This window comes from Mycobacterium sp. (genome assembly GCF_029961025.1).
Taxonomy (GTDB): Bacteria; Actinomycetota; Actinomycetes; order Mycobacteriales; family Mycobacteriaceae; genus Mycobacterium.
In genome coordinates this window covers 57672-100174 of the sequence record NZ_JASBVP010000009.1, presented here as the reverse complement: position 1 = coordinate 100174, position 42503 = coordinate 57672, and the positions used below count along the sequence as shown (strand labels likewise).

Here is a 42503-nt window from a genome sequence, read left to right as displayed (position 1 = left end):
TGGGGTGATGGTCCGGCTCCTCCTCGGGCCGTTCCGGCCCGCACACTCGCCGGCTTGGGGTGATGGTCCGGCTCCTCCTCGGGCCGTTCCGGCCCGCATCGTCGCCGGCTTGGGGTGATGGTCCGGCTCCTCCTCGGGCCGTTCCGGCCCGCATCGTCGCCGGACTAGCCTGGAAAGAGTGCCAGATCCCGCCACCTATCGGCCCGCTCCCGGATCGATCCCGATCGAGCCGGGCGTCTACCGCTTCCGGGACCAGCACGGGCGAGTTATCTACGTCGGCAAGGCCAAGAACCTGCGCAGCCGGCTGACGTCCTACTTCGCCGACGTCGCCGGCCTGAACCCGCGCACCCGCCAGATGGTGACCACCGCCGCCAAGGTCGAGTGGACGGTGGTCAAGACCGAAGTCGAGGCGCTGCAACTGGAATACAACTGGATCAAGGAGTTCGATCCACGGTTTAACGTCCGTTACCGCGACGACAAGTCCTACCCGGTGCTGGCGGTCACGCTGGGCGAGGAGTACCCCCGGTTGATGGTGTACCGCGGGCCACGGCGCAAAGGAGTGCGCTATTTCGGGCCGTACTCGCATGCCTGGGCGATCCGGGAAACCCTGGACCTGCTCACCCGGGTATTCCCGGCCCGAACCTGTTCACCCGGGGTATTCAAGCGGCACAAGCAGATCGACCGCCCGTGCCTGCTCGGCTATATCGACAAATGCTCGGCTCCCTGCATCGGGCGGGTCAGCGCCGAGCGGCATCGTCGGATCGTGGAAGACTTCTGCGAGTTCCTGTCCGGCAAAACCGACCGGTTTGCCCGCAGTTTGGAGCAGCAGATGAACGCCGCCGCTGCGCAACTCGACTTCGAACGCGCCGCCCGGCTGCGGGATGACCTGTCCGCGCTGAAGCGGGCGCTGGAGAAGCAGGCCGTGGTCCTTGGCGACGGGACCGATGCCGACGTCATGGCGTTCGCCGAGGACGAGCTGGAAGCAGCGGTGCAGGTGTTTCACGTCCGCGGCGGCCGGGTTCGGGGACAGCGCGGCTGGATCGTCGAAAAGCCCAGTGATCCCGGTGATTCCGGCGAAGCCCGGTTGGTCGAGCAGTTCCTGACCCAGTTCTACGGTGAACAGGCCGAGTTGGAAGAAGCCGCCGACGGAGCCGCGAACCCGGTCCCCCGTGAGGTGCTGGTGCCCTGCCTGCCGCCCGACGCCGAGCAGTTGGCCGGTTGGCTATCGACACTGCGCGGCTCACGCGTGGTGCTGCGGGTGCCGCGGCGCGGGGATAAGCGGGCCCTGGCCGAAACAGTTGAACGAAACGCGAAAGAGGCGCTCCAGCAACACAAATTGAAACGTGCTGGGGACTTTAACGCTAGATCGGCTGCGCTGCAGAATATTCAGGAGGCATTGGGGCTTGCCGCGGCGCCGCTGCGTATCGAGTGCGTCGACATCAGCCATGTGCAGGGCACCGACGTGGTGGGCTCGCTGGTGGTGTTCGAAGACGGCCTGCCCCGCAAGTCGGATTACCGCCACTTCGCGATCCGGGAGGCCGCCGGGCAGGGCCGGTCCGATGACGTTGCCTCCATCGCGGAGGTGACTCGACGGCGTTTCATACGCCACATCCATGATTCGAAGATGCTTCCCCCCGAGGGGAAACCACGCAGATTCGGCTATCCGCCGAATCTGTACGTCGTCGACGGCGGCGCTCCGCAAGTCAACGCCGCCGCGGCGGTGCTCGACGAGCTCGGCATCGCCGATGTGGCGGTGATCGGCCTGGCTAAGCGCCTTGAAGAGGTGTGGGTGCCCTTCGAACCCGACCCGATCATTATGCCGCGCAACAGTGAGGGGCTCTATCTGTTACAACGGGTCCGCGACGAAGCGCACCGATTCGCCATCAGCTATCACCGCAGCAAACGTTCCAAGCGGATGACCGCGTCGGTGCTGGACTCGGTACCCGGGCTGGGTGAGCACCGCCGTAAGGCGCTGGTCCGGCATTTCGGATCGCTGGCGCGCCTGAAGGAGGCCACCGTCGAGGAGATCATCACGGTGCCGGGTATCGGTATCGCGACCGCCACGGCGGTGCTGGAAGCGCTGCGGGCCGCCCCCGGCGGCGGGGCCCCGGCGGCGGATAACCGGCTCGCCGAACGGGCTTCCGGATGACGGGTCAAAATACCGGCAAGGACCTGGTCGGCCAGTCCGACACTGGCTCCGGCGCAACCGGATCCGGCATCGACGTGGTCCTGGTGACGGGATTGTCCGGAGCCGGGCGCGGAACTGCCGCCAAGGTGCTTGAAGACCTCGGCTGGTATGTCGCTGACAACCTGCCCCCGCAACTGATCACCCGCATGGTGGACTTCGGGCTGGCGGCGGGATCGCGCATCACCCAGCTGGCGGTGGTGATGGACGTGCGCTCCCGCGGATTCACCGGCGACCTGGACTGGGTGCGCAACGACTTGGCCACCCGCAATATCACCCCCCGGGTCCTGTTCCTCGAGGCCGCCGACGATGCGTTGGTGCGTCGCTTCGAGCAGAGTCGTCGCAGCCATCCACTGCAGGGCGGGCAGACCCTGGCCGAAGGCATCGCCGCGGAACGCGAGATGCTGGCGCCGGTGCGCGCGACGGCCGACCTGATCATCGACACCTCGGCGCTGTCGGTGCGCGAGCTGCGGGAATGCGTCGAACGCGCATTCGGCGGCGAGGTGGTCGCGCACACCGCCGTGACGGTGGAATCGTTTGGCTTCAAGTACGGTCTACCGATGGACGCGGACATGGTGATGGACGTCCGGTTCTTGCCTAATCCGCACTGGGTGGACGAGTTGCGGCCGCACACGGGTCAACACCCGGCGGTGCGCGACTACGTGCTTCGCCAGAACGGCGCGGCAGAGTTCCTGGGCACCTACCATCGGTTGCTGTCCCTGGTTGTCGACGGCTATCGCAGGGAGGGGAAGCGCTACATGACCATTGCCATCGGCTGCACCGGCGGCAAGCATCGCAGCGTCGTGATCGCCGAGGAGTTGTCTCGGATGTTGCAAGCCAACCCGGCCCTGCGGGTGCGGGTGCTGCACCGGGATCTGGGCCGCGAATGAGCGTGGCACACAGCCCCGGCATTGTCGCCCTGGGCGGTGGGCACGGCCTGTATGCGACACTGTCGGCGGCTCGCCGCCTGACCCCGCACGTCACCGCGGTGGTAACCGTCGCCGACGACGGCGGTTCCTCGGGGCGCCTGCGCAACGAACTCGAGCTGGTGGTGCCGCCGGGCGATTTGCGGATGGCCTTGGCAGCGTTGGCGTCTGACAGCCCACACGGGCGGCTGTGGGCAACCATCCTGCAGCATCGGTTCGGCGGTAGCGGGGCCCTGGCCGGACACCCCATCGGCAACCTGCTGCTGGCCGGCCTCAATGAGGTGCTGGCCGACCCGGTCGCCGCCCTCGACGAACTCGGCCGCATCCTCGGCGTTACCGGCAGGGTGCTGCCGATGTGCCCGGTTGCCCTGCAGATCGAGGCCGATGTCGCCGGCCTGGAGGCCGACCCGCGGATTTTCCGGCTGATCCGCGGTCAGGTGGCGATCGCGACCACACCGGGCAAAGTGCGCCGGGTGCGGTTGTTACCCGCCGACCCGCCGGCCACTCCGCAGGCCGTGGACGCGATCATGGCCGCCGACCTGGTGGTGTTGGGCCCCGGCTCGTGGTTCACCAGCGTGATCCCGCACGTGTTGGTGCCGGGACTGGCGGCCGCGCTGCAGGCCACCAGCGCCCGACGGGCGCTGGTGCTCAACCTGGTGGCAGAACCCGGGGAGACGGCCGGCTTCTCGGTGGAGCGTCACCTGCATGTGCTTGCACAGCATGCGCCGGGCTTTACCGTGCACGACATCATCATCGACGCCGAGCGCGTGCCCAGTGAGCGTGAGCGGGAGCAACTGCGCCGTACCGCAACGCTGTTCGAAGCCAAGGTGCACTTCGCCGACGTCTCCAGACCTGGTACATCTTTACATGACCCGGCCAAGCTGGCGGCGGCGCTGGATGAGGTGCGGGCCTCCGGCGCCGGACCGGCGGTGACCGCCCCGCTGCGTGTCGACAGTGAACGTCAACAGGCTGGCGAGCCGGGACTGGGAGCTAGCGGACCAAGGGGTGACGGCGCGTGGCGATGACGTCCGAAGTCAAAGACGAGTTAAGCCGGCTGGTGGTGACTTCGGTCAGCGCGCGGCGTGCCGAGGTGAGTTCTTTGCTGCGGTTCGCCGGTGGGCTGCAAATCGTGGGCGGCCGCGTCGTCGTTGAGGCCGAGGTGGATTTGGGCAGCACCGCCCGCCGGTTGCGGCAGGAAATCTTCGAGTTGTTCGGCTACACGGCGGCCGTGCATGTGCTGTCGGGTGGCGGGTTGCGCAAGCAGGCCCGCTATGTGTTGCGGGTCGCCAACGAGGGTGAGTCGCTGGCCCGCCAAACCGGACTGCTGGATGCACGGGGGCGTCCGGTACGCGGCCTGCCCGCACATGTTGTCGGCGGCAGCATCGCTGATGCGGAAGCCGCTTGGCGGGGGGCGTTTTTGGCGCACGGATCACTGACAGAGCCGGGGCGCTCATCGGCGCTGGAGGTCAGCTGTCCGGGGCCGGAGGCCGCACTGGCGCTGGTGGGGGCGGCGCGCCGGTTGGGGATCAGCGCGAAGGCCCGCGAAGTGCGCGGCGCCGATAGGGTGGTGGTGCGTGACGGCGAGGCGATCGGTGCGCTGCTGACCCGGATGGGTGCCCAGCAAACACGGCTGGTCTGGGAGGAGCGCCGCAGGCGCCGGGAGGTGCGCGCGACGGCCAACCGGCTGGCTAACTTCGACGATGCGAATCTGCGCCGCTCGGCACGGGCGGCGGTGGCTGCGGCCGCTCGGGTGGAGCGCGCCCTGGAGATCCTCGGTGACGCGGTTCCCGATCACCTGGCCGCCGCCGGCAAGCTGCGCATCGAGCACCGGCAGGCTTCGCTGGAAGAACTGGGCCGACTGGCTGATCCGCCGATGACGAAAGATGCTGTGGCGGGCCGTATTCGGCGCCTTCTGTCGATGGCAGACCGCAAGGCGAAGGTGGAGGGCATTCCCGACACCGAATCGGCGGTGACCCCGGATCTGCTCGAAGATGCTTAGCCGAGCCGCGTCTTCAGCCGATCAGGAAACGCTATCCCACTGCTCGTCTTCCACACCGGGGATGCAATGGTAGGCGATTACCGGTGTCCCGGGGTTGGCCACCCCGCCATAGATGTTGAGGCAGGGGCCGAGGGCGCTGGTGACCTGGCCGTCGGGCCGGTGATTCCAGCGCTGGTTGTCGGCATTGGCCCGGCAGGCCGAGAGCACCACCGGGGTGTCATCCGCGGCGCCGGCGATGTTGACGCATTGCCCGGGGAAGGCCACGCTCTCGATCTGACCGCCAGGGGTGAAGTCCCAGAGTTGCGACTTCGCGCCGGTGCACGGGTTGACCATGGTCGCGGTGTTGTTCCCGTTCGGAGCGTCAAAGCACCAATTGCCTGCCAATCGGCTCTTCAACTGGACCGGCCCGGCGGCACTTGCCACACCGGCGCCGAGCAGCGTAACGGCCACCACCGCGCCGGCCACCGCAGGGATCCGGCGCACCCCGCCCACCGATCGCGACACCGGCATTTTGGCTCCATTCTCTCGTCCGGCAACCGCACCTACCATATGTGGTGCAGGTTACCCCGAAACCACCACCCGTACAGCCGATCGCCGCACCTGGGACGGGCCGGCTACCACGCACGCAGGGTGCCATCCCGGCATCGGCTGCGTGCGCCCTCGACGAGGAACCAAAGGAACCGAAGAATTCCGGCACGATGTTGACTCAGCGTATCCACCAAGTGATTTCACGCTAAAATCCTTTTCACTTCGAACGAGGCGGTCATGGGGTTCATCACACCGGAACTTCCCGACGTCGACCGCGACAGCTGGTCCACGCTGCCGCGGGCCACCCGACTACAAGTCGTGACCCGGCACTGGGTGGAGCACGGCTTCGGTACCCCGTATGCGATCTATCTGCTCTACCTGGTCAAAATCGCGGGCTATATCGCCGGTGCCGCAGCGGTCATCTCGGTTACCCCCGGCCTGGGCGGGCTCGGCCACGTCAGCGGATGGTGGGCGCAGCCGATCGTCTACCAGAAGGTTGTCATCTTCAGCCTGCTGTTCGAGGTGACCGGCCTCGGCTGCGGGTCCGGCCCGCTGACCGCACGGTTCTGGCCGCCGATCGGCGGATTCCTATACTGGTTGCGACCCAACACGATTCGGCTACCACCCTGGCCGAACAAGATCCCGTTGACGGCGGGTGACACGCGCACCGTCGTCGATGTCGGGCTGTATGCCCTAGTGTTGCTCTCCGGGGCGGCGGCCCTGCTCGCACCCGGGCACCCCGGGCGCGGCAGCCCGCCCGACACCATCGGCATGATCAATCCCGTTGTGGTGGCGCCGATCATCGTCATCCTGGCGCTGCTGGGGCTGCGCGACAAGACCATTTTCCTGGCCGCCCGCGCCGAACACTACTGGCTGACGCTGTTCGTGTTCTTCTTCAGCTACACCGATCAGATCGCAGCGTTTAAAATCATCATGCTCGGCCTGTGGTGGGGAGCGGCGACCTCCAAGCTCAACCACCACTTCCCGTACGTGGTCGCAGTGATGACGAGCAACAACGCGCTGCTGCGGCCCAAGATATTCCGCTGGTTCAAGCATCGGCTCTACCGTGATCCGGTCAACGATCTGCGCCCCACCTGGTTGCCGAAGCTGATGGCCCATGTTGGCGGCACCACCGCGGAGTTCCTGGTGCCCGGTGCGCTGGTCTTCTTCGCCGACGGCCACCCGTGGCGGTGGTTCCTCATCGCGTTCATGGTGATCTTTCACCTCAACATCATTTCCAACCTCCCGATGGGAGTTCCGTTGGAGTGGAACGTGTTCTTCATTTTCTCGCTCCTCTACCTGTTCGGGCGTCACAGCGATATCCGGGTCTACAGTCTGCAGTCACCGCCGCTGTTGGCCATCCTGCTGATCGGGCTGGCCGTGGTGCCGATCGCGGGAAATCTGTTGCCCAGACAGATCTCGTTTTTGCCCGCGATGCGCTACTACGCCGGGAACTGGGCTACCAGTGCGTGGTGTTTCCGCACGGGCGCCGAAGACCAGATCGAAGCCGACATCATCAAAAGCTCGGCACTGACCACCAGGCAGCTGGGTAAGCTCTACGACCCGGTCACCGCGGAAATCATCACCGACAACGGGGCGGCCTTCCGGTCGATGCACCTTCACGGCAGGGCGCTCAACGGCCTGCTGCCCCGCGCGTTGGGAGACCAGGCAGGCGAATCCGACTATGCCATCCGCGAGGGCGAGCTCATCGCCGGCGCCCTGGTCGGCTGGAACTTCGGCGAAGGCCACCTGCACAACGGACAGCTGCTCGAGGCGGTGCAGCGCCGTTGCCGGTTCGAGGACGGTGACGTGCGGGTCATCGTCCTGGAGGGTCAGCCCATCCACACCGGGCGGCAGTGGTACGGGATCTACGACGCCAAGACCGGGCTGATCGAGGAAGGCTATGTCAAGATCGCCGACATGCTGACCCGGCAGCCCTGGCCCGAGCCCACTGATGAGTTCCCGGTCCAGCTCATCGCCCGCCACAGAGACGCCGCGCAGCGATGACGACCGCGGTTGTCGTCGGCTCCGGGCCTAACGGTCTGGCGGCCGCGATCTATCTGGCCCGCAACGGCGTCGAGGTGCAGGTGCTGGAGTCTGCCGACACCATCGGCGGGGGAGCGCGGTCGGGAGAGCTGACGGTTCCGGGCGTCATCCACGACCACTGCTCGGCGGTTCACCCGCTGGGAGCGGGCTCGCCGGTATGGCAGCAGTTCAACCTGAAACGCTTCGGGTTGACCTGGAAATGGCCGGAGATCGACTGTGCGCACCCGCTGGACGACGGCAGCGCGGGTGTGCTGTGGCGATCGCTGGACCGCACCGCCGCCGGCCTGGGGTCCGACGGCCCCCGGTGGCGAGCGGCCCTGGCCGACCTGGTGGCCGGTTTCGACGACTTGGCCCACGACCTTTTGCGACCGGTGATCACCATTCCGCGGCACCCAATCCGGCTGGCGGCCTTCGGGTCGCGGGCGGTGCTTCCGGCCGCGGTGATGGCCCGCTGGTTCGGCACCGAGCAGGGGCGCGCCCTGTTCGGGGGCGCGGCCGCCCACATCTTCACCCGCCTGGACCGGCCGCTGACCGCGTCGTTGGCGTTGATGTTGCTGGCCGGCGGGCACCGGTACGGCTGGCCGGTCGCCGAAGGCGGATCGGGGTCGATCACCGCCGCCCTGGCCGCCGCACTGCACCACCACGGCGGGGCCGTCACCACCGGCGTCACCGTCACCGATCGCAAAGACATCCCCGATGCCGACATCGTGATGCTCGACGTCAGCCCGGCCGCGGCGTACCGGATCTATGGCGACCTCATGCCGGCCCGGATTCGACGGTCCTATCGGCGCTATCGCGAAGGCTCGTCGGCGTTCAAGGTCGACTTTGCCGTCGACGGCGACGTCCCCTGGACCAATCCCGAGTGCGGTCGTGCGGGCACCGTCCACCTCGGGGGCGGTTTCGCCGAGATCGCGCACACCGAACGCCAGCGGGCGGAGGGCCGGATGCCACAGCGACCGTTCGTGCTCGTCGGACAGCAGTACCTGGCCGACCCGTCGCGTTCCGCGGGCAACATCAACCCGGTCTGGGCCTACGCGCATGTGCCGTTCGGCTACCGGGGCGACGCCACGGCCGCCGTCATCGACCAGATCGAACGGTTCGCGCCGGGCTTTCGGGACCAGGTCATCGCCACCGTCAGCAAGTCCCCCGCCGAGCTGCAGGCCGAGAACCCCAACTTCGTCGGCGGGGACATCATCGGCGGCGCCAATGACCGGCTGCAGCTGCTGTTTCGCCCCCGGGTGGCCATCGACCCGTACTTCACCGGCGTGCCCGGCGTCTACCTCTGCTCGCAATCCACCCCGCCGGGCGCGGGTGTGCACGGGCTGTGCGGCTACCACGCCGCGCGATCGGCGCTACGACGCCTGCGTAGGTGATCCGGGCAGGAGCAGGGCGGTGGAGCGGCTTGCGGCCGGACGCCTGCCGGTACCATCCATGGCGGGCTGGACGCCGGCCGGGAACGAGCGTCGGGAGCATCTAGGCTGGCGACGAGCGGTTCATAACGCAGGCAGCAAGGAGAGACACGTGACGGTCCGGGTAGGCATCAACGGGTTCGGCCGCATCGGCCGCAACCTCTATCGGGCCCTCTTGGCGCAGCAGGCCCAGGGCTCCGGGACTGACATCGAGGTGGTCGCCGTCAACGACATCACCGACAACGCCACCCTGGCGCATCTGCTGAAATTCGACTCCATCCTGGGCCGGCTGCCCCAGAACGTCAGCCTCGAGGGCGAGGACACCATCGTCGTCGGCGACGCCAGGATCAAGGCGCTGGAGATCCGGGAAGGCCCGGCGGCGATGCCGTGGCGCGATCTGGGGGTCGATATCGTCGTCGAGTCCACCGGCCGGTTCACCGACGCCGCCGCGGCCCAGGGCCACCTGCGCGCCGGCGCGAAGAAGGTGATCATCTCGGCCCCGGCCACCAAGGCGGACATCACCATCGTGCCCGGTGTCAACGACGACAAGTACGACGGCAGCCAAAACATCATCTCTCTCGCATCGTGCACCACCAACTGCCTGGCGCCGCTGGCCAAGGTGCTTCACGACGAGTTCGGCATCGTGCGGGGCTTGATGACCACGGTCCACGCCTACACCCAGGACCAAAACCTGCAGGACGGGCCGCATCGCGACCTGCGGCGCGCCCGCGCGGCCGCGGTCAACATCGTGCCGACCTCCACCGGCGCCGCCCGGGCGATCGGGTTGGTGCTGCCCGAACTCAACGGCAAGCTCGACGGGTACGCGCTGCGGGTACCGGTTGTCACCGGTTCGGTCACCGACCTGACCGCCGAGTTGTCCAAACCGGCCAGCGTCGAGCAGATCAACGCCGCCTACAAGGCCGCCGCCGAGGGCCGGCTCAAAGGCATCCTCAAGTACTATGACGCGCCGATCGTGTCGACCGACATCGTCACCGACCCGCACAGCTCGATCTTCGACGCCGGTTTGACCAAGGTGATCGACACCCAGGCCAAGGTGGTGGCTTGGTACGACAACGAGTGGGGCTACTCCAACCGTGTGGTCGACATGGTGGACCTGGTCGGCAAGTCGCTCTAGCCGTGACCGTCAAATTACTCGAAGACCTTCTGGCCGAAGGGGTTTCAGGCCGCGGGGTGCTGGTGCGCTCCGACTTGAACGTCCCGCTCGACGACGCCGGCGCCATCACCGATCCGGGTCGCATCGCCGCGTCGGTTCCTACGCTGAGAACGCTGGTCAACGCCGGCGCCAAGGTGGTGGTCGTCGCGCACCTGGGACGTCCCAAAGACGGCCCCGACCCGAGGTTGTCGTTGGCTCCGGTGGCCGTGGCCCTGAGCGAGCACTTGGGGCAGCCGGTGCAGTTGGCCGGTGACGTCGTGGGGCCCGACGCGCGGGCTCGCGCCGAGCGCCTTTCCGCGGGCGGCGTGCTGTTGCTGGAGAACGTTCGCTTTGATCCGCGCGAGACCAGCAAGGACGACGCGAAGCGGCTTGCTTTTGCTCGACAACTAGCCGAATTAGTCGGGGAGAAAGGCGCTTTCGTGTCCGACGGGTTCGGCGTGCTGCACCGCAAGCAGGCTTCGGTCTACGACGTCGCCACGCTGCTACCGCATTATGCCGGCACGCTGGTGGCCACCGAAGTCAACGTGTTGCAGCAGTTGACTCGTTCAACCCAACGGCCTTACGCCGTGGTGCTGGGCGGGTCGAAGGTATCCGACAAGCTTGGGGTGATCGAACGGCTGGCGACCCGAGCCGACAGCATCCTCATCGGCGGCGGCATGTGTTTCACGTTTCTTGCCGCGCAGGGTTTTCCGGTTGGCAAATCGCTTCTGGAACACGGGATGGTCGATACCTGCCGCCGACTGCTCGACAGCTACGCCGACGTGCTGCGGCTGCCGGTGGACATCGTGGTGGCCGCGAGTTTCGCTGCCGATTCACCATCGGAAACCGTTGCCGTGGATCGTATTCCGGAAGATAAGATGGGCCTCGACATCGGGGCGGGCTCGGTGGCGCGGTTCGCCAGGCTGTTATCCAACGCGAAGACGATCTTCTGGAACGGCCCGATGGGGGTATTCGAGTTCCCGGCGTTCGCCGCCGGCACCAAAGGCGTCGCCCAGGCGATCGCCGCCGCGACCGCTAAGGGCGCCTTCAGCGTGATCGGCGGCGGCGACTCGGCGGCCGCGGTGCGCGCGCTCGGCCTGCCCGAGAATGGCTTCTCACACATCTCCACCGGGGGCGGCGCGTCGCTGGAATACCTTGAGGGCAAGCCGCTGCCCGGCCTGGAAGTGCTGAGCGGTCCCGCCGGACACCAAGGAGACTCGTGATCCGCAAACCGCTGATCGCCGGCAACTGGAAGATGAACCTCAACCACTTCGAGGCGATCGCGCTGGTGCAAAAGATCGCGTTCTCGCTGCCGGACAAGTACTACGACAAAGTTGACGTCGCGGTGCTGCCGCCGTTCACCGGCCTGCGCAGCGTGCAAACCCTGGTCGACGGCGACAAACTGCGGTTGGGCTACGGGGCGCAGGACCTCTCCCCACACGACTCGGGCGCCTACACCGGTGACATCAGCGGGGCCTTTCTGGCCAAGCTCGGTTGCAGCTACGTCATTGTCGGCCATTCCGAGCGGCGCAGCTACCATCGGGAGGACGACGCACTGGTGGCCGCCAAGGCCGCCGCAGCACTCAGGCACGGGCTGACCCCGATCGTCTGTGTCGGCGAAGACCTGCAGGTGCGGGAAGCCGGTGACCACGTCACCCACAACGTTGAGCAGCTCCGCGGGTCGCTGGCCGGGTTGTCGGCTCCGCAAATCGGCGCCGTGGTCATCGCCTATGAGCCGGTTTGGGCGATCGGAACCGGTCGGGTGGCCGGCGCGGCCGACGCCCAAGAGGTGTGCGCGGCGATCCGCGAAGAACTCCGGGCACTGGCATCACCGCAGCTCGCCGAGACCGTCCGGGTGCTCTACGGCGGATCGGTGAACGCGCAGAACATCGGCGATATCGTCGCTCAGGCCGACATCGATGGTGCGCTGGTGGGCGGGGCGTCGCTGGACGGGGGGCAGTTCGCGACCATCTGCGCCGTCGCGGCCGGCGGACCGATACCGTAGCCGCCCGCGAAATCGGCGGGCGGGAAACCGGACCCGATGGCCGCCGCAACCGGTGCCTCCCCGCTGGCGGGCGGGTGAGCCCCTATTCGGTAAGGTGACCGTCATGGAGTTGGCGCTGCAGATCATCCTGGTCATCACCAGCGTGCTGGTGGTGCTGCTGGTGCTGCTGCACCGCGCCAAGGGCGGCGGCTTGTCGACACTGTTCGGCGGCGGCGTGCAGTCGGCCCTGTCCGGCTCGACGGTGGTGGAGAAAAACCTCGACCGGTTGACCTATTTCATCACCGGCATCTGGTTGGTCGCCATCATCGGGATGGCCCTGTTGATCAAGTACCGCTGACCCGTCGCGCCCAACGCGGGCCGACGGCTTAGCGCGCGGCCCGATTCCGCACCGCTTTGAGCACGCCGCGCACCGCGTGCTCGGTCACCAGGATCGGCGACATCAGCGCCTCGGTGAGATCGACGATGTGCTCGACCCGGGTGACGACGGCCGCCACCCGGTCGACGACGCCGTCCAGCCTGGGCCCGAGCTCATCGAGTTTGCCCAGGGCGATGTTGAGGTGCTTAAGGCTGTCCTCGAAGGTGTCCCGGGTCCGGTTAAGGGCCGAAAGCGACGTGTTCATGTCGGCCAGCACGGCCTCCAGTTGCTGCACCGTCAGGTCGGCGTTCAGCGCGGCCTGCGCGAGTGTTTTGAAGCGCTGCCGCTCGGCGCCGGTGCGGGCAGGTTTATCCGCCATGAGCGTATTGTCCGCCCCGGCCCGATCGAGCGGCTAGCCGGACAGCCCGGCCGCCGCCGCGGTGTCGAGCAGCCAGACGGTTTTCTCGCGGCCTACCGCTCCGGCTGCCGGGATCGACACCGGGTCGGCGCCGCCGAGGGCCGCGGCCACCGCCGCCGCTTTCTCCGGTCCGGACACCAACAGCCACACCTCGCGGGAACGCCGGATCGCGGGAAGTGTCAACGTGATTCGCTGTGGTGGTGGTTTGGGGGAGTCGACAACCCCCAGCACCATCCTGGTGGTTTCGCGCACTGCGGCACTGTGTGGGAACAGCGAGTTGACGTGGCCCTCGGGTCCGACGCCCAGCAGGTGAACGTCGAAGTCCGGCGCGGGATCGCCCGGTTGGGCGTGGGCCGCCAGAACCCGCTCGTAGGCCGCTGCGGCGGCGGCCAGGTCAGTGCCGAACTCGCCGTCGCTAGCCGCCATCGCGTGCACATTTCCCGCCGGGATATCGATGCGATCCAGCAAAGCCTCCCGGGCCTGTTTCTCGTTGCGCTGGTCGTCGTCTCGGGGAACAAAGCGCTCGTCACCCCAGAAAAGGTGCACCCTCGACCAGTCGACCCGATGCGGGTGCGCGTCGAGGTAGCGCAGCACCGCGATGCCGTTACCCCCGCCGGTGAGCACAATCAGCGCTTTCCCCCGGGCCGACACCGCACCCTCGACGGCGTCGACCAATCGATTACCCGCGACCGCGACCAGGGTGCCGTTATCCGCATAGGTCTCGACGACGGTGTTCACAGGTACTGCACCGCGTTGATGCCGTTGAGGGCCTCGAAATAGATGTCGTCAGGGTTGAGCCGCCGCAGGTCTTCGGCAAGGCACTCCCGGGTTTCCCTGCGCCCCAAGGGGACCAGGGCGTCCGGCCGGGCGGTCCGGCTGATCGTGGCGATCACCCCGTCTTGGGGCCGGCTGAGTGTGATGGTCTCGGTTTCGCGCGCCAACTCGACCTTCAGCTCACCGGCCGCGCGGCGCACCGGCGCGTCGAGCCGGCTGGCCAGCCAGCCGGCCAACAGATCCAGTGCGGGCTCGGTCGGCAAACCGGACACCAGTGCCGAGGTGATCCGCTCGTACGGCGGCCGGTCGAGCGTCGAGGTGAGCAGCGCCCGCCAGTAGGTGATGCGGCTCCAGGCCAGATCGGTGTCCCCGGGTGTGTATCCGGGCAATCGGCTCTTGATCGTCGCCAGCGGGTCGGCGCTATCGGTCGCGTCGGTGATGCGCCGGATCGCCAACCTGCCCAGGGCGTCTTGGGCCGGGACCGCCGGAGCGCTCCCCGGCCACCACGCCACCACCGGGATGTCGGGCAGCAGGAATGGCATGACGACGCTGTCGGCGTGAGCCGCGAGCGGCCCGGACAACCGCAGCACCACCACCTCGCCGGCGCCGGTGTCACGACCGACCCGTAGCTGGGCGTCCAGCCGTGGGTCGGCGGCCTGCGGGTCGGTGGTCAATACGACGATCACGCGGCTGGGGTGTTCGTGGCTGGCGAAGTTCGCCGCCTCGACGGATTCCTCGACCAGCGTGTCGGTATCCGGCGCGATGATCAGGGTCATCACCCGGCCGAGCGTCACCGCGCCGGCTCTCACGCGTAACTCGTCCAGCCTCTTGTTGACCGCGGTGGTGCTGGTGTCCGGCATGTCGATGATCACAAGCGCCGCTCCTCCTCATCGCTTCGCTCTGCATCGTCGCGGCGCGGATCACGGCCGCCGCCACTCCCGTCCGGAGCGGCGCAGCATCTCAAAAGACGATGCCGGGCCCCAGGTGCCCGCCTCATACGGATCGGGTTTGCCGTGCTCCGCCCACCGGTCGAGAATCGGATCGATTATCTGCCAAGCCAGTTCGACTTCCTGGTTGACCGGGAACAGGGACGGCTCACCGAGTAGCACGTCGAGGATAAGCCGTTCGTAGGCCTCCGGCGAGTCTTCGGCGAACGCCGAGCCGTAGGAAAAGTCCATCGTGACGTCGCGAACCTCCATTGCGGTGCCCGGCACCTTGGACCCGAACCGCAGCGTGACTCCTTCATCGGGCTGTATCCGGATCACCAGGGCGTTGGCGCCGAGTTCGTCGGTCATGGTCGCATCGAACGGCAGATGCGGAGCGCGTTTGAAGACCAGTGCTATCTCGGTCACCCTGCGGCCCAGCCGTTTTCCGGTGCGCAGATAAAACGGCACCCCGGCCCAGCGACGGGTGTTCACTTCCAGGGTGATGGCGGCGAACGTCTCGGTGGTGGAGTCCTTCGAGAACCCTTCCTCATCGAGCAGCCCGACCACTTTCTGGCTTCCCTGCCAGCCGGCCGTGTACTGGCCGCGGCTCGTGGTCTCCTCCAGCGGTTGTGCGAGCGAAGTCGCGGACAGCACTTTTATCTTTTCGGCTTGCAGCTGCGCGGGCTGAAAGCTCACCGGCGCCTCCATTGCGGTCAGCGCCAGCAGCTGCATCAAATGGTTCTGGATGACGTCGCGGGCGGCGCCGATGCCGTCATAGTAGCCGGCCCGTCCTTCAAGCCCGATGTCTTCGGCCATGGTGATCTGCACATGGTCGACGTAGTGGGCGTTCCAGATCGGGTCGAAAAGCTGATTGGCGAACCGCAGGGCCAGGATGTTCTGCACCGTCTCCTTGCCCAGGTAGTGGTCGATGCGAAAGACCGACTCCTCCGGAAAGACGGAGTTGACCACCTTGTTGAGTTCCCGTGCGCTCTGCAGGTTGTGGCCGAAAGGTTTCTCGATGACCACCCGGCTCCACCTGCCGTTTTGCGCCCGCGCCAGTCCGGAGCGGTGCAGCTGCTGGCATACGACCGGAAAGGCTTTGGGCGGAATCGCGAGATAAAAGGCGTGGTTACCGCGGGTGCCGCGCTCGGCATCGAGCTTCTCCAGTGTCTCGGCAAGCCGGGAGAACGCGCTGTCGTCGTCGAAGGTGCCTTGCACGAACCGGATTCCCTCGGCCAGCCGATCCCATACCACTTCACGAAATGGGGTCCGCGCATGTTCCTTGACAGCCTGATACACCTCGGCACCGAAATCCTCATGGTCCCACTCCCGGCGGGCGAAACCCACCAGCGCGAACCTCGGTGGTAGCAAGCCGCGATTGGCCAGATCGTAAATGGCCGGCATCACCTTCTTTCGCGCCAGGTCCCCGGTGACACCGAAAATCACTACACTACACGGTCCGGCGATCCGAGGCAGTCGCTTATCTCGCTTGTCCCGCAGCGGGTTACGCCATTGACCAGCGGTACCCGCAGATTGCGTCCGGATGCCGGCGGAACTCATTTGGTGGCAGAGTTAAGTTGGGCGCCGGTTTCCCTGAGCAGCTCTTCCCAGGATGCGACGAACTTCTCCACTCCCTGGTTTTCCAGCACGGCGAACACGTCGGGCAGCTCGACCCCAACCGCTTGCAGCTCGTCGAACACCTGCCGTGCTTCGGCGGCACGGCCGCTGACGGTGTCGCCGGTAATAACACCGTGATCGGCCACGGCGTCGAGGGTCTTCTCCGGCATGGTGTTCACCGTGTTAGGGGCGACCAGCTCGGTGACATAGAGCGTGTCGGGATAGTTTGGGTTCTTGACACCGGTCGACGCCCACAGCGGCCGCTGCACCCGAGCGCCGTCAGCCTTGAGTTTTTCAAAGCGGCGCCCGCCAATGAAAACGTCCTGGTATGCCGCGTACGCCAGCCGCGCGTTGGCCACCCCGGCCCGGCCCCGCAGGGCCAACGCCCGCTCAGTGCCGATCTTTTCCAGCCGTTTATCGATCTCGGTGTCTACCCGGGAAACGAAAAACGATGCCACGGAGTGAATTTTAGCTAGATCGTGTCCGGCATCCCTGGCTTTTTCCAGTCCGCTCAGATAGGCGTCCATCACGGCGCGATAGCGCTCGACGGAGAAGATCAGCGTCACGTTGACCGAAACCGCTTCCGCCAGTACCGCGGTGATCGCCGGAAGGCCGGGCTCGGTCGCCGGGATTTTGATGAGCAGGTTGGGCCGGTTGACGATCTTCCACAGCTCGACAGCCTGCTGGATGGTCTTGTCGGTGTCGTGGGCCAGCCGGGGATCGACCTCGATCGACACCCGCCCATCGACGCCGTCGGAGGCCTCCCATTGCGGCTTGAGCACATCGCAGGCCATGCGCACGTCGTCGGTCGTGACGGTGCGAACGGCGGCATCCACGTCGGCACCGCGCTCGGCCAGCTCGGCGATCTGGGCGTCGTAAATATTGCTTTCCGCCAGCGCTTTTTGAAAGATCGTGGGATTACTGGTGACACCGACAACGCTTTTGGTGTCGATCATCTCTTGCAGGCTGCCGGACGTGATTCGCTCCCGAGATAAATCGTCCAGCCAGACCGATACGCCCGCCGCGCTCAAGGCGGCCAGGTTGGGATTTTGACTCATCGTGGTGCCCTTCGTGTTGAGGATGCTTATGGCGCGAGCAGCTCAGTTGTCCAGCGCCCGTTCGGCAGCCGCTGCGACGGCTTCCGGGGTGAAGCCGAATTCCCGGAACAACGTCTGGTGATCCGCGGACTCTCCGTAGTGTTCGATGGACACGATCTGCCCGGTGTCGCCGACCCACTTATGCCAGCACTGCGCCACACCCGCCTCCACGGCGACGCGTGCCGATACCGCCGGGGGCAGCACGCTGTCCTGGTAGTCATACGGCTGAGACTCGAACCACTCCACGCACGGCATCGACACCACCCGGGCGATAATATCCTTGTCTCGCAGGAGTTTCTGTGCCGCAACGGCGATCTGCACTTCCGAGCCGGTCGCGATCAGGATGACGTCGGGTTCGGTGCCGCCGTCATCGCCCAGGATGTAGCCGCCGCGCGCGACGCCTTCGGCGCTGGTGCCGTCCAGCACGGGGACCGCCTGCCGGGTCAGGATCAGCCCGACCGGACCGCCGCCGTTACCGCGTGCCAGGATGGCGCGCCACGCGTAGGCGGTCTCGTTGGCGTCGGCCGGTCGCACCACCGACAACCGGGGGATCGCGCGCAGGGCCGCCAGGTGTTCGATCGGCTGGTGGGTTGGACCGTCCTCGCCCAAACCGATGGAATCATGTGTCCACACGTAGATGGTGTCGATGCCCATCAGCGATGCCAGCCGCACCGACGGGCGCATGTAATCGGAGAACGTCAAGAAGGTGCCGCCGTAGGCACGAGTCGGGCCGTGCAGCACGATGCCGGAGAGGATCGCCCCCATTGCGTGCTCCCGGACACCGAAGTGCAGCACGCGACCATACCAGTTCGCGGTGAATTCCTTGGTCGAGATCGATGGCGGCCCGAACGAGTCCGCGCCCTTGATGGTGGTGAGGTTGCTCTCGGCAAGGTCGGCCGAACCGCCCCACAATTCGGGTAACTTCGGCCCCACCGCGGCAAGCACGGCTCCGGACGCTTTCCGGGTGGCGACCGGTTCGGAATCCGGTTGCCAGTGCGGCAATTCCGCGTCCCAGCCGTCGGGCAGCCCCTTCGCCATCAGCCGGTCCAGCAGCTTCTTGCGTTCGGGTTCGCGCTGGGCCCACGCGTCGAAGTCGGCCTGCCAGCGTTGGTGTGCCTGCTTACCGCGGTCGATCAGCGTGCGGGTGTGGGCGAGAACATCGTCACTGACCTGGAAGGTCTTGTCCGGATCGAATCCGAGGATCTTTTTGGTGGCGGCGACCTCCGCCTCTCCGAGGGCCGCGCCGTGCGCCTTGCCGGTGTTCATCAGATTCGGCGCGGGATAGCCGATGATCGTGCGCAGTTCGATGAACGACGGCCGGTCGGTGACGGCTTTCGCGTTGGCGATCGCCTCCTCGATGCCGACCACGTTCTCGCCGCCCGTCACCTGTTGCACATGCCAGCCGTAGGCCCGGTAGCGGGCGGCGGTGTCCTCACAGAGCGCGATCGTGGTGTCGTCCTCAATGGAGATCTTGTTGTTGTCGTAGAACACGATGAGGTTGCCGAGTTGCTGGACCGCGGCCAGCGATGAGGCCTCCGAGGTCACGCCCTCCTCGATATCGCCGTCGGAGGCGATCACGTAGATGTAGTGGTCGAACGGGCTGGTGCCGGGGGCGGCGTCGGGGTCGAACAGGCCGCGTTCGTAGCGGGCCGCCATCGCCATCCCGACCGCCGACGCCAGGCCCTGCCCGAGCGGCCCGGTGGTGATCTCCACCCCGGGGGTGCGGCCGAACTCCGGGTGTCCGGGGGTCTTGGATCCCCAGGTGCGGTACGACTCGATGTCGGACAGCTCCAGACCGAATCCGCCGAGGTAGAGCTGGATGTAGAGGGTCAGGCTGCTGTGCCCCGCCGACAGCACGAACCGGTCGCGGCCCAGCCACGTGGTATCGCCCGGGTCGTGGCGCATCACCCGCTGAAACAGGGTGTACGCCAGCGGGGCGAGGCTCATTGCCGTCCCCGGATGCCCGTTGCCGACTTTTTGGACCGCGTCGGCCGCCAGCACGCGGATGGTGTCGACCGCGGCCGAGTCGACATCGGTCCAGTCGTCGGGATGATGCGGGCGGGTCAGCGCGGAGATGTCTTCGAGTGTGGTCACAACCTCAGTCCTCACGTCGACAAGCTGGTACATGCCCACCCTAGTGCGGCAGTTTAGCCAGCCACGCATGCCGGGGATTCGCGCCCACGACGGCAGCAAAGCCGTCGGGCGAGCGGAGGGATCCGACCCTCGCGAACGATCACCGCAGCCGGTGCGTCTACCATCGCCTGTAGTAGTCGCCGCGCGCTACTGCGACCCGAGGAGTAATTGCGTGAGCGTTCGCGGGCGCGTTGCGCCGAGTCTGGAAATCGGATGCGCCGGGCAGCCACCCCGCTCCGGGCTGGGGTGGGGGCCCGGGCACCGCTCGTTCGCCGAGACGAGCCGGGCGCTGCGGCGGGCGTTACTGGCGTACGTCGCGCTGACCAAGCCGCGGGTCATCGAGCTGTTGGTGGTCACCGCGATCCCGGCGATGCTGCTCGCCGAGCGTGGTACGGTCAGGCCGCTGCTGGTGTTAAACACCCTGGTCGGCGGGATGCTGGCCGCTGCGGGCGCCAACACGCTCAATTGCGTGGCCGACGCGGACATCGACAAGGTGATGAAGCGCACCGCGCGCCGACCGCTGGCGCGCGCAGCGGTGCCGACCCGAAACGCGCTGGTGTTCGGGGTGGCGTTGAGTGTCGGCTCGTTCTTCTGGCTGTGGCGGCTGACGAATCTGCTGTCGGGGCTGTTGGCCGTCGCCACCATTGCGTTCTACGTGTTCGTCTACACCCTGGTGCTCAAGCGCCGCACCCCGCAGAACGTCGTGTGGGGCGGGGCGGCCGGTTGTATGCCGGTGATGATCGGCTGGTCGGCGGCGACCGGCACCATTAGCTGGCCGGCGCTGGTGATGTTCGCGATCATCTTCTTCTGGACGCCGCCGCACACCTGGGCCCTGGCCATGCGCTACAAGGACGATTACCAAGCCGCCGGGGTCCCGATGCTCCCCGCAGTGGCCACCGAGCGCCAGGTCACCAGGCAGATCATGGTCTACACCTGGCTAACGGTGCTCGCGACCCTGGTGCTGTGCCTGGCGACCGGCTGGTTGTACGCGGTGCTCGCCGTGGCGGCCGGGGCGTGGTTCGTGACGATGGCCCACCAGCTGCACGCCGGGGTTCACCGCGGTGAGCCGGTCAAACCGCTGCGACTGTTCTTGCAGTCCAACAACTACCTCGCGGTGGTGTTTTGTGCGGTGGCGCTCGACTCGGCGCTGGGGCTGCCCACCCTGCTGGGCGGCTGATCGCCCGGCCCCGCCGCATACCCCATACCCCGACACCGTCTTGTCCTCAGAACACGGTGTCGTATTCAATGCGCTTGCAATGCGCTTGTGGCCCGCCCGGCCCGGTTGTAGCAGCCGATTCGCCGGTCACGGACGGGTCCGCGGCGCCGCCCGTACCCACCACCGATCCGAAGGACCCGCGATGACACTGCGCGTCAGTCCCCACGGCCCGGCCGCTGCGGCGGTGCGGCTCAGCCGGCGAACGGTGGCGCACGCGGCCGCTTTGGCGTGGTGTTCGGTTGGGCCCCGATGACCGCGCCGGTGTGGATGGCCTTTCCGCCGGAGGTGCATTCGGCGTTGCTGTCCAGCGGCCCGGGACCCGGTTCGTTGCTGGCCGCGGCGGGGGCGTGGACGTCGCTGAGCACGGAATACGCCTCCGTGGCCGAGGAGCTCGGCGCGATCTTGTCGGCGGTGCAGGCGGGCGCCTGGCAGGGCCCCAGCGCGGAGTCGTATATTGCCGCCCACGTGCCGTATCTGGCGTGGCTGACGCAGGCCAGCGCGAACAGCGCGGCGGTGGCCGCCGGCCATGAGACCGCTGCCGCCGCCTACACCGGCGCCCTGGCCGCGATGCCCACCCTAGCGGAGCTGGCCGCCAATCACGCGACCCACGCGGTGCTGGTGGCGACGAACTTTTTCGGCATCAACACCATCCCGATCGCGCTGAACGAGGCCGACTATGCGCGGATGTGGGTTCAGGCGGCCACCACCATGAGCACCTATCACGCCGTCTCCACCGCCGCGGTGGCCGCGGCGCCACACACCGACCCGGCGCCGCAAATCCAAAAGTCCACCGGCAACAGTAGCAGCAGCTCCGACACCCAAGACATTATCGATAACGACAACGGGAACCCAGGCCAGTTGAGCTGGTGGATAAACCGAGTTCTCGAAATCCTCCTCACCTTGAGGCGGGATTTCTCGGAGTTCCCGTCAAATCCTTCCGGGGCGATATCGCAGTTGCTGAGCGACATCCCGGCACTTATCGCAGATGAGTTTACCCATGTGATCGAAGCCATCACCTATTACGCCCCGGAATTGACGGTGGCCGCGCTGGGCCTGACCCTCGCCAACCCGGCCTCTGGGGCCGGCTTCGCCGGGCTGGCCGGGCTGGCTGCCGTTCAACCTGTTGCGCCCGTGGTCGCGCCGACGCCGGCGCCCGTCGCGGCTGCACCCCTGACGTTACCGGCCCCCGTCATCGCCCCAGTGCTGGCAGCACCCGTCGCGGCTCCCGCCACGGCGCCGGCCCCTGCCCCAGCGCCCGCGCCGAGCACCGTCGTGAGTTCCCCGCCGGCGCCGCCGCCCACGCCGCCGGTCGCCAGCGCGGGTTTTATGCCGCCCTACGCGATAGCGCCGCCCGGGATCGGCGTCGATTCGGGGATGAGCGCCAGCGCCAGCGCCGCCGCCAAACGAAAGACGCCGACACCCGAGACGGCCGCGACGGCGGCCGCGGCCGCCGCCCGGGAGCAGGCCCGGGCGCGCCGGCGCCGGCGCGCCAAGCGCCGCGGGTACGGCGACGAGTTCATGGATATGAACATCGGGGTCGACCCGGACTGGGGCGAACCACTGGATGGAGAGCCGGTCATCGCGGCGGTCTCCGATCGCGGCGCCGGCAACCTGGGGTTCGCCGGCACCGCGCGCCAGGAGGCCGCCGGGGAGGCGGCCGGGCTGCTCACCCTCGTCGGCGACGCGTTCGGGGAGGGTCCGACGACCCCGATGGTGCCCGCTAGCTGGCACCGCGACGGACCCACCGAGAAGGGGGCAGCGGATGACTGAGGACGGGAGGTTGCCGTCGAGTTTTCGCTAGCCTGGTTGCTGCAGCCGCTCGCGGTGCAGACCTTTCTCGACGAGATTTGGGGCGTGACGCACCGCCACATCAAGCGTAGTTGCGTGGGCTACTTCGATTGCCTGCTGCCCGGGGCCGCGTCGGTCGAGGACCTGGTGCAGGTGTTCCGGTCGGAGCCGTCGGCGGTGCGCCTGGTCAGAGGCCACGAGAAAAAGGGCCCGGAGAACTATCGGCTGGCCGACGGCAGTCTCGATGTCGCCGCCGTTCATCGCGATTTCGCCGACGGCTACACGATCGTTTTGGACAGCGTCGAGCGGTACGCGCGCGCAATTGCCCTGTTGGCTCACTCCATCGAGGTCGAGCTGAACTACGCAACCCAGGTAAACGCCTACCTGACTCCCCCCGGCTCACAGGGCTTTCTTCCCCACTACGACGACCACGACGTGGTGATCCTTCAGGTCCGGGGCCCCAAGGACTGGCGGCTGTATGACACCGTGATGCCGCCGCACCTCATGCAGCGCCAAGAGCCGGTGGCGGTAGCCGGCCTCCGGCCTCCGGCCGAGCTGCGTCTGGAGGCCGGTGACGTGCTGTACCTGCCGCGCGGCCAGGTCCATGCGGCCCGGGCAATCTCGCAGCCCTCCATCCACCTGACCGTCGGGATCCACGCGCCCACCGTGTACGCGCTCCTCGCGCGGGTACTGGACTCGATGAGCCGGCGCGATGACCGGCTGCACACCCAGCTGCCGCCGCGGCACCTCGACGACGCGGACGCCCGGGCGGGGGTGAGCGTTCTCGTGCGGGACCTGGTCACCGCGTTCGGCGATCCGGGTGTCCTCGCGGACGGTCTGGACGCCCTGGCGGATCTCCTGGTCCGGCGCGGCCGCTGCCCGCCGGTCGGACCCGCGATCGGCGCGGTCGCGATCGACGGACACACCCGGGTGGTGAAGTATCAGCCGCTGTATTCCCGGGTGACGACGCACCCCGGCGGCGTCGCCCTGCATTTTGCCCAATTGTCGATCACCGCCGGCCCCGACCACGAAGCCGCGATGCTGTTCGTCTCCCGCAGCACCCGGCCGTTTCGGGTGGGTGAGCTGCCGGGGTTGCGGGCGGCGCAGCAGACCGAGCTGGCCCGCACGCTGATCACCAGCGGATTCCTTCGCCGGCTGCCCGACGGTGAAGGCGTACAGCCGCCCGCATGACCCGAGACAACGTCCACTGCCGTGAGCACCGGCCGCTGCGGGCGCGCCGGGCCGTGACGCGATACCCGCCGGCACGCGGCGGCCCCGGCTGATGGAACTCGCCGACCTCGCCCGTTGGACACCGGTCAGACTGGACTTTTCCGGGCCCGTCCCGGCCGTCGACTGGGCAGACCTTTCCGCGGAGCGCTTCGCCGAGCCGTTCTTCGATCAAACGGTCGTCCGCTGGGCGGCCGGCCCGCGGGCGCGGCCGCTGGTACGCACCGGGCTGGAAGCGCTCGTCGCTCTCGACGGCGAGCCGTCGCTCGAGCCGGCGGGCATCATCTTTCACCTCTCGCGGTGCGGGTCGACGGTGGTGTCCCGGTTGCTGGGCACCCTGCCCGGTGTCGTCGTGCTCGCCGAGCCGACGCCCCTCAACGCCCTGCTGCGGGCCCTCCCGGGCCTCGAACCCGATCGGGCCGGCGGGGCGGCGCCGGCCCGGCTTGTCCGGCTGCTGGTGCGGGCGCTTGGCCGCTGCCGGCACGGGGACGAGCGGCGGCTGGTGCTCAAATGCTCGAGCTGGGCCATTCGCCGCCGGGTGCTGCTGGCCGCCGCGTTCCCGGACACCCCCTGGGTCTGGGTCCAGCGCGACCCGGTGCGCGTGCTGGCCTCGCTGCTCGCCGAACCCCCGGGCTGGCTCGGGTTTCAGGCCGCGCCGGCTCTGGCCGCCCGGCTTTTCGGACTGGACCCCGCCGCCGTTGCGGCCATGGGACGCACCGAGTTCGCGGGCCGTGCGCTGGGGGCCATGCTGGAGGCGGCGCTCGCCGACCCGGCGGGGCGCCTCTGCGTCGACCATGCCGAGCTGCCCGCCGCGGTGTGGAACCGGGTGGCCCCGCATTTCGGGCTCGAAATCGACCCGGCGGCACTTCGGCAGATGATCGAAGAGTCCCGCCTTTACGCCAAGGATCCGGGCCGTCGGATCTTTGCCGGCGACGACCCTAAGCGGCGTCCGATCACCGAAGCCATGCGGGAGGCCGCGCGGTGCTTCGCCGAGCCGGGCTATCGCGCGCTGGCGTCGTGCGGATAGCGCAGGCCGACTCCGCCGGCGGCACAGTGACACAATCCGGGTGGGCCACCCGGTGGCCGCGCAGCCGATGAGTGCAGGAGTGTCGAGCATGAAACCGCCCGTCACGATCGACCCGCGACTCCATGACGCCGTGATCTTCGATCGCGACGTGGTGATCGCGGGCGGAGGGAACGGTGGGGTAGCCGCGGTCGTGTCGGCGGCGGCCCTGGCGCGCAAGGTGCGGCAGGCGGGCGTTGCAGCGGCCGTCTATTGGCGCGGCGGGGACGCCGAGCGGACGCTGGGCGCGGCCGGGGTCGGCGGCTTGTTCACCGTGTGCGTCGGGGGTGCCGACGAGGGGGCACCCGGGCTACCGGTAGAGCCGGAGCCGGCCGGCCTGCGCTGCGCCGCCGGCAAGCTGGGGGTGGCCGTGGAACGCGCGGTGGCCGTGCAGGCCGACGGTGCCGGCGTGGCAGCCGCCCGCAACGCCGGGTTTGCCGTGGTCATCGGCGTCGACGTCGACGGGCACGCCGACGAGCTGCTGGGCTGCGGGGCCGACGTGGTGGTGCCCGATCTCGCCGAGGTCGAGGTCCGCACCGGGGACAAGCGCATGTCGGAACGCCCGAACGCGCTGGACTCCTACGGTCAGCTGATCGGCGTGGTCGCCGGCCGTCGGCCCCTGGTCTGCCTGGACTACGACGGCACCTTATCCGAGATCGTGGCGGACCCCGACGCGGCCACCCTCGTCGACGGCGCCGCCGAGGCGTTGCGCCAGCTGGCGGCCCAGTGCCCGGTCGCGATCCTCTCCGGGCGCGATCTGGCCGACATCCGCGAGCGCGTCGGGCTGCCCGGAATCTGGTATGCCGGCAGCCACGGCTTCGAGCTGATCGGTCCGGACGGCAGCACACACCAGAACACCGCGGCGGCCGCCGCCGTCCCCCTGCTGGAAAGCGCTGCGGCCGACCTGAGCGACGAGCTGCGCTCGATCCCGGGAGTTCGGGTCGAACACAAGCGATTCGCGGTCGCGGTGCACTACCGCAACGTGGCAACCGAGCGGGTGGCCGCGGTGATCGCCGCAACACACCGGCTCGGCAAGCGGCACGGCCTTCGAATCACCAACGGCCGCAAGGTCGTCGAATTGCGTCCCGATATCGACTGGGACAAGGGCACCGCGCTGGGCTGGATTCGCGATCGCATCCGCCAAACCGGCCGGGTGGTCCCGATCTACATCGGCGATGACCTCACCGATGAGGACGCGTTCGATGCGATTCGGCTCAGCGGAATCGGCATCGCCGTCCGCCACGACGAGGACGCCGACCGCCCGACAGCGGCCGCCTTCACCCTGAGAAACCCCGCCGAAGTGCGCGATTTCGTTCGCCGCGGCGGCAACTGGCTGGCCTACGAGCAGCGCACCTACACCCGGGCGTGGACGTACACCTTCGAAGGCTATGACCCGTCGACGGAAAAGCTGCGCGAAGCGTTGTGCACCGTCGGCAACGGCTATTTCGCCACCCGCGGGGCCGCACCGGAATCCAAAGCCGGCCAGGTGCACTACCCGGGAACCTACGCCGCCGGGGTGTACAACCGCCTCCATGACCTGATCGGCGGCACCCGCGCGGAGCACGAGAGCCTGGTGAACCTGCCCAACTGGCTTCCGCTGACATTTCGGGCCGGCGGCGGAGACTGGTTCGACGTCGATGCCGTGACGTTGCTGTCCTATCGTCAGACCCTCGACCTTCGCACCGCGGTCTTGAGCCGGGAACTGCGCTTTCGCGACGACGCCGGGCGCATCACCTCGGTCACCCAGCATCGGTTGGTGGCGATGAACCAGGCGCACGTCGCCGCCATGCAGACCACGATTGTCGCCGAGAACTGGTCGGGGCCAATCGAAATCCGCTCGACCATCGACGGCAACGTACGCAACGGTCTGGTGGAGCGGTACCGCGAATTGGCCAGCAACCACCTGCACCGGCTGGAAAAGCGCGCGCTCTCGGAAAAGTCGGTGCTCATGACCGTTGAGACGTCGCAGTCGCAGATCCCGATTGCCGTGGCCGCAGGGACCAGCGTGTGGCACCGCGACAGCCCGGCGGCCGCGACCTACCGGCTGATCGACGAGCAGTTCGAGATCGGCCACCAGATCTTCACCGAGCTGGCCCAGGGTGAGCCGCTGACCGTGGAGAAGACCGTCACCCTGGTGACCGGGCGGGACGTCGCCACCTCGCATCCGGCCGCGGGCGCCGAGCGCAGGCTGGGCCGCCAAGGGCGCTTCGCCGAGATCCGCCACGGCCATGAGCTGGCCTGGGCGCACCTGTGGCAGCGGCTGTCGATCGAACTCGACGAGCACCCCGACGAATTGCGGATCCTGCGGCTGCATCTGCTGCACCTGCTGCAGACGGTGTCGCCCAACAGCGAAGACCTCGATGCCGGGGTACCGGCTCGCGGGTTGCACGGCGAGGCGTACCGGGGGCACATCTTTTGGGACGAGCTGTTCATCTTCCCGGTGCTGAATCTGCGGCTGCCCAACGTGACCCGGGCGCTGTTGCGGTACCGCTACCGACGGCTGCCGGAGGCCCGCCGCGCCGCCAAGCTGGCCGGCTATCGCGGCGCCATGTACCCATGGCAATCCGGTAGCGACGGCCGGGAGGAAAGCCCCGCCCAGCACCTGAATCCGCGATCCGGCCGGTGGCTGCCCGATGCCAGCCACCGCGCACACCACATCGGTATCGCCGTGGCCTACAACGTCTGGCATTTTTACCAGGCCACCGGCGATCTGGCGTATCTGATCGACTACGGCACCGAGATGCTCGCCGAGATAGCCCGGTTTTGGGTCAGCAGAACCACATACGATCCCGAGCGGGACCGCTATCACATCAACGGCGTCATCGGGCCCGACGAATTCCACTCCGGCTATCCGGACTGCCCGTACGACGGCGTGAACGACAACGCGTACACCAACGTGATGGCGGTCTGGGTGATCCTGCGGGCAATCGACGCTTTCGAGTTGATGCCGCTGCCCAACCGGCTGGATCTGCGCGAGAAGCTCGGATTGACCGATGACGAGCTCGGGCACTGGGATCACGTCAGCAGGCGCATGTTCGTCCCGTTCCACGACGGGGTGATCAGCCAGTTCGACGGCTACCAGCGGCTCAAAGAGCTCGACTGGGATGCCTACCGGCAGAAGTACGGCAACATCCAGCGCCTGGACCGCATCCTGGAGGCCGAGGGCGATGACGTCAATCGATACCAGGCCTCCAAGCAGGCCGACGCGCTGATGCTGCTCTACCTGTTGTCCTCCGACGAGTTACGCGACCTTCTGGGCCGGCTGGATTACCACCTGAGCCCCGGCCAGATCCGCAACACGGTCGACTACTACCTGGCCCGCACTTCGCACGGATCGACGCTGAGCGGGGTGGTGCATGCATGGGTGCTGGCTCGGGCCAATCGTCATCGGGCGATGGAGTTTTTCCAGCAGGTGCTGAAGTCCGACGTCGCCGACATCCAGGGCGGCACCACCTCCGAGGGCATACATCTCGCGGCGATGGCGGGCAGCGTCGATCTGATGCAACGCTGCTTCACCGGCCTGGAAATCCGTAGCGACCGTATCGTGTTGTCTCCGCAATGGCCGGAATCTCTTGGTGTGTTGGGTTTTTCGATCCGCTATCGGGGCCAGAACCTGCATTTGCGAATCAGTGGCAAGGGCGCGGAGATCAGCGTGGATCCCCAAGACGTGCCACCGGCCGAGATCGAATGCCGTGGACGGGTGGAACGACTGACCCCCGGGCGCGTCATCAGGTTCTCCTAGCGCTACTTCGGACCGCCTCCCTGCCGCGAAAGTGCATTGGCCGACGCGTTTCCCGAGTACCGCCGTCGCCAGATGCACTTTCGCGGGAACTTTGGCCTAGCCGGGCAGCAAGACGAGGGCGCCGATGGTCGCGCGCTCGCCCAGATCCCGGTGCGCCCGGGCGGCCTCCGCCAGCGGATAGCTGGCGCCGACGGTGACGGTGAGCCCTCCCGAGCCAATCGTGTCCAGCAATTCACCGGCCCGCCAGCGAAATTCCTCTCCGGTACGGGTGAAATCGGCGAGCTTGGGCCGGGTCAGATAAACCGACCCGGCGGTGTTGAGCCGTTGCGGATCGACCGGCGGGACCGGACCGCTGGCGGCACCGAACAGCGCCAGCGTGCCGCGGATCGCCAGGCTGGCCAGGCTGGCGTCGAACGTGGTGGCGCCCACCCCGTCGTAGACGACCTGTACGCCCCGGCCGCCGGTGAGCGCCCGCACCCGGGCGCCGAATTCGTCGGGCCGGGCGGGGTCGGGGTACGAGAGCACCTCGCTGGCGCCGGCTCGGCGGGAGACCTCGGCCTTTGCATCCGTCGACACCGTGGTGATCACCGTCGCGCCCAAATATGCGGCCCACTGGGTCAAGATCAATCCCACCCCGCCGGCGCCGGCGTGCACCAGCACGGTGTCACCCGGCTGCACGCGATACACCGACTTCAGCAGGTAATGCGCGGTCAGTCCCTTCAGCAGCACCGACGCCGCTTGGGACGGCTCGATGCCTTGCGGTACCTTGGCCGTGAACTCCGCTGGGGCGGTAGACAATTCGGCGTAGGCACCGGACGCGTTGGCGGTCACCACCCGCTCGCCGGGGGAGAACCCGGTCACGCCGTCGCCGAGCGCGGCGACCGTGCCGCAAACCTCCATGCCGGGCACGAACGGCACATCGCGGGGATACTGCCCGGTACGGAAATAGGTGTCAATGAAGTTGATGCCAATGGCTTCGGCCCGGATCAGCAGCTCACCGGCGGCCGGTGCCGGCTCGGGCCGCTCGACGTAGCGCAGGACCTCGGGACCACCGTGGTGGGCCACTTCGATTGCGTGCATCTGACTATCATGCCTGCAGATGAAACTCGCCCGGCCCGACCTGTTCCACCCGCGCATTGTGCTGGCGGGGCCCGGTGACGAGCCGGCCCGGGGAGCGGCCGGGCGCCCCGCTGAGGGGCGCTTTGGGCAGGCGGGGGCCGAGGGCGAGGACGCGGGCCTGCTCGCCGCGCTGCGCCGGCGCGGGCTGCAGGCGCGCTGGATGCCCTGGGACGATCCCGCCGCCGTGCACGCCGACCTGGTGATCGTGCGGGCGACCGGGGGCTATCGCGACCGGCTGGCGAGCTTTCTGGCGTGGACCAGACGCGTCGCGCATCTGCTTAACGCGCCCGATGTCCTCGCCTGGAATGCCGATGAGCGGTACCTGGGTGATCTCCGGCGGGCCGGGGTGCCGACGGGCGCCGCGCCGCCGTCGCGCCGCCCGACCGCGCTGGTGTTTCTCGGCGGCGCTCAGTCGCACGCGTTTACCGGAAATTCGGCGGTCGAAGCGGACTTCGAACTCTGGGACGTGGGCCGGGCCGCGCTGGCGGCGGCCGCCGATCACCTCGGGATGAGCACCCGCGATTTGCTCTACGCCCGGGCCGACGTGACCGGCAATCCGGGCGGGGTGAGGCTGGTGAGCCTGGATGTGATCGCGCCGTCGCTGGGCTGGCGGCTACTGGATGACGGTGCCCGCGAGGTCGCCCAGCGGCAGTTCGCGATCTGTGTCGAGTCAGCCCTGGAGCGGCTGGGGCTGGGCCCGTTCTCGCATCGACGCCCATAGCGCCGCGGTGGCCGCGGTGCACAGCACCGCCCCCGCGACGTGCAGGGCCACCAGCGCGGGCGGCACACCGGTGAAAAACTGCACGGTGCCGATCAGCGCCTGCCCGCAGACCAGCAGCACCAGCACGCCCAGCCGCAGCAGCACCGGCCGGGGGGCGCGCACCGCCAGCAATCCGAAGCCCAGCCCGACCAGCAGCGCGAGGTAGCCGACCAGCAGCGACGAATGGATGTGCACCAGCGTGGGGATATCGGCCCTCAACCGCGGCACCGTGCGGGCGGCGCTGCGATCCCCGGCGTGCGGACCGGCCCCGGTGACCAGCGTGCCGGTGACCAGCACCGCCGCCAGCGTCATCGCGCTGAGCGCGGTGAGCCCGCGCAGCGGGGCGACGATCCGGTGGCGCACCACCCCGTCGTCGGGCTGGCCGATCTTGACGTAGAGCAGCACCGCGAGCCACACCATCGTCATCGACACCACCAGGTGCACCGCCACCGTCCACCACAGCAGCCCGGTGCGCACGGTGATGCCGCCGATCACGGCCTGCACCCCGGTGGCGGCCGGCATCAGCCACGCGTACCACCGGACTTCGCCGCGCCGGCGGGCCCGGGTGACGGCCAGCACGGCAAGCACCGCGGCGATGCCCACGGCGAAGGTGATCATCCGGTTGCCGAACTCGACTACCTGGTGAACGCGCGGCACCTCCGCGACCGCCACCGGGGTGAAGCTGCCGGGAAAACACTGCGGCCAGGTCGGGCAGCCCAATCCGGACGCCGTGACCCGGACGATCGCGCCGGTGACGGTGATGCCGCCCTGGGTCAGGATGACGGCCGCGGCGATCAGGCGCTGCACCCGCAGGCTGGGGTTGGGCAGCAGGTCGACCAGCCGCCGCAGCAACCGCCCGGCGGGCATCGCCTGATCGAAGGTCACCATCAACGACACACTGTAGTAGGGGTCTCAGGTGAACCGGAACCAGCGCAGCGCGGCCAGCGCGGCCAGCAGCCCCCACGCCGCCAGCACGAGCACACCCGGCCAGTCGACCGAAAGGGCCATCGCCTGGGACAGCGCTTCGGTGAAGGCGCCCGCCGGGGTCAGCAAGGCCGCCCAGGTGACCGCCCGCGGAAGCACCGTGGTCTCCAGGGTCAGCGCGCCGGACCCGGCGAAGACCAACCCCAGCAGGTTCCCGATCGCCAGGACGATCTCGGCCCGCAGGGTGCCGCCGAGCAGCAGGCCGAGGGCGGCGAAGCCGGCGGTGCCCAGGGCGATGATCACCGCGCCCAGCGCCAGGCCCGCCGGCTGGGGCCGCCACCCCAGCGCACAACCGATCGCGCCCAGGATGATTGCCTGCAAAAACACCACGACGACCATCGCCAGCGCCTTGCCGGCGATGATTCCCCAGATCGGCAGCGCGGTGGCGCCCAGGCGTTTGAGCGCGCCGTAGCGACGGTCGAACGCGACCGCGATGGCCTGCGCGGTGAACGCGGTGGAGATCACCGCCAGCGCCATGATCACCGGGACGAAAGTCGCGGCGCGGTGCGGGCCGAACGAGCCGATCGGCAGCAGCGTGAGCCCGACCAGTAGCGTGATGGGCACGAACAGGGTCAGCAGCAAGTACTCGCCGTTGCGCAGCAGCAGTTTTAACTCCAGGGTGGATTGTGCGACGAGCATCCGGGGCACCGCGTTGGGGCGCGGGTCGGGGGTGAAGGTGCCCGGAGGGAATCGCGAATCACCTGTCATTGCCGCAGCTCCCGGCCGGTCAACTCCAAAAACACGTCCTCGAGGCTGCGCTGCTCCACCCGCAGACCGGTGATCAGCACGTCGGTCCGGGCGCACCATGCGGTGACCGTCGCCAGCACCTGCGGGTTGATCGGGCCCTCGACCAGATACTCACCCGGGGTCACCTCGGTGGTCCGGTAGTCCTCGGGCAGGACCGACCGCAGCGACGACAGGTCGAGCCGCGGCGGTGCGGAAAACCGCAGCTCATCCTTGGCACCGGCGCGCATCAGCTCGGCCGGTGTTCCCGCCGCCACCACCGCGCCGTGGTCGATGATGACGAGCCGGTCGGCGAGCTCCTCGGCTTCCTTGAGCTGGTGGGTGGTCAGCAGCACCGTCACCCCGTCCCGGCGCAGCGCGTCGATCAGCTCCCACACCAAAACCCGGGCGTGGGCGTCCATGCCCTCGGTGGGTTCGTCGAGAAACACCAGCTCGGGCCGGCCGACCAGGGCGCAGGCCAGCGCCAGACGCTGCTGCTGGCCGCCGGAGAGCCGCCGATAGGTGGTGCGCGCGGCCTCGGTGAGGCCCAGCGTGGCCATCAACCACTGCGGATCCAGGGGGTTGGCGGCGTAGGCCGCGACCAGGTCGAGCATCTCACCGGCGCGCGCCGTGGGGTAACCGCCGCCGCCCTGCAGCATCACCCCGATGCGTTCGCGCAGCCGCGCGTTGTCGGCGATCGGATCCAGCCCGAGCACCTTGATGGTGCCGGCGTCCGGGCGGATGAAGCCCTCGCACATCTCGACCGTCGTTGTCTTGCCGGCACCGTTGGGGCCCAGCAGGGCGAACACCTCACCGGGGTAGACGTCGAGATCAAGATCGCGGACCGCGGCCACGGTTCCGTAGTGCTTGCACACCCCGCGCAGTCGCACCGGGATGGTCGAGGACCCGCTCACGGGACATCAGCGTAAGCGTCCGGGCACGGCGGCCGGCCGGCGGGCATCGACGGTCGGCAGCACCGCACCCCCGTCCCCCGCGAGCCCGTCGTGGCCCTCGCGCGGGAGTGGTCGCCACGGCAGCCGGGTGTAGGTCAGGGCGAGCAGCACCAGCATGACGACGGTGCTGGCCACGGTGGCGTCCACGATCTGAAACAGCGCGAAGCGGTCGCCGTTGGCGGTGGGGCCGAAGACGCCGGCGACGAACGTGACGCCGATCGCCGCCCGCCGGAAACCCGGGCGGGTGGCCCAGGCGGCCAGGGGAATGATCGCCCACAACAGATACCACGGCTGCACCACGGGAAACAGCAGCACCGTGGCACCCAGCGCCACGCCCAGGCCGCCGACCGGGTGCAGCCGCCCTCGAAGCACCAGCCACAGCAGCCAGCCCACCAGCACTGCGAGGATCGCCACCCCGCCGGCACGGGTCAGCGACAAGATCGCGGTGGTGTGATCCCCCAGGCCCAACAGGATCCCGGTCTGGCCGGTGGCGAGGGCGAGCAGCGTCGGCATCGACATCCAGCTGCGCACGACGTTGGCGGTGCCCAGGGTGTGGATCCAGCCGAAACCGAGTCCGCTGGCCCGGCCGACGACGGCCATCACCGCAACCGACACGCCCGCCAGCGCCCCGCAGACCACCACGACCACCGGCAGGCTCCCGCCCCGGCGGTGCGCCAGCGCCATCGCCACGAATCCCAGCGCCACCAGCGAGGGCAACTTCACCTGCGAGGAGAGCGTGATCAACACCACCCCCAGCACCAGCATGCCCACCGGTGTCCCCCGCGACCAGGGGGTGCGGCCCGCCCCGCCCGGCGCGCACGGCGAGCCCGCCCCGGCGTCCAGGCCGCGCAGCGCGAATTCGGTGCCGCTGAGCATCAGCCCGAGCATCAGCGCCTCGTTGTGCAGGCCGGCGACCAGATGCATGATCAGCAGGGGATTGGCCGCGCCGAGCCACAGCGCGCTGACCTCCGCCACACCGCAGCGCTGGGCCAGCCGTGGTGTGGCCCACACGATCAGGGCCACGCCGAGTAACGCCATCACCCGGTGACATAGCACCGCGGCCACGATGTTTTCCCCGGTCAGCGCCGAGATCCCGCGCCCGATCCACAAGAACAACGGGCCGTAGGGGGCCGGTGTCTCGCGCCAGAGGCTGGGCACCGACAGGGTGAAGACGTGGTCGAGCCCCAACGCCGAGGCCGGGCCCACCCGGTAGGGGTCGAGCCCCAGCCGTGAGATCTGGCTTTGCGCCAGGTAGGAATAGACGTCCTTGCTGTACATCGGCGGCGCCGCCAACAGCGGCAACGTCCACAGCAGCAGGGTGCGGTCCAGTTCACCGCGTGACATCCGCCGGGTGCCCAGCGCGAACCGGCCCAGCATCAGCCACGCCAGCGCCATCATGACCGCGCCGGTCGTGGTCATCGTCAGCGCCACCGTCTGGATGCGCGACGGCAGGTTGAGCAGCCGGATCCCGAACGTCGGGTCCTGGACCACCGGCCTGGCCCCGGCACCCAACGCGCCGATCGCCATCAAGACCGTGCCGCTGGCGCCGAACAGGCGGGTGCGCCGAACCGCGAGCAACTCGGCGGCGGTGAGCGGCGCGCCCACCGTCGCTTCCTCGCCATGCCAGCTGGCAATCGACGAACTCAGCGGATGACGGCGGACTGCCATCCCAGCAGCGTATCCGCCACCCGCGTGACCGCCCGCTGTGACCAGGGCAACTCGCGCAGCGGGCGGTCCTGCTGGACGCGTCGGCGGAATTGCGTCACACTAATGTTGTGAAATTCCGGCCGGGCGGCACCGCGAAGGGGATCGAGCCGGTCCGCGGCGCCGGGCCGCAGGATCGTCACACCCGCCGCGCGATCGTGCAGTTGCTGCTGGAGTCCGGCCCGATCACCGCCGGGGAGATCGGCGACCGGCTGGACTTGTCGGCAGCGGGTGTGCGCCGCCATCTCGATGCGCTCATCGCGTCCGGTGAAGCGGAGGCCGTGCCGGCGGCCGGATGGCAGCACGCCGGACGCGGGCGGCCCGCGAAGCGCTATCGGCTCACCGCGGCCGGGCGGGAAAAGCTGGGTCATGCCTATGACGACCTGGCGGCCGCGGCCATGCGCCAGCTGCGGGAAATCGGCGGCGAGGACGCGGTCCGGGCCTTTGCCCGGCGGCGCATCGACGCCATCCTCGCCGGGGTGCGGCCGGCCGACAGCCACGCCGACGCCGCCATCGAGGCGGCCGCCGGGCGGATCGCCGAGGCGCTGACCAGGGCCGGCTACGTCGCCACCAGCACGCGGGTCGGCGGACCCATTCATGGGGTGCAGATCTGTCAGCACCACTGCCCGGTGTCGCACGTCGCCGAGGAGTTTCCGGAATTGTGTGAAACCGAGCAGCAGGCCATGGCTCAGGTGCTGGGCACCCACGTGCAGCGGTTGGCGACCATCGTTAACGGTGACTGCGCCTGCACCACCCACGTCCCGCTCACACCCATCATCGCCACGCCCGGCGGCATCCCGGCGCCCGGCGGGCGCCGCAGCGTCACCAGTACCGAAGGAGTCTCGCTATGACCCTCACCACGCCGGAGGCCATTCCGCCGGTCACCGGGCCGTTGACCCAAAAAGAGACGATCGCCTCCCTGGGCCGTTATGGCTACGGCTGGGCGGACCCCGATATGGCGGGCGCCGGCGCGCGCCGCGGGCTTTCCGAGGAAGTGGTCCGCGACATCTCGGCGCAAAAGGACGAGCCGGAGTGGATGCTGCAGAACCGGCTGAAGGCGCTGCGCATCTTCGAGCGCAAGCCGATGCCGAGGTGGGGCGCCGACCTGGCGGGCATCGACTTCGACACCATCAAGTACTTCGTGCGCTCCACCGAAAAGCAGGCCCAAACCTGGGATGAGTTGCCCGCCGACATTCGCAACACCTACGACAAGCTGGGCATCCCGGAGGCGGAGCGGCAGCGACTGGTCGCCGGGGTGGCCGCCCAGTATGAGAGCACCGTGGTCTACCACAAGATCCGGGAAGACCTTGAATCCCAAGGGGTTATCTTCCTGGACACCGACACCGGGCTGCGGGAGCACGAGGACATCTTCAAGCAGTACTTCGGCACCGTGATCCCGGCCGGGGACAACAAGTTCTCCGCCCTGAACACCGCGGTGTGGTCCGGCGGCAGCTTCATCTACGTCCCGCCGGGCGTGCATGTCGACATTCCGCTGCAGGCCTACTTCCGGATCAACACCGAGAACATGGGCCAGTTCGAGCGCACCCTGATCATCGTCGACGAGGACGCATACGTCCACTATGTGGAGGGCTGCACCGCGCCCATCTACAAGTCGGACTCGCTGCACTCGGCGGTGGTGGAGATCATCGTCAAGCCGCACGGCCGGTGCCGCTACACCACCATCCAAAACTGGTCGACCAACGTCTACAACCTGGTGACCAAGCGCGCGCGCGCCGAAGAGGGCGCCACCATGGAGTGGATCGACGGCAACATCGGCTCCAAGGTCACCATGAAATACCCGGCGGTGTGGATGACCGGCGAGCACGCCAGGGGCGAGGTGCTCTCGGTGGCGTTCGCCGGCGAGGGCCAGCACCAGGACGCCGGGGCCAAGATGCTGCATTTGGCGCCCAACACCTCGAGCACCATCGTCTCCAAGTCGGTGGCCCGCGGCGGCGGGCGCACCTCCTACCGCGGCCTGGTCCAGGTGAACAAGGGTGCGCACGGCTCCCGCTCAAGCGTGAAATGCGATGCGCTGCTGGTTGATACGGTTAGCCGCAGCGACACCTACCCGTATGTCGACATCCGTGAGGACGACGTCACCATGGGCCATGAGGCCACCGTCTCCAAGGTCAGCGAGAACCAGCTGTTTTACCTGATGAGCCGCGGGCTGACCGAGGAGGAAGCGATGGCGATGATCGTGCGCGGCTTCGTCGAGCCGATCGCCAAAGAGCTGCCCATGGAGTACGCCCTGGAGCTCAACCGGCTGATCGAGCTGCAGATGGAGGGCGCGGTCGGATGACCGCCCCGAACCTGGCCGAGCCCACAGAAAAATCACCGGCGGGGTCTTCGCTTACCGTAGCGAACAAGGCGGAGCAGTTCTGCTCGTTCGACGTCGACGCCTTCGAGGTTCCCGGTGGCCGCGACGAGACCTGGCGGTTCACCCCGCTGCGGCGGTTACGCGGCCTGCACGACGGCTCGGCCGGCTCGCACGGGAAGGCCACCGGATGCGCGCGGATCGCCGTCGGCGAACGGCCCGGGGTGCGGGTGGAGACTGTGCACCGCGGCGACACCCGGCTGGGCCAGGGCGGTGTTCCCGCTGATCGTGTTGCAGCCCAGGCGTTTTCGTCGTTCGACTCGGCGACGATCGTCACCGTCGGGCGCAATACGCGCATCGCCGAGCCGATCGAGGTCGCCCTCACCGGACCCGGTGCGGGCGCGACCGGCTACGGGCACCTGCAGGTGCGGGTCGAGGAATTGGCCGACGCGGTCGTGGTGATCGACCTGCGGGGCAGCGGAACCTACGCCGACAACGTCGAATTCGTCGTGGCCGACGCCGCCCGGCTGACCGTGGTGTGGATCGCCGACTGGGCCGACGACGCCGTGCAGGTGAGCATGCATCACGCCGCGTTGGGCAGGGACGCGGTGTTGCGCCATGTCGCCGTCCTGCTCGGCGGCGATCTGGTGCGGTTGACCGGGCGGGTGCGCTTCGACGGCCCCGGCGGCGACGCCGAACTGCTCGGCCTGTACTTCGCCGACGCCGGCCAGCACCTCGAGTCGCGTTTGCTGATCGACCACGCGCAGCCCGACTGCAAATCGAACGTACTGTACAAGGGCGCGCTGCAAGGAGATCCGACATTCAAGCGGCCCGACGCGCACACCGTGTGGGTGGGTGACGTGCTGATCCGCCCGGCGGCCACCGGCACCGACACCTTCGAGACCAACCGGAACCTGGTGCTCACCGACGGTGCGCGCGCGGACTCGGTGCCCAACCTGGAGATCGAGACCGGGGAGATCGCCGGTGCCGGACACGCCAGTGCCACCGGACGGTTCGACGACGAGCAACTGTTCTACCTGCGCTCCCGTGGCATTCCCGAGGAGCAGGCCCGCCGGCTGGTGGTGCGCGGCTTCTTCGGTGAGGTGATCTCCAAGATCGCGGTACTCAGCGTGCGGGAGCGGCTGAGCGCCGCCATCGAACACGAACTGGCCATTAGCGAAAGAACGGCAGCCCCATGACGACTTTGGACATCACAGACTTGCATGTCAGCGTCGCGGACCCTGCGGACGGGCAGCGGGCGATCCCGATCCTCACCGGGGTCAACCTGACGGTGCGCTCCGGTGAGACGCATGCGCTGATGGGCCCCAACGGGTCGGGCAAGTCCACGTTATCGTATGCCATCGCCGGTCACCCGAAATACCGGGTGACGTCCGGGTCGATCACGCTGGACGGCGAGGACGTGCTGGCGATGAGTGTCGACGAGCGCGCTCGGGCCGGGCTGTTTTTGGCCATGCAGTACCCCGTCGAGGTGCCCGGGGTGTCGGTGTCGAACTTCCTGCGTTCGGCGGCCACCGCGGTCCGCGGCGAGGCGCCCAAGCTTCGGCACTGGGTCAAAGAGGTCCGCGCCGCCATGACCGCGCTCGGCATCGACCCGGCCTTCGCCGAGCGCAACGTCAACGAGGGGTTTTCCGGCGGCGAGAAGAAACGCCACGAGATTTTGCAGCTGGGACTGTTAAAACCCAAGATCGCGATCCTCGACGAGACCGACTCCGGCCTGGACGTGGACGCGTTGCGGGTCGTCAGTGACGGGGTCAACCGCTACGCCGAGGAGGTGCATGGCGGCATCCTGCTGATCACGCACTACACCCGCATCCTGCGCTACATCCATCCGCACTACGTGCACGTGTTCGTCGGCGGCCGCATCGTGCAATCCGGGGGCCCGGAGCTGGCCGAGGAGCTCGACAAAAGCGGTTACGTGCGGTTCACCCAGACGGCGGCGACCGGGGCCCAGCGATGACGAGCTCGGTGTCCGCGCCGGACCTGGCCGCGATTCGTGCCGACTTTCCGATCCTGAGTCGGGTAATGCGCGGCGGAAAGCAGTTGGCCTACTTGGACTCCGCGGCGACGTCACAGCGACCGGTGCAGGTGCTTGATGCCGAACGGGAGTTTCTCACCAGCTCCTACGGCGCGGTGCACCGGGGTGCTCACCAGCTGATGGAGGAGGCCACCGACGCCTACGAGCAGGGCCGCGCCGACATCGCGGCATTCGTCGGTGCCGCCCCCGACGAGCTGGTGTTCACCAGGAACGCCACCGAGTCACTCAACCTGGTGTCGTATGTGCTGGGCGACAACCGCTTTGAGTACGCCGTTGGTCCCGGCGACGTCATCGTCACCAGCATGCTGGAACACCACGCCAATCTGGTTCCCTGGCAGGAGCTCGCCCGGCGCACCGGTGCCACGCTGCGCTGGTACCAGGTGACCGACGACGGGCGTATCGACCCGGACTCGCTGTGCCTCGACGAGCGAGTCAAAGTCGTTGCGTTCACCCATCACTCGAATGTGACCGGTGCACTCACCCCGGTCGGCGAACTGGTCGCCAGGGCCAGGGCCGTCGGCGCGCTGACCGTGCTGGACGCCTGCCAATCGGTGCCGCACCGGCCGGTCGACCTCCATGAGCTCGATGTCGACTTCGCGGCGTTTTCCGGCCACAAGATGCTGGGCCCCAACGGAATCGGTGTGCTTTATGGGCGCCGGGAACTGCTCACGGCGATGCCGCCGTTTCTCACCGGTGGTTCGATGGTCGAGGCGGTGACCATGGAAGCCACCAGCTATGCGCCGGCGCCCCAGCGGTTCGAGGCCGGCACCCCGATGACCTCCCAGGTCGTGGGGCTGGCGGCGGCGGCACGGTATCTGCGCGCCATCGGCATGGACACCGTCGCAGCCCACGAGCGCCGGCTGGTGGCGGCCGCGCTGGATGGCCTCTCGGCTATCGAGGGGGTGCGGATCATCGGTCCCGCGTCGATGGAGGATCGCGGATCGCCGGTGGCGTTCGTCGTTCAGGGTGTGCACGCCCACGATGTCGGGCAGGTTCTCGACGACGACGGGGTCGCGGTGCGCGTTGGGCACCACTGCGCGATGCCGTTGCACCGGCGCTTCGGCGTGGCGGCCACCGCGCGGGCATCGTTTGCGGTGTACAACACCCTCGAGGAGGTCGAGCGGCTGGTGGCCGGCGTGCGCCGGGCGGTGGAGTTCTTCGGCGGGTGATGCGGCGATGCGCCTGCAGCAGATCTATCAGGACGTGATCCTCGACCACTACAAGCACCCGCAACATCGCGGGCTGCGCGAGCCGTTCGCCGCGCAGGTGCACCACGTCAACCCGGTCTGTGGCGATGAGATCACGCTGCGGGTCACCCTGTCCGAGGACCGGGACCGCGTGACGGATGTCTCCTATGAGGGGCAGGGGTGTTCGATCAGCCAGGCGTCGACCTCGGTGCTCACCGAACAGGTGATCGGGCAGAGCGTGGGCCAGGCGCGAAAGATCCTGCAGGCGTTCACCGAAATGGTGTGCTCGCGCGGAACCGTGGCGGGCGACGAGGACATTCTGGGCGACGGGGTGGCGTTCGCCGGGGTGGCGAAATACCCCGCGCGGGTGAAATGCGCGCTGCTGGGCTGGATGGCGTTCAAAGACGCGCTGGCGCGGGCCACTCAAGATTTCGAGGAGGTAGCCGATGAGCCAAACCACCGATGACGAGTTGCTCGCCGACGTCGAGGAGGCGATGCGCGATGTCGTCGACCCGGAGCTGGGCATCAACGTCGTCGACCTGGGGCTGGTTTACGGCATCGACGTGCAGGAGGACCAGGACGGGACGGTGGCGCTGATCGCCATGACACTGACGTCGCCGGCCTGCCCGCTGACCGACATCATCGAGGATCAGTCGCGAAGCGCGCTGATCGGCAGCGGATTGGTGGACGAGGTGCGTATCAACTGGGTGTGGGACCCGCCGTGGGGCCCGGACAAGATCACCGACGATGGTCGTGAGCAGCTGCGCGCGCTGGGCTTTACCGTCTGATTGGCGCCGGTGCGCGGCCGGCGCTAGCCGCGCCGAAAGTGGGGGGCGTGATGGCGGTGCCCGCCCAGTGGCGGGCACGGGCGCAGGTCGATGCTCATGGCGTGCAGCACACCTCCGCCGGTGGTTCCCTGCGCCGCCAGGCATTTCCCCGCGACGATCGCCTGCGCGGTGGCGGGTGCCTGCCTGGCGTAGCCGGTGGCGGTGGTGACGGTTACGGCGGTCTGCGTGTTCCTGCCGCCCGCCTCGGCGTGGGCGACGGTGATGGTGGTGCCCGAGACGGCGGCGACGGTGCCGCTGAGGCCCGGTTTCTCGGCGCTCGCAGCCGCCGTCGGTGGTCCCGGGCAGGTGCCGCCGACGGGAGCGCCGATCATCACAAATTGCGCGGTGATCGCGGCCCCGGCGGGTGCGCCGTTGGCGGCGGGAGTCACGTCGACGCAGCTGCCGACGGTGACGTCGGTCAGCCGGGCGGGGGTGGTCTCGACGATGCGTGTCGATGACGTGAACGCCACCACGGCCGCGCTTCGATCCCGCTGCGTGAGCCGGATCGTGTCATCCGACACCGCCCTGATCACGCCCTCGACGCGGTCGGTGCCCGGGGCCCCCGGGGCGGGTAGCGGCCCCGGCGGGAGACGCGTCGGGGCCGCCGGAGCGGGCGGTGTTGTTAGCGGGTGATCGGTCGGCGCGCCGCAGCCGCCGAGAAACACCGCGGTGGCGCCGGTGAGCATGAGGCGCGCCAACCGCGTCCGTCCGGGGCGACCTGGGGTTTTCGACACGATGCTCTCCCGCCGCCGGCGAGGCCCGGCACCGCTCATTGTGCCCGCCCGCGGCGGCGCGCGGGCTGTTATGCCGTCCGGCGTGGCTTCGCAGGCCGGGCACCGCGCCGGGGACGAGCCCACCGGAGGCTTAGAAGACCGCCTCGGGAAGAAACATGATCTCGTCGTCGAGCGAGTCGATGATGCGGCGCAACGCGCTCAGGTTCGGCAGCATGTTCTTGGCGAAGAACCCCGCGGTGGCGATTTTGCCCCGGTAGAACGCCGCGTCGGTCGCCGGCCGGTCTTTCGTGGCCCCGTCGGCCAAGGCGGCGTGCGCGATGTCCGCCGCCGCCAGCAGCCGCCAGCCGATGAGCAAGTCGCCGACGGCGAGCAGGAATCGCACCGATGCGAGCCCGACTTTGTAGATCTCCGTGGGTTGTTGCGTGGCGCCCAGGAGGTATCCGGTCAGGCTGGCGGTCATCGCCGTCACGTCCTCCAGCGCGGTGCGAAGCAGCTCAGCGGTTGGCCGTAACGTGTGATCGCAGGTCTCGATGGT

Annotated in this window: 37 protein-coding genes (1 of these 37 only partly in view); 23 read left to right on the top strand and 14 right to left on the bottom strand. The window is 68.4% G+C overall.

Annotated elements, in window-relative coordinates; genetic code table 11:
* Positions 1-178: 178 nt before the first annotated feature.
* The 4 genes from uvrC to whiA are packed head-to-tail and all read left to right on the top strand — an operon-like array spanning position 179 to position 5110.
* Entirely contained in the window at positions 179-2149 is a 1971-nt protein-coding gene (uvrC, locus tag QJR12_RS12655) for an excinuclease ABC subunit UvrC (protein WP_300582691.1), read from the top strand.
* On the top strand, positions 2146-3075 hold the full coding sequence (rapZ, locus tag QJR12_RS12650) for an RNase adapter RapZ (protein ID WP_300582688.1): 930 nt from the start codon (positions 2146-2148) through the stop codon (positions 3073-3075). The genes uvrC and rapZ overlap by 4 nt, the downstream gene beginning before the upstream one ends.
* The gene (gene yvcK / locus QJR12_RS12645) at positions 3072-4136 is read left to right on the top strand and encodes a uridine diphosphate-N-acetylglucosamine-binding protein YvcK (RefSeq protein WP_300582686.1); all 1065 of its coding nucleotides are present in this window, start codon (positions 3072-3074) and stop codon (positions 4134-4136) included. Before rapZ ends, yvcK begins: the two co-directional genes overlap by 4 nt.
* Complete coding sequence (gene whiA, locus QJR12_RS12640; RefSeq protein ID WP_300582720.1) at positions 4133-5110, top strand: DNA-binding protein WhiA; 978 nt, start codon at positions 4133-4135, stop codon at positions 5108-5110. The genes yvcK and whiA overlap by 4 nt, the downstream gene beginning before the upstream one ends.
* Positions 5111-5131: 21 nt before the next feature.
* On the opposite strand, the gene QJR12_RS12635 is transcribed toward whiA, so the two are convergent.
* On the bottom strand, positions 5132-5620 hold the full coding sequence (locus tag QJR12_RS12635; protein ID WP_300582684.1) for an RICIN domain-containing protein: 489 nt from the start codon (positions 5618-5620) through the stop codon (positions 5132-5134).
* A 255-nt stretch (positions 5621-5875) separates the two neighbouring features.
* On the opposite strand from QJR12_RS12635, the gene QJR12_RS12630 reads away from it, so the two are divergent.
* From QJR12_RS12630 to secG, 6 genes are all read left to right on the top strand, one after another.
* Positions 5876-7645 (top strand): DUF3556 domain-containing protein, encoded by a 1770-nt coding sequence (locus QJR12_RS12630; RefSeq protein WP_300582682.1) that lies wholly within the window; start codon positions 5876-5878, stop codon positions 7643-7645.
* Complete coding sequence (locus QJR12_RS12625) at positions 7642-9057, top strand: NAD(P)/FAD-dependent oxidoreductase (protein WP_300582681.1); 1416 nt, start codon at positions 7642-7644, stop codon at positions 9055-9057. The genes QJR12_RS12630 and QJR12_RS12625 overlap by 4 nt, the downstream gene beginning before the upstream one ends.
* A 148-nt stretch (positions 9058-9205) precedes the next feature.
* Positions 9206-10228 carry a type I glyceraldehyde-3-phosphate dehydrogenase gene (gene gap, locus QJR12_RS12620; RefSeq protein WP_300582679.1) on the top strand — a complete coding sequence of 341 codons (1023 nt, stop codon included), beginning with the start codon at positions 9206-9208 and terminating at the stop codon, positions 10226-10228.
* Positions 10229-10230: 2 nt separating this feature from the next.
* Complete coding sequence (locus QJR12_RS12615) at positions 10231-11469, top strand: phosphoglycerate kinase (protein WP_300582677.1); 1239 nt, start codon at positions 10231-10233, stop codon at positions 11467-11469.
* A complete protein-coding gene (gene tpiA / locus QJR12_RS12610) occupies positions 11466-12251 on the top strand; it encodes a triose-phosphate isomerase (RefSeq protein WP_300582675.1) in 786 nt (261 codons plus the stop codon). Before QJR12_RS12615 ends, tpiA begins: the two co-directional genes overlap by 4 nt.
* 103 nt (positions 12252-12354) lie before the next feature.
* Entirely contained in the window at positions 12355-12588 is a 234-nt protein-coding gene (secG, locus tag QJR12_RS12605; RefSeq protein ID WP_300582674.1) for a preprotein translocase subunit SecG, read from the top strand.
* Positions 12589-12616: 28 nt separating this feature from the next.
* Here secG and QJR12_RS12600 read toward each other — a convergent pair whose 3' ends face one another.
* The 6 genes from QJR12_RS12600 to tkt are packed head-to-tail and all read right to left on the bottom strand — an operon-like array spanning position 12617 to position 19532.
* The gene (locus tag QJR12_RS12600; RefSeq protein ID WP_300582672.1) at positions 12617-12985 is read right to left on the bottom strand and encodes an ATPase; all 369 of its coding nucleotides are present in this window, start codon (positions 12983-12985) and stop codon (positions 12617-12619) included.
* 33 nt (positions 12986-13018) lie between these two features.
* Complete coding sequence (pgl, locus tag QJR12_RS12595; protein WP_300582670.1) at positions 13019-13762, bottom strand: 6-phosphogluconolactonase; 744 nt, start codon at positions 13760-13762, stop codon at positions 13019-13021.
* Positions 13759-14670, bottom strand: coding sequence for a glucose-6-phosphate dehydrogenase assembly protein OpcA (gene opcA, locus QJR12_RS12590; protein WP_300582668.1), 912 nt, complete (start codon positions 14668-14670; stop codon positions 13759-13761). Before opcA ends, pgl begins: the two co-directional genes overlap by 4 nt.
* A gap of 48 nt (positions 14671-14718) precedes the next feature.
* On the bottom strand, positions 14719-16284 hold the full coding sequence (gene zwf, locus QJR12_RS12585) for a glucose-6-phosphate dehydrogenase (RefSeq protein WP_300582666.1): 1566 nt from the start codon (positions 16282-16284) through the stop codon (positions 14719-14721).
* On the bottom strand, positions 16281-17399 hold the full coding sequence (tal, locus tag QJR12_RS12580; protein ID WP_300582664.1) for a transaldolase: 1119 nt from the start codon (positions 17397-17399) through the stop codon (positions 16281-16283). Before tal ends, zwf begins: the two co-directional genes overlap by 4 nt.
* Positions 17400-17441: 42 nt before the next feature.
* The gene (gene tkt, locus QJR12_RS12575; protein WP_300582663.1) at positions 17442-19532 is read right to left on the bottom strand and encodes a transketolase; all 2091 of its coding nucleotides are present in this window, start codon (positions 19530-19532) and stop codon (positions 17442-17444) included.
* 280 nt (positions 19533-19812) lie between these two features.
* Between tkt and QJR12_RS12570 the strand changes: the two genes are divergently transcribed.
* The 5 genes from QJR12_RS12570 (at position 19813) to otsB (ending at position 28607) form a co-directional block, all read left to right on the top strand.
* Positions 19813-20748, top strand: a complete 936-nt coding sequence (locus QJR12_RS12570; protein ID WP_300582717.1) for a heme o synthase — start codon at positions 19813-19815, stop codon at positions 20746-20748.
* 288 nt (positions 20749-21036) lie between these two features.
* On the top strand, positions 21037-22557 hold the full coding sequence (locus QJR12_RS12565; protein ID WP_300582662.1) for a PPE family protein: 1521 nt from the start codon (positions 21037-21039) through the stop codon (positions 22555-22557).
* Between the two features lie 36 nt (positions 22558-22593).
* Complete coding sequence (locus QJR12_RS12560) at positions 22594-23766, top strand: cupin domain-containing protein (protein WP_300582660.1); 1173 nt, start codon at positions 22594-22596, stop codon at positions 23764-23766.
* A 91-nt stretch (positions 23767-23857) separates the two neighbouring features.
* Positions 23858-24829 (top strand): hypothetical protein, encoded by a 972-nt coding sequence (locus QJR12_RS12555; RefSeq protein ID WP_300582659.1) that lies wholly within the window; start codon positions 23858-23860, stop codon positions 24827-24829.
* A gap of 88 nt (positions 24830-24917) precedes the next feature.
* Positions 24918-28607, top strand: a complete 3690-nt coding sequence (gene otsB / locus QJR12_RS12550) for a trehalose-phosphatase (RefSeq protein ID WP_300582657.1) — start codon at positions 24918-24920, stop codon at positions 28605-28607.
* A 96-nt stretch (positions 28608-28703) separates the two neighbouring features.
* Here the strand turns inward: otsB and QJR12_RS12545 are convergent, their stop codons facing one another.
* Positions 28704-29687, bottom strand: a complete 984-nt coding sequence (locus QJR12_RS12545) for a quinone oxidoreductase (protein WP_300582656.1) — start codon at positions 29685-29687, stop codon at positions 28704-28706.
* A 19-nt stretch (positions 29688-29706) separates the two neighbouring features.
* Here QJR12_RS12545 and QJR12_RS12540 point away from each other — a divergent pair, with 19 nt between their 5' ends.
* Complete coding sequence (locus QJR12_RS12540) at positions 29707-30447, top strand: hypothetical protein (RefSeq protein WP_300582654.1); 741 nt, start codon at positions 29707-29709, stop codon at positions 30445-30447.
* Here the strand turns inward: QJR12_RS12540 and QJR12_RS12535 are convergent.
* The 4 genes from QJR12_RS12535 to mptB are packed head-to-tail and all read right to left on the bottom strand — an operon-like array spanning position 30397 to position 34814.
* A complete protein-coding gene (locus tag QJR12_RS12535) occupies positions 30397-31353 on the bottom strand; it encodes a heme A synthase (protein ID WP_300582714.1) in 957 nt (318 codons plus the stop codon). The genes QJR12_RS12540 and QJR12_RS12535 overlap by 51 nt on opposite strands.
* A 45-nt stretch (positions 31354-31398) precedes the next feature.
* On the bottom strand, positions 31399-32178 hold the full coding sequence (locus tag QJR12_RS12530; protein WP_300582652.1) for an ABC transporter permease: 780 nt from the start codon (positions 32176-32178) through the stop codon (positions 31399-31401).
* Positions 32175-33107 (bottom strand): ABC transporter ATP-binding protein, encoded by a 933-nt coding sequence (locus QJR12_RS12525; protein WP_300582651.1) that lies wholly within the window; start codon positions 33105-33107, stop codon positions 32175-32177. Before QJR12_RS12525 ends, QJR12_RS12530 begins: the two co-directional genes overlap by 4 nt.
* 6 nt (positions 33108-33113) lie before the next feature.
* Positions 33114-34814, bottom strand: coding sequence for a polyprenol phosphomannose-dependent alpha 1,6 mannosyltransferase MptB (gene mptB, locus QJR12_RS12520; protein WP_300582649.1), 1701 nt, complete (start codon positions 34812-34814; stop codon positions 33114-33116).
* A gap of 68 nt (positions 34815-34882) precedes the next feature.
* Here mptB and QJR12_RS12515 point away from each other — a divergent pair, with 68 nt between their 5' ends.
* The 7 genes from QJR12_RS12515 to QJR12_RS12485 are packed head-to-tail and all read left to right on the top strand — an operon-like array spanning position 34883 to position 41195.
* Positions 34883-35701, top strand: a complete 819-nt coding sequence (locus tag QJR12_RS12515) for a metalloregulator ArsR/SmtB family transcription factor (protein WP_300582711.1) — start codon at positions 34883-34885, stop codon at positions 35699-35701.
* Entirely contained in the window at positions 35698-37149 is a 1452-nt protein-coding gene (gene sufB / locus QJR12_RS12510) for a Fe-S cluster assembly protein SufB (protein ID WP_300582647.1), read from the top strand. The genes QJR12_RS12515 and sufB overlap by 4 nt, the downstream gene beginning before the upstream one ends.
* The gene (sufD, locus tag QJR12_RS12505; RefSeq protein WP_300582645.1) at positions 37146-38363 is read left to right on the top strand and encodes a Fe-S cluster assembly protein SufD; all 1218 of its coding nucleotides are present in this window, start codon (positions 37146-37148) and stop codon (positions 38361-38363) included. The genes sufB and sufD overlap by 4 nt, the downstream gene beginning before the upstream one ends.
* A complete protein-coding gene (sufC, locus tag QJR12_RS12500; protein ID WP_300582643.1) occupies positions 38360-39142 on the top strand; it encodes a Fe-S cluster assembly ATPase SufC in 783 nt (260 codons plus the stop codon). The genes sufD and sufC overlap by 4 nt, the downstream gene beginning before the upstream one ends.
* Entirely contained in the window at positions 39139-40389 is a 1251-nt protein-coding gene (locus QJR12_RS12495; RefSeq protein ID WP_300582640.1) for a cysteine desulfurase, read from the top strand. Before sufC ends, QJR12_RS12495 begins: the two co-directional genes overlap by 4 nt.
* A gap of 7 nt (positions 40390-40396) precedes the next feature.
* Entirely contained in the window at positions 40397-40873 is a 477-nt protein-coding gene (sufU, locus tag QJR12_RS12490; protein WP_300582638.1) for a Fe-S cluster assembly sulfur transfer protein SufU, read from the top strand.
* Positions 40854-41195, top strand: a complete 342-nt coding sequence (locus QJR12_RS12485) for a metal-sulfur cluster assembly factor (RefSeq protein ID WP_300582635.1) — start codon at positions 40854-40856, stop codon at positions 41193-41195. The genes sufU and QJR12_RS12485 overlap by 20 nt, the downstream gene beginning before the upstream one ends.
* 23 nt (positions 41196-41218) lie before the next feature.
* On the opposite strand, the gene QJR12_RS12480 is transcribed toward QJR12_RS12485, so the two are convergent.
* Positions 41219-41968 carry a hypothetical protein gene (locus QJR12_RS12480; RefSeq protein WP_300582633.1) on the bottom strand — a complete coding sequence of 250 codons (750 nt, stop codon included), beginning with the start codon at positions 41966-41968 and terminating at the stop codon, positions 41219-41221.
* Between the two features lie 130 nt (positions 41969-42098).
* Positions 42099-42503: the end of an acyl-CoA dehydrogenase gene (locus QJR12_RS12475; protein WP_300582630.1), read on the bottom strand. The gene runs 1440 nt beyond the window's last position; 405 of the gene's 1845 nt are visible here — the last part of the coding sequence; the start codon falls outside the window, past its right edge; its stop codon occupies positions 42099-42101.

Coding starts and splice junctions, on each gene's coding strand:
- rapZ (WP_300582688.1), top strand. CDS start 2,146: ATGACGGGTCAAAATACCGGCAAGGACCTGGTCGGCCAGTCCGACACT.
- yvcK (WP_300582686.1), top strand. CDS start 3,072: ATGAGCGTGGCACACAGCCCCGGCATTGTCGCCCTGGGCGGTGGGCAC.
- whiA (WP_300582720.1), top strand. CDS start 4,133: ATGACGTCCGAAGTCAAAGACGAGTTAAGCCGGCTGGTGGTGACTTCG.
- QJR12_RS12635 (WP_300582684.1), bottom strand. CDS start 5,620: ATGCCGGTGTCGCGATCGGTGGGCGGGGTGCGCCGGATCCCTGCGGTG.
- QJR12_RS12630 (WP_300582682.1), top strand. CDS start 5,876: ATGGGGTTCATCACACCGGAACTTCCCGACGTCGACCGCGACAGCTGG.
- QJR12_RS12625 (WP_300582681.1), top strand. CDS start 7,642: ATGACGACCGCGGTTGTCGTCGGCTCCGGGCCTAACGGTCTGGCGGCC.
- secG (WP_300582674.1), top strand. CDS start 12,355: ATGGAGTTGGCGCTGCAGATCATCCTGGTCATCACCAGCGTGCTGGTG.
- QJR12_RS12600 (WP_300582672.1), bottom strand. CDS start 12,985: ATGGCGGATAAACCTGCCCGCACCGGCGCCGAGCGGCAGCGCTTCAAA.
- zwf (WP_300582666.1), bottom strand. CDS start 16,284: ATGAGTTCCGCCGGCATCCGGACGCAATCTGCGGGTACCGCTGGTCAA.
- tal (WP_300582664.1), bottom strand. CDS start 17,399: ATGAGTCAAAATCCCAACCTGGCCGCCTTGAGCGCGGCGGGCGTATCG.
- QJR12_RS12565 (WP_300582662.1), top strand. CDS start 21,037: ATGACCGCGCCGGTGTGGATGGCCTTTCCGCCGGAGGTGCATTCGGCG.
- QJR12_RS12555 (WP_300582659.1), top strand. CDS start 23,858: ATGGAACTCGCCGACCTCGCCCGTTGGACACCGGTCAGACTGGACTTT.
- otsB (WP_300582657.1), top strand. CDS start 24,918: ATGAAACCGCCCGTCACGATCGACCCGCGACTCCATGACGCCGTGATC.
- QJR12_RS12545 (WP_300582656.1), bottom strand. CDS start 29,687: ATGCACGCAATCGAAGTGGCCCACCACGGTGGTCCCGAGGTCCTGCGC.
- QJR12_RS12540 (WP_300582654.1), top strand. CDS start 29,707: ATGAAACTCGCCCGGCCCGACCTGTTCCACCCGCGCATTGTGCTGGCG.
- QJR12_RS12535 (WP_300582714.1), bottom strand. CDS start 31,353: ATGCCCGCCGGGCGGTTGCTGCGGCGGCTGGTCGACCTGCTGCCCAAC.
- QJR12_RS12530 (WP_300582652.1), bottom strand. CDS start 32,178: ATGACAGGTGATTCGCGATTCCCTCCGGGCACCTTCACCCCCGACCCG.
- mptB (WP_300582649.1), bottom strand. CDS start 34,814: ATGGCAGTCCGCCGTCATCCGCTGAGTTCGTCGATTGCCAGCTGGCAT.
- sufB (WP_300582647.1), top strand. CDS start 35,698: ATGACCCTCACCACGCCGGAGGCCATTCCGCCGGTCACCGGGCCGTTG.
- sufD (WP_300582645.1), top strand. CDS start 37,146: ATGACCGCCCCGAACCTGGCCGAGCCCACAGAAAAATCACCGGCGGGG.
- sufC (WP_300582643.1), top strand. CDS start 38,360: ATGACGACTTTGGACATCACAGACTTGCATGTCAGCGTCGCGGACCCT.
- QJR12_RS12495 (WP_300582640.1), top strand. CDS start 39,139: ATGACGAGCTCGGTGTCCGCGCCGGACCTGGCCGCGATTCGTGCCGAC.
- sufU (WP_300582638.1), top strand. CDS start 40,397: ATGCGCCTGCAGCAGATCTATCAGGACGTGATCCTCGACCACTACAAG.
- QJR12_RS12485 (WP_300582635.1), top strand. CDS start 40,854: ATGAGCCAAACCACCGATGACGAGTTGCTCGCCGACGTCGAGGAGGCG.